We start from the raw sequence: 55,833 nt of genomic DNA, 5'->3' as shown, positions 1-55,833 counted from the left end.
TGCCGCGCCCAAGCCCGGTGGGCGGAACTACCCCCCTCCGCAAGGCCCGGAGCAGCGTCGGGGCCCGTGTCCGATTCGTACAAGACCGGTCCGGCGGGGCCTCCTAGTCTGCGGTGCATGGACACAGCACCCCGCACCACGCCCACGCCCACGCCCCGGCTCGATCTGATCGGGATCGTCGTCTCCGACATGGCCGCCTCCCTCGCCTTCTACCGGCGCCTCGGCCTGGAGGTTCCGGAGGGGGCCGAGGCCGCTCCGCACGTGGAGGTGGCGCTGCCCGGCGGGCTGCGGGTCGCCTGGGACACCGAGGACGTGGTCCGGTCCTTCGACCCGGGCTGGACGCGGCCCCGGGGCGGGCACCGGGTCGAGCTCGCCTTCCGGTGCGGGTCTCCGGCCGAGGTGGACGCGTTGTACGGGGAGCTGGTCGCCGCCGGGCACCCGGGGCACCTGGAACCGTGGGACGCGGTCTGGGGGCAGCGTTACGCGGTGGTGCTCGATCCGGACGGGTGCGGGGTCTCGCTCTTCGCGGACGCCGCCGTCGCGCGCGCGTAGGCGCCGAGCGTCGTGCCCGCGAGCGCGCGGACCTCGCGGGCCAGGTGGGCCTGGTCGGCGCAGCCCGCGCGGGCGGCCGTCTCCGCGTACGGCACGCCGGTCCGGATCAGGGCCAGGGCCCGCTGGAGGCGGAGGATCCGGGCGAGGGTCTTGGGACCGTAGCCGAAGGCGTCGAGGGAGCGGCGGTGGAGCTGCCGGGCGCCCAGTCCGGTCGCGTCGGCCGTCTCCGCGACCGGCCGGCCCGCGGCGAGGCGCGCCACGACGGCCCGCAGGAGCGGGTCGGGGGCGGGGGCTCCGGCGGCCCGGAGCCGTACGAACTCCTCCAGGGCGGCGGCCGGGTCGGGGGCGGCGGCGATCCGTTCGCCGGCCCGGCGCGCCCCGGCCCCGTCCCCCAGGGCGTCGAGGGGGACCAGGCGGTCGCGCAGTTCACGGGCCGGGACGCCGAGGACGCGGGGCGCGTCACCGGGGGCGAAGCGGAGCCCGGCGTACCGGGCGGCGGTCTCCGCCGGCGGGTGCGCGCGGGTGTCGGGTCCGGCCACCAGGAGGCGGCCGTCGGCCCAGATCAGGTCCATGCAGCCGTCGGGCAGGACCGGCCGGGCGGGCGTCGCCGGATCGGTCCCGGCGGTCCACAGGACGGCTCCCGCGAGGAGGGCCGGGCGTTCCTCGTACCACGCCCCTCCCGGCGTCAGTCCTTCTCCCAGTTCGAGTGGAGGCGGGACTTCACGTCGTCCGGGGGGAGGAACTTCGACCAGCGCTCGGGGAACTCGGAGGGCATGTCCGGGTCGTCCTCGTCCACGTCGTCGGCCTCGGCCCGTACCCGGGCGACGAGTTCCGCCGCCTGGGCGGCGCGGGCCCGCTCGTTGGCCTCGCGGGCGGCGGCGGTGGCGACGGAGGGCCAGACGCGGTCGATGGCGGCGTTCACGGCGGCGCCGACGAGGACGGCGAAGGCGGAGACGCCGATCCAGAGGAGGACGGCGATGGGTGCGGCGAGGGAGCCGTAGATGGTCGGTCCCTCGACCTGGCTGGTGAGGTAGATGCGCAGCAGGAAGCTGCCGAGGACCCACATGGCGAGCGCGACGAGGGCGCCGGGGATGTCCTCGATCCACGGCGACCGTACGGGCACGGACACGTGGTAGAGCGTGGTGAGGAAGACGATGCTGAGGAGGATGACGGCCGGCCAGTAGAGGACGGAGACGACCTCCGTGCTCCAGGGGACGAGTTCGACGACCCGGTCCGGGCCGACGACGGCGAGGGGCAGCACGACGGCGCCGACGACCAGGGCCACGAGGTAGAGCAGGAAGGCGAGGAGCCGGGTCTTCACGATGCCGCGGTGGCCGTCGAGGCCGTACATGACGGTGATGGTGTCGATGAAGACGTTCACCGCGCGGGAGCCGGACCAGAGGGCGATGGCGAAGCCGAGGGAGATCAGGTCGGGCCGTTTGCCCCGGGTGACGTCGTCCAGGACCGGTTTGGCGATCTCCTCGACGCCCCGGTCGGAGAGGACCGTCCCGGCGGCGCGGAGGATGTTCTCCTGGATGCTGGTGACGGTGTCGGTGTTGGTCCAGTCGTCGGCGTAGCCCAGGAGGGCGATCAGGCCGAGGAGCAGGGGCGGCAGGGACAGCAGGGTGAAGAACGCCGCCTCGGCGGCGAGGCCGAGGATGCGGTACTCGACGCACGAGTTGACGGTGTCCTTGAGGAGCAGCCAGACCATCTTCCGCTTCGAGACGTTGCGGTAGAGGACGCGGGCGCGGTGGAGCCTGCTTCCGGGCCGCCGCTCGGGCCGTTCGGGTGTTTCTCTTGCTGCCTGCACCTGCTTACCGTATCCGCATGGCGCGGACCACCCACACAGTGACCAATCAGCCTCCTCCCCTCGTGGGGTACGACGTCTTCACGGGCGACCGGGCCCTGGCCGAGGCGGTCGAACGGCACCTCGGCCCGGACCTGCGCGGGGAGGCGCGGGAGGAGCTGGCGCTGCTCGGCCGGGCGACGGGCTCGGAGCAGGTGCGCGAGTGGGGCGAACAGGCGAACGAGTACCCGCCGCGGCTGCGGACCCACGACCGGTACGGCAACCGGGTGGACGAGGTCCGTTTCCACCCGGCCTGGCACCGCCTCCTGGGGCGTTCCGTGTCGGCGGGGCTCACGGACGCGTGGGGCCGTCCGGGCGGTCACGTGCGGCGGGCCGCCGGGTTCCTGGTGGCGACGCAGGCGGAGGCGGGGCACGGCTGCCCGCTGTCGATGACGCACGCGGCGGTGCCCGCGCTGCGCGTCGAGCCGGAGCTCGCGGAGGTCTGGGAGCCGGCCGCCCGTTCGCACGTGTACGAGCGGGCGCTGCTGCCGGTCGCGGAGAAGCCGGGCGCGCTGCTCGGGATGGCGATGACGGAGAAGCAGGGCGGCAGCGACGTCCGGGCGAACACCACGGAGGCGCGTCCGCTGGCCGTGGACGGCGAGTACGTCCTGACCGGGCACAAGTGGTTCTGTTCGGCGCCGATGTCGGACGCCTTCCTGGTCCTGGCGCGGGCCCCGGCGGGCCCGACGTGCTTCCTGGTGCCCCGGGTGCTCCCGGACGGGTCGCGCAACGCCTTCGCGATCCAGCGGCTCAAGGACAAGCTGGGCAACCGGTCGAACGCCTCCGCCGAGGTGGAGTTCGACGGGACGACGTGGGCGCGCCGGATCGGCGAGGAGGGGCGCGGGCTCCGTTCGGTCATGGGGGCGGTGGCGGCGACCCGGCTCGACTGCGTGCTCGGTTCGGCGGCGCTGATGCGGCAGGCGGTGGCGCAGGCCGTGCACCACTGCGCGTACCGGAGCGCCTTCGGCGGGCCGCTGATCGGGAAGCCGCTGATGCGGAACGTGCTCGCGGACCTGGCGCTGGAGTCGGAGGCGGCGACGGTCCTCGGGATGCGGCTCGCGGCGGCGTACGACGCGGTGGACGCGGCCGGGGAGGACGCCGCGCGAGAGCGGGCGCTGCTGCGGATCGCGGTGCCGGTGGCGAAGTACTGGGTGACGAAGCGGTGCACGCCGGTGGTGGCCGAGGCCCTGGAGTGCCTGGGCGGCAACGGGTACGTGGAGGAGTCGGGGATGCCCCGGCTGCTGCGCGAGTCGCCGCTCAACTCGGTCTGGGAGGGTTCGGGGAACGTGCAGGCCCTCGACGTGGTGCGGGTGCTGCGGACCGAGCCGGCCGCGCTCGACGCCTTCCTGCGGGAGGTCGGGGCGGCGCGGGGCGCGGACCACCGGCTCGACCGGGCGGTCCGGGGGCTGCTCGCCGAACTGGCGGACCTGGAGGGGATCGAGGCGCGGGCGCGGCGGCTCGCGGAGCGGATGGCGCTCGTGCTCCAGGGCGCGCTGCTCGCGCGGTGGGCCCCGCCGGAGGTGGCGGACGCGTTCTGCGCGGGACGCCTGGGCGGGGACGGCGGCGCGGCCTTCGGGACGCTGCCGCACACGCTGGACCTGGGGGCGGTGGTGGAGCGGGCCCGGGTGGAGGTCTGAGGGGCACGGCGCCGGGGCGGAGGGGCGGGCCGGGGATGCCGTACGGGGACGGGCCCGGGGTCCGTACGCGGGCGGGCGGCCGTACGAGGACGGGCGGCGGGCCCTGGAGCCGTACCGCCGCCGGAAGGCCGCGGCGGGTCCCCCGCGCGGCCGGAAGCCGTCCCGCGCGCGCCAGGGGTGGGCCCGTCGGGACCGGCGCGCGCGGAAGAGCGGGGGTGGTGCTGCGCCGACACGGCACCACCCGCCGCTCGCACCAGCCTCGTCCGGGGGGTGGCCGGCGGCGAGAGTTGCAGGGGGTTGCAGGATGGTCCGAACCGGGTCTCGGCGGACGGTCCCGGACGGCACGATGGGCACGACGTCCGGGACGTCCGTCCCGGACGGGGGGAGAGACCGATGAAGGACACGCGGCTCGACATGAGGCGACTGGCCGCCATGGACTCCGCCCGTGCCACCAGGCTGCTGCACCGGGTGCGGGAGGAGACGCTGGCGGGCCGGACGCCGCCGGTGGCGCCCCGGCCGGTCATCGACGCGTCCTGGCGGCGGATGGCCCGGCTCGGTCTCGACCCGGACCGGGGGACGAGCAGTGTGCTGCTCCACCGGGACGAGCTGGAGGAGCGGCGCAGGACCACCCTCCTCTCGGAGGTGATGGGGACGCTCACCCGGGGCCTCGCCGGCATCGCCGACGCGTCCTTCCAGATCATGGTGGTCACCGACGAGCAGGGCAGGGTGCTGTGGCGGCACGGGAACGCCGGGGTGCTGCGGCGGGCGAACGGCATCTGCCTGGAGGAGGGCGCGGCCTGGACCGAGCACACGACCGGCACCAACGCGGTCGGTACGGCGCTCGCCCTGGGCCGGGCGGTGCAGGTGCACTCCGCCGAGCACTACCTGCACACCCTGCACAGCTGGACCTGTGCCGCCGTGCCCGTGCGCGACCCGCGCGACCGGCGGCTGCTGGGCATCCTGGACGTGAGCGGTCCGGCGTCCACCTTCCATCCGGCGATGCCGGCCCTGGTCGGTTCGGTGGCGCAGCTCGCCGAGGCCGAGTTGCGGGAGCGGCACCGCCGTTCGGTCGAGCGGCTGCGGGCGGTGGCCGCGCCCGTCCTGTGCCGGGTGGGCGGCCGGGCCGTGGCGGTGGACGCGTACGGCTGGACGGCGGCGGTGACCGGGCTCGCCCCGGTGGACCGCGTTCCGCTGCCCAAGTCCTTCGGGGCCGGGCGGGTCTGGCTCCCCTCGCTCGGCGTGTGCGCGGTGGAACCGCTGCCGGGCGGCTGGCTGCTGCGGGTGGAGGAGGAGGGCCGGTCCGGGGGGCCGGACGCGGAGGGGGCGCACCGGGTGGTGCTGGACCTGAGCCGGCCGCGTGACTGGACGGTGACCGTGTCGGGACCGGCGGGCGGGTGGCGGCAGGAGCTGAGCCCCCGCCACGCCGAGCTGCTCTACGTCCTGGCGCTGCACCGGGACGGGCGGACGGCGGCGGAGCTGGCGGAGGGCGTGTTCGGCGACCGGACGCGGACGGTGACCGTGCGGGCCGAGATGTCCCGGGTGCGCAGGACCCTGTCCGGGGTCCTGGCCCACCGTCCGTACCGCTTCCGCGAGGAGGTGGTGGTGGAGGTCCTGCGTCCGGAGTCCCCGGCGGACCTGCTGCCGCACTCGACGGCGCCGGCGGTACGGGCCGGGGGTGCCGGGTAGCCCCGGCCCGCGGGCTCCGTGTCCACCATGCGGACAGCCGTCTTCCGGCCGGTGCCCGTTCTCCGGGCCGCCCTGGGAATCCCGCCCTCCGCATGATGCGATGAGCCCATGAGCATCACTCTCACCACCTGGTCCCTCGAACAGACCTCCCCGTCCGACCTGCGTCCCGCCGTCCCGCCGGAGGGCGACGTGGTGGTGCGGCGCGCCGAGGTGCCGTCGGCGGAGTTCGGCCGTTTCCTCTACACCGCCGTCGGCGGCGACATCCACTGGTCCGACCGCCTGCCGCTGACGTACGCGCAGTGGCGGGAGATCGTGGAGCGGCCGGGGACCGAGATCTGGGTGGCGTACGAGAAGGGGACGCCGGCCGGTTACGTGGAGCTGGAGGCGCAGGCCGACGGCGTGGTGGAGATCGTCTATTTCGGCCTGATACCGGCCTTCCGGGGCCGCCGGATCGGCGGTCACCTCCTTTCGTACGGGACGGCCCGCGCCTGGGACCTGGCCGACCGGTGGCCGGGGCGGGAGGCCACGCGGCGCGTCTGGCTGCACACCTGCTCGCTCGACGGTCCGCACGCCATGGCCAACTACGAGCGGCGCGGCTTCCGGCTGTTCGACACGCGGGTGGAGGAGACCGAGGAGGGCGTGACGCCCGGCCCGTGGCCCGGCGCCCACGGCTGATCCCGCCCGCCGGAGGGGGGCCGGCCGGCCCCCTCACGTGACCCGGACCACATCATCTCGTCACATGAGACGGTAATGTCCATATCACGGACAATGGTGGACTGGGTCCAAAGTCCCGTGCCACGCTTCCGCCATGTCCGGAACTGGAATTGCCTTGGTGAGTCGGCGACACGTCGACCTCGGCCGCATGTCCAGCGCCATCTGTCCGGCCCGCTGAGAGAACCAGCACCGCCGAGACCGCCTTTCCGCCCGACTCTGCCCCACCCTGCTGCGCACCGCCGCGCCACCCTCCGACCTGAGCGCGCGTGTGCAGGTCAGAGCCGCCCTCCCGCAGTCCCGAAGGACAAGACGCCATGGCCGCCACCCCGGAAAACCCCACCCCCGCCACCGCCCGCCGCAAGGCCGGGCGGCACCGTGGCGAGGGACAGTGGGCCGTGGGGCACTTCACTCCCCTCAACGGCAATGAGCAGTTCAAGAAGGACGACGACGGTCTCAACGTGCGGACACGTATTGAGACGGTCTACTCGAAGCGCGGCTTCGACTCCATCGACCCCAACGACCTGCGCGGACGCATGCGCTGGTGGGGCCTCTACACCCAGCGCAAGCAGGGTCTCGACGGCACCAAGACGGGCGTTCTGGAGCCGGAGGAGCTGGACGACGAGTACTTCATGCTCCGGGTCCGCATCGACGGCGGCCGGCTGACCACCGGACAGCTCCGGGTCATCGGCGAGATCTCCGAGGAGTTCGCCCGGGGGACCGCCGACATCACGGACCGGCAGAACGTCCAGTACCACTGGATCCGCATCGAGGACGTCCCGGAGATCTGGAACCGCCTGGAGGCGGTCGGCCTGTCCACCACCGAGGCGTGCGGCGACACCCCGCGCACCATCCTCGGCTCCCCCGTCGCCGGCATCGCCGCCGACGAGATCGTCGACGGCACCCCCGCCATCGAGGAGATCCATCGCCGGATCGTCGGCAACAAGGACTTCTCCAACCTGCCCCGCAAGTTCAAGACCGCGGTCTCCGGCTCGCCGCTGCTCGACGTGGCGCACGAGATCAACGACGTCGCCTTCGTCGGCGTGCGCCACCCCGAGCACGGTCCCGGCTTCGACGTCTGGGTCGGCGGCGGTCTCTCCACCAACCCGAAGCTCGGCGTCCGCCTCGGCGCCTGGGTCCCGCTCGACGAGGTCGCCGACGTCCACGAGGGCGTCCTGTCGATCTTCCGCGACTACGGCTACCGCCGGCTGCGCAACCGCGCCCGCCTGAAGTTCCTCGTCGCCGACTGGGGCCCGGAGAAGTTCCGGCGGGTCCTGGAGGACGAGTACCTGAAGCGGAAGCTGACGGACGGCCCGGCCCCCGAGGAGCCCGCCGGCCGCTGGCGCGACCACGTCGGCGTGCACCGGCAGAAGGACGGCCGGTTCTACGTCGGCTTCGCGCCCCGCGTCGGCCGCGTCGACGGCGCCACCCTGACGAAGATCGCCGAGATCGCCGAGGAGCACGGCTCCGGCCGGGTCCGCACCACCGCCGAGCAGAAGATGCTCGTCCTCGACGTCGAGGAGGCGCGGGTCGACTCGCTGGTCGCCGCCCTGGAGGCGCTCGACCTGCGGGTCACCCCCTCGCCCTTCCGGCGCGGCACGATGGCCTGCACCGGCATCGAGTTCTGCAAGCTGGCGATCGTCGAGACGAAGGGCCGCGGCTCCTCGCTGATGGACGAACTGGAGCGCCGCCTCCCGGAGTTCGACGAGCCGCTGACCATCAACATCAACGGCTGCCCGAACGCCTGCGCCCGCATCCAGGTCGCGGACATCGGCCTCAAGGGCCAGCTCGTCCTGGACGACGGGGGCAACCGCGTCGAGGGCTACCAGGTGCACCTGGGCGGCGCGCTCGGCCTGGAGGCCGGCTTCGGCCGCAAGGTCCGCGGCCTCAAGGTCACCGCGGCCGAACTCCCCGACTACGTGGAGCGGGTCCTCAGGCGCTTCCAGGCGGAGCGCGAGGCCGGCGAGCGCTTCGCGTCCTGGGCGTCCCGCGCCTCCGAGGAGGCGCTGTCGTGAGCGACGCACGCGCGGCCGCCGGGCCGCAGCCGATGACGAGAGCCGCGCCTCTGCGCCGCGCGGGCGGAGAAGCGATCGAGGGGGCACTGTGAGCGAGCGCGCCGCCCCGTTCTTCTGCCCCTACTGCGGCGACGAGGACCTGCGCCCCAACGAGCGGGGGCACGGCGCCTGGGAATGCGCCGCGTGCGGCCGGGCCTTCCAGTTGAAGTTCCTGGGGCTGCTCGCCCCGGCGGCTTCGACCGAACCTCCTGGAGGGGAAGAGACATGACGGATGCTCAGGACATCACCGAGGACGGTCTCAGGGCACTCGCCGAGCAGGCCGGCCGCGACCTGGAGGACGCCTCCGCGACCGAGATCCTCCGGTGGGCCGCCGACACCTTCGGCGAGCGCTTCTGCGTCACCTCCTCCATGGAGGACGCGGTCGTCGCCCACCTCGCCTCCCGGGTCCGGCCCGGCGTGGACGTCGTCTTCCTCGACACCGGCTACCACTTCGAGGAGACCATCGGCACCCGCGACGCCGTGGACGCCGTCATGGACGTCAACGTCATTACCCTGACCCCGCGTCAGTCCGTGGCCGAGCAGGACGCCGAGTACGGTCCGAGGCTGCACGACCGCGACCCCGACCGGTGCTGTGCGCTGCGCAAGGTCGCCCCCCTCGAAGAGGGCCTGACCGCGTACCGCGCGTGGGCCACCGGCCTGCGCCGCGACGAGTCCCCGACCCGGGCGCACACCCCGGTCGTCGGCTGGGACGAGAAGCGCCGCAAGGTCAAGGTCTCCCCCATCGCCCGCTGGACCCAGGACGACGTCGACGCGTACGTCACGGAGCACGGCGTCCTCACCAACCCGCTCCTCATGGACGGGTACGCCTCCGTCGGCTGCGCCCCCTGCACCCGCCGCGTCCTGGAGGGCGAGGACGCCCGCGCCGGACGCTGGGCGGGCCGCGCCAAGACCGAGTGCGGGCTGCACGGCTGATGACCACCACCCCCCGACCCCCCTCAGAGACCTCCCGGGAGAACCACGTGACCGGTGCCACCATCTGGCTCACCGGCCTGCCGAGCGCCGGCAAGACGACGATCGCGTACGAGCTGGCCGGACGGCTGCGCGACGAGGGCCACCGCGTCGAGGTCCTCGACGGCGACGAGATCCGCGAGTTCCTCTCGGCGGGCCTCGGCTTCACCCGCGAGGACCGGCACACCAACGTCCAGCGGATCGGTTTCGTCGCCGAACTGCTCGCCTCGCACGGCGTGAAGGTCCTGGTCCCGGTCATCGCCCCGTACGCCGACAGCCGCGAGGCCGTCCGCAAGCGGCACGCGGCCGGGGGCACCCCCTACGTCGAGGTCCACGTCGCCACCCCCCTGGAGGTCTGCTCCGCCCGCGACGTGAAGGGCCTCTACGCCCGGCAGGCCGCGGGCGAGATCAGCGGACTCACCGGGGTGGACGACCCGTACGAGGCACCCGAGGCGCCCGACCTGCGGATCGAGTCCCAGGACCAGACCGTGCGGGAGTCCGCGGCGCGGCTCCACGCGCTGCTCACCGAGAAGGGCCTGCTGTGACCACCACTGTCGCCCACGTCCACGGCACCACGGACACGCCGTTCGCGCTGTCGCACCTGGACTCCCTGGAGTCCGAGGCGGTGCACATCTTCCGCGAGGTGGCGGGGGAGTTCGAGCGGCCGGTGATCCTCTTCTCCGGCGGCAAGGACTCCATCGTCATGCTGCACCTGGCGCTGAAGGCGTTCGCGCCGGCGCCGGTGCCGTTCGCGCTCCTGCACGTCGACACCGGCCACAACTTCCCCGAGGTCATCGAGTACCGCGACCGCACGGTCGGGAAGCACGGGCTGCGGCTGCACGTCGCCTCGGTACAGGAGTACATCGACGCCGGGAAGCTCCGCGAGCGCCCCGACGGCACCCGCAACCCGCTGCAGACCGTGCCGCTGACCGAGGCCATCCAGGAGCACCGCTTCGACGCGGTCTTCGGCGGCGGCCGGCGTGACGAGGAGAAGGCCCGCGCCAAGGAGCGGGTGTTCTCGCTGCGCGACGAGTTCTCCCAGTGGGACCCGCGCCGCCAGCGCCCCGAGCTGTGGCAGCTCTACAACGGCCGGCACGCCCCCGGCGAGCACGTCCGGGTCTTCCCGCTCTCCAACTGGACCGAGCTGGACGTCTGGCAGTACATCCAGCGCGAGGGGATCGAGCTGCCGGAGATCTACTTCGCGCACGAGCGCGAGGTGTTCGCCCGCGACGGCATGTGGCTGACCGCGGGCGCGTGGGGCGGCCCGAAGGAGACGGAGACGGTGGAGACCCGTCTGATCCGCTACCGGACGGTGGGCGACATGTCCTGCACCGGCGCGGTCGACTCCGACGCCGCCACCCTCGACGCCGTGATCGCCGAGATCGCCGCGTCCCGGCTCACCGAGCGGGGCGCCACCCGGGCCGACGACAAGCTGTCCGAGGCCGCGATGGAAGACCGCAAGCGCGAAGGGTACTTCTAATGAGCACGTCCACCGAGCGGCCGGCCGTCCCGGCGGCGGCCACCACCCTGCTGCGCTTCGCCACCGCCGGTTCCGTCGACGACGGCAAGTCCACCCTGGTGGGCCGGCTCCTGCACGACTCCAAGTCGGTCCTCGCCGACCAGCTGGAGGCCGTGGAGCACGCCTCGCGCTCCCGGGGCCAGGAGGCGCCCGACCTGGCGCTCCTCACCGACGGCCTGCGGGCCGAGCGGGAACAGGGCATCACCATCGACGTGGCCTACCGCTACTTCGCCACGCCCCGGCGCCGGTTCATCCTCGCGGACACCCCCGGGCACGTGCAGTACACCCGGAACATGGTCACCGGCGCCTCCACCGCCGAGCTGGCCGTGGTCCTGGTCGACGCCCGCAACGGCGTGGTCGAGCAGACCCGGCGGCACGCCGCCGTCGCCGCGCTCCTGCGCGTCCCGCACGTGGTCCTGGCCGTGAACAAGATGGACCTGGTCGACTACGCGGAGCCCGTCTTCGCCGCGATCGCCGAGGAGTTCACCGCGTACGCCTCCGAGCTGGGCGTCCCGGAGATCACCGCGATCCCGATCTCCGCGCTCACCGGGGACAACGTCGTGGAACCGTCCGCGAACATGGACTGGTACGGCGGCCCGACGGTCCTGGAACACCTGGAGACGGTCCCGGTCAGCCACGACCTGACGGCCTGCCACGCCCGCTTCCCCGTGCAGTACGTGATCCGGCCGCAGACCGCCGAGCACCCCGACTACCGGGGGTACGCCGGGCAGATCGCGGCCGGGGCCTTCCGGGTCGGCGAGGAGGTCACCGTCCTGCCGTCGGGGCGTACCTCCACGATCACGGCGATCGACGCGCTCGGCACCGGCCTCGGGTCGGACACGGCCGTCGACGTCGCGTGGGCGCCGCAGTCGGTGACGATCCGGCTCGCGGACGACATCGACATCTCGCGCGGCGACCTGATCGCCCCGGTCGGTGACGCCCCCGCCACCAGCCAGGACGTCGAGGCGACCGTCTGCCACGTGGCGGACCGGCCGCTCTCGGTCGGCCAGCGGGTCCTGCTCAAGCACACCACCCGCACGGTCAAGGCGATCGTCAGGGACATCCCCTCGCGGCTGACCCTGGACGACCTCTCCCAGCACCCGGCCCCGGGACGGCTGGTCGCCAACGACATCGGCCGGGTCGTGGTCCGCACGGCCGAGCCGCTCGCGCTCGACGCGTACGCGGACTCCCGCCGCACCGGCTCGTTCCTGCTGATCGACCCGGCGGACGGCACCACGCTCGCGGCCGGGATGGCGGGCGGGGCGTTCGCCGCGGCCGGGGCCCCCGCCGCGGCGGACGAGGAAGAAGGGTGGGACTTCTGAGATGAGCGAGAACGTCTACGCGACCTTCGCGAAGGAAGGCGGCCGGGTGGGCTCCGGCGCCCTCGGCGCGGGCATGGGAGGTGTCGCGCGATGTGCGTGCTGACCTCGGCGTACCGCACCACCGGTACGACACGGCTCCACCCGCTCCACCCCGAACGACACAAACGCAGACTTCGCAGAAGCTGAATCGAGGGGAACACTTCCCGTGCCTGCCACCACCCGTACCACCCTGCGCCGCGGCCTGGCCGCCGTCGCCGCCCTGCCCCTGCTGATCGGCGCGCTCGCCTCCTGCGGCTACGGCTCCGGGGCCGAGAAGGACGACTCGCCGGAGAAGGCCGCGGCCCCGGCCGGCGCGAAGAAGCTCTCCGCCCCCGAGGTCCGGCTCGGGTACTTCCCCAACCTGACGCACGCCACCGCGCTGGTCGGCGTCCAGGACGGACTGATCCAGCGGGAGCTGGGCGGCACGGTCCTGAAGCCCCAGACCTTCAACGCCGGTCCCTCCGAGATCGAGGCGCTCAACGGCGGCTCCCTCGACATCGGCTTCATCGGCCCCTCGCCCTCCATCAACGCCTACGTCAAGTCCAAGGGCAAGAACCTGCGGATCGTCTCCGGTTCCGCCTCCGGCGGCGTGAAGCTGGTCGTGGACCCGAAGAAGATCAAGACCCTGGACGACGTCAAGGGCAAGCGGATCGCCACCCCGCAGAAGGGCAACACGCAGGACGTCGCGCTCCTCAACTGGATCTCCGGAAAGGGCTGGAAGGTCGACCCGGAGTCCGGCAAGGGCGACGTCTCGGTCGTCCGCACGGACAACAAGGTCACCCCGGACGCCTTCAAGTCCGGCTCGATCGACGGCGCGTGGGTGCCCGAGCCGACCGCCTCCAAGCTGGTCTCCCAGGGCGGATCCGTCCTCCTGGACGAGACCTCCCTGTGGCCCGACAAGAAGTTCGTGATCACGAACGTCATCGTGTCGCAGAAGTTCCTCACGGAGCACCCGGACGTCGTCGAGGCCGTGCTGAGGGGGACGGTGAAGACCAACGCGTGGATCAACGCCAACCCGGACAAGGCGAAGGCGTCGGCCAACGCGGCGCTGAAGGCGGAGACCGGCAAGCCCCTGGCTCCCAAGGTCATCGACCCGGCGTGGCCCAGCATCGCGATCACCGACGACCCGCTGGCCGCGACGCTGAGGACCCAGTCCGAGTGGGCGGTCCGGGCCGGGCTCATCGAGCAGCCCGACCTGGCCGGCATCTACGACCTGACGCTCCTCAACAAGGTGCTGAAGGCCGCCGGCCGGCCCGGGGTCTCCGACGCCGGCCTCGGCGCCAAGTAACCGCCGGCCCATCCACGCACCCCAGGAGGTGACGACCATGGCCACGACACTCGCCAAGGCCCCCGAGGGCACCGCGGCGGAGCACACGCACGCCGCCCGGATCGAGCACGTCTCGAAGTCCTTCCCCGGCCCGGCCGGTGCCCAGCTCGTCCTGGACGACGTCAGTCTCGACGTCGCGCCCGGCGAGTTCGTCACCCTCCTGGGGGCATCGGGGTGCGGCAAGTCCACCCTGCTGAACCTGGTGGCCGGACTCGACCGGCCGTCCCAGGGGTCCATCACGACCCCGGGCGGCCGGCCGGCCCTGATGTTCCAGGAGCACGCCCTCTTCCCGTGGCTGACCGCGGGCAAGAACATCGAGCTGGCCCTGCGGCTGCGCGGGGTGCCCCGGGCCGAACGCGGGCCGGAGGCCGAACGGCTGCTCGAACTGGTGCGGCTCGGCGGCGCGTACGGCAAGCGGGTGCACGAGCTGTCCGGCGGCATGCGCCAGCGGGTGGCCCTGGCCCGCGCCCTGGCCCAGGACAGCCGGCTGCTCCTGATGGACGAGCCGTTCGCGGCCCTCGACGCCATCACCCGCGACGTGCTGCACGGCGAGCTGACCCGGGTCTGGGAGACCGCGAACAGCGGCGGTTCCGCCACGGGCGGCCTCTCCGTCCTCTTCGTCACCCACAACGTGCGCGAGGCCGTGCGCCTCGCCCAGCGCGTGGTCCTGCTCTCCTCCCGGCCCGGCCGGGTGGCCGCCGAGTGGACCGTGGACATCCCGCAGCCGCGCCGCGTCGAGGACGCGGACGTGGCCGAGCTGTCCGTCGAGATCACCGAACACCTGCGTGGGGAGATCCGCCGCCATGGCCAGCACTGACACCGCCGCCGCGGCGAAGCGGGACGACCTCGCCGGCCTGGAGGCCGGACTGGACGCCCTGGACGCGGTCGAGGTCCGCCGCACCCCGGTGCGCGAGGTCCTCGTCAGGAAGGTCCTCCCGCCCGTCCTGGCCGTCACCCTGGTCCTCGCCGTCTGGCAGGTCCTCGTCTCCGCCGGGATCACCGAGGAGGCCAAGCTGCCCGCGCCGTCCGCGGTGTGGGACGGCCTGGCCGACATGTGGCTCCGGGGCACCCTCTTCGAGGTGATCTGGACCAGCGTGTCGCGGGGTCTGGCCGGCTTCCTGCTCGCCCTCGCCATCGGCACCCCGCTGGGCCTGCTCGTGGCCCGGGTGAGGTTCGTGCGCGCCGCGATCGGCCCGATCCTCTCCGGTCTGCAGTCGCTGCCCTCGGTGGCGTGGGTGCCGCCGGCCGTGCTCTGGTTCGGCCTGAACGACGCGATGATGTACACGGTGATCCTCCTGGGCGCCGTCCCCTCCGTCGCCAACGGCCTGGTCTCGGGCGTCGACCAGATCTCGCCGCTGTTCCTGCGGGCCGGCCGCACCATGGGCGCCACCGGTCTGAAGGGCACCCGGCACGTGGTGCTCCCGGCGGCGCTGCCCGGGTACCTGGCGGGCCTGAAGCAGGGCTGGGCGTTCTCCTGGCGCTCGCTGATGGCCGCCGAGATCATCGCCTCCTCCCCCGACCTGGGCCTGGGCCTGGGCCAGTTGCTGGAGAACGGCCGCAACAACATCGACCTGCCCGGCGTGTTCCTGGCGATCCTGCTGATCCTGGTCGTCGGCATCGCGATCGACCTGCTGATCTTCAGCCCGCTGGAGCGGTGGGTGCTCCGCAGCCGCGGCCTGCTGGCGAAGTGAACCCCGAGCGAACCGTGAACCGCCCCGTCCTCCTCGTGATCGCCCACGGCAGCCGCGACCCGCGGCACGCGGCCACCGTCCGGGCGCTGGTGCGCCGGGCGGGCGCGCTGCGGCCGGGGCTGCGCGCGGAGACGGCGTTCCTGGACTTCGACCCGCCGTCGGTGACGGCGGTCCTCGGCGGGCTCGCCACCGAAGGAGTACGGGACGTGGTGGCGCTGCCGCTCCTCCTGACCAGGGCCTTCCACGCGAAGACGGACGTGCCGGCCGTCCTGCGGCAGGCCCCTCCGTCGCTGCGGACGCACCGGGCGGAGGTCCTGGGGCCGTCGCCGCTGCTGGTCGCGGCGGTGGAACGGCGGCTGTACGAGGCCGGGCTCGCGCCCGGCGACAAGAGCGCGACCGGGGTCGTCCTGGCCTCGGCGGGCTCCACCGACCCGGAGGCGATCGCGGCGATCGCGGAAACGGCGCGGGAGCTGCGGCGCACCGGTTGGCGCTCCGTGCGGCCCGCGTTCGCCTCCGCCGTGACCGCCGGGGGCCCTCCGCGCACCGGGGACGCCGTACGGGCCCTGCGTGCCGAGCCGGGCGTCCGGCGGGTGGCGGTCGCCCCGTACGTGATCGCGCCGGGACGCCTCCCGGACCGGATCGCCGCCGGGGCGGCGGGGGCGGACGTCCTGGCCGACGTCCTCGGCCCCTCCCCCGAGCTGGCCCGGCTGCTCCTGGAGCGGTACGACGGAGCCGTACGGGCCGCCGGGCGGGTGGCGGCGGCCGTCTGATCCGGATGGAGGGCCGGGGCGCCGCGCGGGGGCCCGACCCCCGACCGGCACCGCCTTCCCCCCGACACCGCTCTTCCCTCCGCGTCCTCTCCCCCGTCTCCATCTCCCTCCCCCCTGTCTCCTCCTTCCTCCCGGTGACGTGCCGCATCCGGTACCCGGGGCTGGGCCGAATGCAGTACGGCGGGACGGGTCGTCCCGCGATCCCGGGTAGGTCCACCGCGACCCCTGCCGGGGAGTCGTACCGGGGCCCTCCCGGGGAGACGTGAGAAAGGTGGTGACGCGCGACCATGGCCGCCGGCACCGACGTGATCGTCATCGGGGCCGGCGCGGCCGGCCTCTCCCTCGCCTGGCGTCTCCTCGCCCCTCCGGAGGGCGTTCCCGCTCCCCGCGTCACCCTGGTCGAGGCGCCGCCGGGTCCCCTGCGTCCCCCGGAGCGCACCTGGTGCTTCTGGGAGGCCGGGCCCGGTCCGTACGAGCCGTTCCTGACGAGGAGCTGGGACAGGCTCCGCGTACGGGCTCCCGACGGTTCCGGTCCGGTGCGTCCCCTCGGCGGCCTGCGGTACAAGATGCTCCGCTCCGACGCCTTCGAGCGGGGGCTGCGGGCGCGGCTGGCCGGGCTGCACAGGGTCGAGGCCACCGTCGAGGAGGTCGCCGACGGGCCGGACGGCGCCGCCGTGACCTGCCGGGGTGCCGACGGCACCGTCGCCCGGCTCCACGCGGCGTGGGTCTTCGACTCCCGTCCGCCCGCCGTGCGTCCCCCCGCCCGCACCGCCCTGCTCCAGCACTTCCGGGGCTGGTTCGTCCGGGCCGACGCACCGGTGTTCACGCCGGACGTGGTCGAACTGATGGACTTCCGCACGCCCCAGCCCGCGCACGGCCTCTCCTTCGGGTACGTCCTCCCCACCACCCCGTACGAAGCGCTCGTCGAGTACACCGAGTTCGGCCGGGCCCCGCTGGCGTCCGCCGCCTACGACCGGGCCCTGGCCCGCTACACCGGGGACGTCCTGCGGCTCGGTTCCTTCCGGGTCCTCGCCACCGAGCAGGGGGCCATCCCGATGAGCGACGGCCGGTACCCCCGCCGGGCCGGCCGGCACGTCTTCCGCGTCGGGGCGGCCGGCGGCGCCGTCCGGCCCTCCACCGGGTACGCCTTCGCGGCGATCCAGCGCCAGTCCCGGGCCGTCGCGGACGCCCTGCACCACGGCCGGTGCCCGGTCCCCCCGCCCGCGCACTCCGCCCGGGCGCTCGCGATGGACGCCGTCCTGCTGCGCGGCCTCGACACGGGACGCCTCGACGGGCCCGCCTTCTTCGCGCGGCTCTTCGCGCACGTCCCCTGCGAACGCCTGCTCCGCTTCCTGGACGGTGCCACCGGCCCGGCCGAGGAGTTCTCCGTCGGACTCCGCACGCCCGTCCCCGCCATGCTGCGCACGGCGGTCGAACTCCCCCTACTTCCCCGGCGCACCAGGCCGGAACGGCACGAGGAGCCCATCGATGACCAGCCGTGAACGCCGCTCCGCCCCGGCCGCGCGCCGGGGGCGCGACCGCAGGGCCGCCGTCGTCCCCGCCCACCGGGGGCGGGCGGCGGCGGGCCGGGACGCACCGCGCTGCGCCGTCGTCGGCGGCGGCATCGCGGGCCTGGCCGCCGCGACCGTCCTGGCGGAGCGCGGGGTCCGCGTGACCCTGTACGAGCGCGAGGCGTCGCTCGGCGGCCGGCTCGCCGGGTGGCCGGTCGAGCTCGCGGACGGTTCCTCCGTGACGATGAGCCGGGGCTTCCACGCCTTCTTCCGCCAGTACTACAACCTGCGCGGACTGCTCCGGCGTACCGATCCGGGGCTCGAACGGCTCCGGCCGCTGCCCGACTACCCCCTGCGCCACAGCTCCGGTCTGTACGACGGTTTCGCGCGCGTCCCCCGCACGCCGCCCTGGAGCGCCGTGGGCTTCGCCGCGCTCAGCCCCAGTTTCGGCCTGCGGGACCTCGTACGGATGAACCCCCGTGCGGCGCTGCCGCTCCTGGACGTCGGCCTGCCCGGGGTCCACCGCCGGTACGACGGGATCAGCGCCCGTGAACTGCTCGACCGGATCCGCTTCCCCGAGCGCGCCCGGCACCTCGCCTTCGAGGTGTTCTCGCGGAGCTTCTTCGCCGACCCCGGGGACCTCTCGGCGGCCGAACTCGCCCTGATGTTCCACATCTACTTCCTGGGCTCCTCCGAGGGACTCCTCTTCGACGTGCCCGACGAGCCCTATCCGCAGGCCCTGTGGGACCCCCTCGCCCGCTACCTCGAAGGGCACGGCGCCGACATCCGCACCGGCTCCCCCGTCAGCCACGTCGAGGCCGCGCCGGGCGGTGGCCACCTCGTCCACGGCCCGGCCGGGGCGGAACGCGCCGACGCGCTCGTCCTCGCCCTCGACACCGGGGGGCTGCGGGCCGTCGCGGCGGCCTCGCCCGCGCTGTGCGACGAGGCGTGGCGCTCCCGGGTCGCCGGGCTCCGTACGGCTCCGCCCTTCCTCGTCACCCGGCTCTGGCTCGACCGTCCCGTGGCCCCGGACCGTCCCGGGTTCCTCGGGACCGGCGGGTACGGCCCCCTGGACAACATCAGCGTCCTCGGCGCGTGGGAGGGCGAGGCCGCCCGCTGGGCCGCGAAGACCGGCGGTTCCGTGGTCGAACTCCACGCCTACGCGGCGGACCCGGTCGCCGGTCCGGGCCCGGTCGCGCGGGAGGTGGTCGAACAGCTCCGCCGCGTCTACCCCGAGACGGCGGCCGCGCGGATCGTGGACCGGCGCGACGAGTGGCGGCAGGACTGCCCGCTCTTCGCGGTCGGCGGCCACGCCGGACGGCCCGGGGTCGGCACCCCCGACCCCACCGTCACCGTCGCCGGCGACCTGGTCCGCACCGACCTCCCGGTGGCCCTGATGGAACGGGCCGCCACCACGGGCTTCCTCGCGGCCAACGCGCACCTGCGGCGCTGGGGCCTGCGGGGACAGACGCTGTGGACGGTGCCCCGGCGGGGCCGGTCGGCCCTCCTGAGGGGGCTGGCCCGCGCGTACGGGGAGTACTGAGCACCCCGGCCCCGGTCCCGCCCGCGCCGGGGCCGGTCACGGGGCGTCCCGGCCGGGGCGCGCCGTGACCGGCCGCCCTCAGCCGGGGAAGTCCCCCCTGGCCCGCAGGGCCCACCGCCGTTCCGCGTAGGCCAGGTCGTCGCGCCACAGGCGGCCCGCCGTCGCCCGCATCGCCGGACGCAGCAGCGGCGCCGCCAGGCGGACGACGGAGAACCCCCGGCGGTCCGAGTCGGCGAGGACGGCCTCCACCACGGCGGTGCGCGGACGCGGCGCCCCCGGGGGCGTCAGGGGCGTCGCGTGCGTCTCGACCACCGAGCCCGTCCCCTCCCCCGCCACGATCCGCATGACGACCGTCCTGGGGCCGGGCGCGGTGAACACGGCCCGGACCGGCACCACGACGCGCCCGGCCACCTTGAACGACACGTCCACCACCAGCTCGTCGTCCTCGTCCGTGGGGGTCCGCACCACGTCCAGGTCGACGAACGAGTAGGGGTGGAGCCACGCCCCGTGCCAGGGGTCGAGCCGGTTGGCGACGACGTCCTCCGGCTCGCACGTCCCCACGCCCGTGCAGACCGCGTCCACCGCCCCGGCCGCCGGAGGCCGTCCGGGCACGGGGGGCCGTTCCGTCGGGGGCTCGCCGCCCGCGCGGTCCAGCCTGACCCACAGCAGCACCCCGTCGTCGTGCGCGGGCCACGGCGACCAGCCCGCGAAGGGGCCGCCGTCCAGGGCGAGTCCGTGCCAGTGGCAGATCAGCGTCCCGCACCGCACGGCGCTGTCCTTCAGGGGCGCCCCCAGGTGCGGGCAGGCGCCCGGCCCCGCGTGGGGCCGCCCCTCCCGGTCGCGCCACAGGACGATCTCGGTGCCCGCCACGGTCCGCCCGAGCGGCCTGCCGTCCGCCAGGTCGCGGCTGCCGCCGACGACGTACCAGTTGCCCGAGGGCCGCTGCCCGGCACGGGCCAGCGCCCCGGCGATCAGCGCCGGGGAGGCCTCGCGCCACGTGGGCCGCTGCCGCTCCCACGGGACGGCGTCCCGGCGCAGCCGCAGCGGTACCAGGGACCGGCGCCCGGGTCCCTTCCGGACGCTCACCTCGGATCGCCTCCCGCCGTGCGGTCCAGGTCCGTCCCGCTCCGCGCCGGGGCGCTCCGTCCCCCGGCCGGGGCGTCCACCGGGAGCGGGACGGCGCGGCGCGGCAGGGTGCGGGCGGCGAGGGCGCCCACCAGGCCGCGCGCCGCGACGGACGCCCTGCGGCGGCGGCCGACGACCGCCCTGCGGTGCACCACCGCGTACCCGTCCCGCTCGATGGCGCCCAGGATGTCGCCGTACAGCACGAAGGCGGCACGCACGCACGGCACCGAGACGGGGGCGAGGCGGGCGATGCCCGGCTCCGCCTCGCGGTAGACGTCCCTGGTCAGCGCGGCGGCGGCCTTCAGGGCGGCGGTGATCCGCGCGTCCCGGGCCCCGGTGAGCCTGCTCCACATCAGCAGGTCGGCGTCGGCCCCGTGCGCGGCGAGCAGGTCGGCGGGGAGGTAGACGCGGCCCCGGTCCAGGTCCTCCCCGACGTCCCGGAGGAAGTTGGTGAGCTGGAACGCCCGTCCGAGCGCCGCCGCGTACGGCTCCGCCTCCGCGCGGGGGACGGCGGTGCCCAGGACGGGGACCATCTGGAGCCCGATGACGGCGGCGGAGCCGTGCATGTAGGCGCGCAGGTCGGCGTACGTGGCGTACCGCCGGACCGTCAGGTCGCTGCGCATCGACGCCAGGAAGTCGGAGAAGTGGCGGGCGGGGATGGCGTACCGGGCACGGGTGTCGGCCGCGGCGAGGACCACCGGTTCCCGGACCCGGCCGCCCCGGAGGGCGGTCCGCCACTGCTCCTCCAGTCTCCCCAGCGCGGCGGAGCGCTGTTCCGTCGTCGCGCCCGGCCCCAGGTCGTCCACGATGTCGTCGGCGCGCCGCGCGAAGCCGTACAGGGCGTGCACGGCGGCCCGCCGGTCGACGGGGAGCAGCCGGGTGGCCAGGAAGTACGTCTTGCCGTGCCGCGCGTTCAGCCTCCGGCAGACGGTGTACGCGGCCCGCAGGCGCGGGTCGGTGATGCCCGCCGCGTCCAGTTCCCGGGCCGTCACCGCGCCGCTCCGTCCACGCGGGCGCGCGCGGGGGCGCGGCCCGTTCCCGTCGAAGGCGCCGCGGGTCTCCCGCCGCCCCCGGTCCGGCCGCCGGTGACGCGCGCGGCGGCGAGCTTCCCGGAGAGCAGGACCGTCGGGACCCCCACGCCGGGCGTGGTGCCGCAGCCGGCCAGGACGGCGTTGGCGGTGCCGCGCACGAGGTTGCGCGGCCGGAAGGGGCCCGTCTGCGCGAAGGTGTGGGCGGCGGAGAAGGGGGTGCCGGCCGCGTGGCCCAGGGCCGTCCAGTCCGCCGGTGTCACCAGGGTCTCCTCCTCGATCGACGCGCCGAGGCCGTCGAGTCCCCGGCGTTCGAGTTCGCGGACGAGCGCGTCGCGGTAGCGCGGGCCGAGTTCGCCCCAGTGGGCGGCGTCCGGGCCGGTCCGGGTGTTCGGGCACGGCGCGAGGACGTAGTGCAGGTGGCGGCCGGGCGGCGCGAGGGACGGATCGGTGGCCGTGGGCCGGGTGATCAGCAGCGAGGGGTCGCTCATCAGGCGCCCCCGGTTGATCAGTTCGTCGAACGTGCCCTCCCACGCCGCGCCGAAGGAGAGGGTGTGGTGGGCCAGCCGGTCCCACGTCCGGTCCGTCCCCACGTGGAGCACGACCGCGCTCGGGGAGTGCCGCAGCCGGACGGGGCGCCGGGGGGCGCGCCCGAGGAGGCCGTGGGCGACGGGCAGGTCGGGGGTGAGGACCACCGCGTCGCAGGGGATCCGGTCGTGTCCGGTGACCACGGCGGTGATCCGCTCGCCCCGGCGTTCGAGCGCGGTGACCGGTTCGCCGTACCGGACCGTGCCGCCGGCCCGGGTCACCGCGTCCGCCATGGCCGCCGGTACGGCGTGCATCCCGCCGCGCGGGAAGTACACCCCGGCGACCGTGTCCATGTAGGAGATCACCGCGTAGGCGGCCAGCGCCCGCGAGGGCGCCACCCCCGCGTACAGGGCCTGGAAGGAGAAGACGCGCCGCAGCCGTTCGTCCGTCAGGAACCGTGCCACGGCGCCGTCGAGCCGCCCGAAGCCGCCGAGGGCGGCGAGCCGCGCGAGGTCGGGATGGAGGAGTCGCAGGGGGGAGTCGAAGTTGGTGTCGATGAAGCGACGCATCTGCACCGCGTACAGCTCCTCCAGCCACCGGCGCAGCCTCCGGTACCCCTCGGCCTCGCGGGGGCCGGCGAAGGCGGTGATCTCCGCCTCCATGGCGCCGGGTTCGGTGTGCACGTCGAGACGGGTGCCGTCGGCGAACAGCGCCCGGTAGGCCGGGTGGAGGGGGACGAGTTCGACCCGTTCGCGCAGGGAGTCCCCCACGGCCCGGAAGGCTTCGTCCAGGATGTCGGGCATGGTGAGGACGGTCGGGCCGGTGTCCGTCCGGTAGCCCCCGAGGTCGCGCCGGCCGGCCCGCCCGCCCGGGAGCGGGTCGCGCTCGACGACGGTCACCCGGCGTCCGGCGCCGAGGAGGTGGAGGGCGGCGGCGAGCCCGGCGAGGCCCGCGCCCACCACGACGACGTGGTCCGTGGGTCCCGCGACGGTCCTCAACGGGCCTCTCCCGTCAGGACCGGCACGGGGCCGCCGGCGGCGGGGGCGGGGGCACCGGTGGGTGGGGGGCCGCCGGTGGAGGCGGGGCCGCCTGCGGAGGCAGGGCGGCCGGTGGACGAGGAATCGCCGGCGGGGGCAGGGCGGCCGGCGGAGGCAGGGCCGCCGACGGACGAGGAGCCGCCGGCAGGTGAGGGGTCCAGTCCGCACGCCCTCCTGAAGAGCGCGCCGATCCTGTCCGCCGCCTCCGGCGAGAGCCCGGTGCGCGCCACCGCCTCCGCGCCCCGGCCGCACAGCTCCTCGATCCGCCGGGCGACCCGGTCCCGGGCCCCGCACGTGACGAGCAGGTCGAGGACCCGGCGCACGTCCTCCTCGGTCGCACGGGGTCCGGCGCCCCGGGCCCCGGGGGCGGGCGGACCGGCCGGAGGGGCCCCGTCCGCACGGAGGCCGTCCGGAAGGGACCCCTCCGGTCCGAAGCCGTCCGATCCGGAACCGGCGGCGCGCGCACCGGCCCTGCCGGGCCCTCCGGTGATCCTCTCCAGGAGGTCGAGGCCCGCGCGGTCCCCCAGTTCGGCGCACCGCTCCCCGGCGACGGCCAGGAGGTACGTCGCCCTGCCCTCCCGGATGTCCTCCCCGGCCGGCTTCCCCGTGGCCGCGGGGTCGCCGAAGGCCCCCCGCACGTCGTCGTACAGCTGGAAGGCGAGCCCCGCGGACCTTCCCGCCTCCCGGAGCCGACGGGCCGTGTCCCCGGGCGCGCCCGCCAGCGTCGCCCCCAGGACCAGGGGGTGGCCCACCGAGTACAGCGCCGTCTTCAGGACGGCCGTGCGCTCCGCCCGTCCGGCCGAGCGGTCGCCCGTGGCCCGGGACCGCAGGTCGAGGTACTGGCCCGCCACCATCTCCGTGCGCATCGCCCGCCAGACGGCGGCCGCCCGGGCCGCCGGGGGCCGTCCGCCGACGGACTCGGCGAAGACGTCGTCGGCCCAGGCCAGGGCCAGGTCGCCGGCCAGGACGGCGGCGGCGGCGCCGAACGTGCCGCAGGGCAGTTCGCGCGCCCGCGTACCGAACCGCGCGTCCAGCCCGACGTGCACGGCGGGCCGCCCCCTGCGCAGGGGCGAGCCGTCCATCACGTCGTCGTGGATCAGCGCGCACGTCTGGACGAGTTCGAGCGCCGCCGCGACGCCCAGGGCGGACGGCGTCTCGGCGGCTCCGCCGCCGCAGCCGCGCATCGCCCACCACAGGAACTCGGCGCGCAGCCGACGGCCTCCCGTCAGCGCGAAGTCCGCCACCCGGCCGGCGATGTCGGCCGCGAATTCCGGGTCGACGGCCGGCGCCTCCTCCGTACGCCGTCCGAGCACGGCCGCGAGGTGCGCCTCGACGGCGGCCGGCACGTCGTGGTCGACTTGGAGCGGATCGGGTACGCGCATGGGGTCATCCCTCGCTGGGGGGCGGCATCGCTTCGGGCTTCACCGGTCATTCAGTACCGCCGACGGGATCGGATGCACCGCTCCTTGAGCCGTCCGGCCCAATCCCCGGCCGGTGGCGCCTCCGGTGGCGCGGGTCATGGGCGACACTGCGGGCGACACCCCCAGCGGAGGAGCACCGGTCATGTCCTTGTTGCGCGACGCCGACCTCGCCCACGCCTTCGACCACGCCTCGCGGACGTACGACCGGATGACCTCGGCGAGCCCCGGCTACCACCGGCACCTGCTCCGCTCCGCCCGCCGCCTCGCCCTGCCGGACGGCGGGCGGGGCCGGTCGGTCCTGGACCTCGGCTGCGGTACGGGGGCGTCGACCCGGGCGCTGCTGCGGGCCGCGCCCGAAGCCTCGGTCACGGGCGTCGACGCGTCCGCCGGCATGCTCGACCGGGCGCTCCGCAAGCCGTGGCCCCCGAACGTCACCTTCGTGCACGCCCCCGTGGAGGGTCTGGCCGGGGCGGGGGTGGACGGCCCGTACGACGCGGTCTTCGCCGCCTACCTCTTCCGCAACGTCGCGGACCCGGACGGCGTCCTCGACCGGGTCCGGGGACTCCTCCGTCCGGGCGGGCGCCTGGTCGTCCACGAGTACGCCCTCGGCAGCCGGGCCGTCCACCGGGCGGTGTGGTCGGCGGTGATGGGGGCGGTCGTCCTGCCGTGGGGCCGCCGCCACGGAGACAAGGCGCTCTACCGCCACCTGTGGCACAGCGTCCTCGACTTCGACACCGCGCCCGCCTTCGCCGACCGGCTGCGCCGCGCGGGTTTCGGCGGTGTGCGCGTCCTCCCCCAGCCGGGGTGGCAGACCGGCATCACCCATACGTTCACGGGATTCCGGCGCCGGGGGCCCTTCCGGGGCTAGGGAGTGCGTCGAAAGCGGATCATGAGGTCCGGCATGACGGGATGGGCCACGTGGCTCGGTTGTGCGGTCGGGCGCCTGCGGCGAGAAGCATGGCGATCGTTTCGGGGTAGGGCCCGGTCGTCGCCCATTCGCGTGGGGAACGGCCCGTGCCGTGGTCTTCGCGGAGATTGGGGTCGGCGCCGCGGGCGAGCAGTGCGCGCACCGTCTCGGTATGACCCCGGCATGCGGCCGCGCACAGAGGGGAGCCTTCCGCGCCGCATCCGCTGTCGGTGTCGGTGTCGGCGGCCGGCCGGCCGGACAAAACCGGGTGCGGCCGGTCGCCGCGGTGGTGTGGGATGCGAACCATGACGATCGTTCTGAACGAACCCGGCGCCGACGGGCTGACCGAGGTCCTGGACGCCCTCCGCGCATGGCAGGACGACCGCGCGCCGCTGCAGCTCCATCCGGGCGACCTCGGCTGGGCCTGGGCGCTGGGCGCGGAGAGGCTGGCCGCGGCCGTGCGCACCTGGAGCGCGGACGGACGGATCATTGCCGTCGGGTACCTGGACGACCCCGACCTGCTGCGCCTGACGACCGCGCCGGATCTGCGACGGGACGGTGATCTGGCGCGCCGGCTGCTGGCGGACCTCGACGAGCCGGGGCGCGGGGTCCTGCCACCCGGGAAGGTCGGCCTCGAAATCCCCGACGGCGCCCTGCTCCGCGAGGTCCTCCTGGAGGCGGGCTGGGTTCCGGACGAGCCGTGGACGCCACTGTGCCACGACCTCGCCCGGCCGGTGAAGGACTCCGGCCTGCGGATCGAGGTGGCCGGTCCGGAGACTGCGGGGGTGCGGACCGCGGTGCATCGCTCGGCGTTCGGCAGCCCGGCGTTCACCGAGGAGAGGTGGCACGCCCTCGCGGCCGGGCCGGCCTATGCCGACGCCCGCTGCCTGATCGGCTACGACGACCGGGGCAACGCGGTGGCCGCGGCGACGGTCTGGTCGGCCGGGCCCGGCAGGCCCGGTCTGCTGGAGCCGGTGGGCGTGCACGCCGACCATCGCGGTCGCGGCTACGGGACGGCGATCGGCGTCGCCGCCGCGGCGGCGCTGCGCGAACTGGGCGCGTCGAGCGCACTCGTCAGCACTCCGACCTCGAACGCTGCCGCCGTCGCCGCCTACAGGGCGGCGGGATACGAGCCGTCGGCCGAACGGCTGGACGTCTGCCGACCCGCCTGAAAACGGCCGGGCGGCGGTGGCGACCGGGCGGGCGGTACCGGTCGGCTCCGCCGTCCTCCGGGCCCGTCGGCGTGCGGCGGCGGCCCGGAGGGAAGGGGGCCGCACACGGCCTAGCCGAAGTCGAGGCCGCCCGTGCGCGTGCGCTTCAGCTCGAAGAGGTCGGGGTGGGAGGCCAGGACCCGGAAGGAGTCGAAGAGTTCGGCCGCCCGCTCGCCCCGGGGGATGGCGCGCAGGACCGGGCCGAACCAGGCCGTGCCGTCGACGTGGAGCGTCGGGGTGCCGACGTACGCCCCGGCGTCGGGGTCCTTCCCGGCGTCGTGGCTGCGGCGGACCGCCTCGTCGTACGAGGGGTCGTGGGCGGCGTCGGCGAGTTCGGCCGGAAGACCGAGTTCGGCGAGCGATTCGGTGATCACGGCGTCGAAGTCCTTCCGCTTCCCCTCGTGGATGCGGGTGCCGTACGCGGTGTAGAGCGGGCGCAGGACCTCTTCGCCGTGCCGTTCGGCGGCGGCCACCGCCACGCGCACCGGGCCGATCGAGGCGTCGACGAGTTCCCGGTACCAGTCGGGCAGTTCGTTGCCCTCGTTGTGGAAGTACAGGCTCATGACGCGGAAGCGGACGTCGATGTCCCGGTGGCGTTCGACCTCCAGGATCCAGCGGGAGGTGATCCAGGCGAAGGGGCAGGCGGGGTCGAAGTAGAAGTCGACGGTGGTACGGGGACGGGTCCCGGTCTTCTCGGTGCTCCCGGCGCTCCCGGTGTTCCGGGTGCTCGGGACGGCCTGGGGGCCCTGGGCGCTCTGGGCGTTCTCGGTGGTCGTCATGCGGACGAATCTAGTCGGCGGATGGCCCGCCTCCGTGGTCCATTCGGAAGCCGTCGGAGTGGGCCACTTCGCCGTCACGCCTCCCGGACCATCTCCACCAGCCTGAGGACCGTGTTCCAGTTGCGCGCGGTGACCACGAGCCCCTCGGAGAGGGCCGGCCGGGAGACCGCGTCGCCCAGCCGGGAGGTGCCGAGGCCCCCGGGGGCGTAGAGGTAGAGGACCCGGTCCCCGAGGGCGAAGTCCTCCGGGCGGTAGGCGTCCCGGTCGATCGCGGCGAAGCGCCCGGCGTCCGGGGGACCCGAGAAGTAGAGGGCGTGGAGCTGCCTGCCCTCCAGTTCGGCGGCGGGGAACGGACACGCCTCCGCGACGGCGGCGAGGTAGGCGCCGTCGCGGACGAGGCAGTCGACGCGGAACCCGAAGCGCTCCTCGATCGCCTCTTCGAGCGCGGCCGTCAACTCCTCCTCGGAGGACGCCGAGTCGGTGGTGAAGACGGCGTTCCCGCTCTGGAGATAGGTGCGGACGTTCCGGTGGCCGATGTCTTCGAGGAGGGTCCGGAGGTCCGCCATGGGGACCTTCCGGCGCCCGCTCACGTTGATGCCCCGGAGCAGGGCCGCGTACGTCTGCGTCATGTTCCCAATCTAGAGCGGCCACCGCGCCTCGTGGGGGGCGGCGCGGTGGCCGGTTCGAACACTGTCCGACGGAGGGGAGCGGAGAGAAGGCCCGTCACCCTTCTGTGACTTGTTCAACAAGGTTTCGTAATGACGGACGGAGCGCGAACCGCTCATGTGCGCCGATAGCGGGCGGGCGCCGGGACCGTCCCGACCGGGTGCACGCGCGGCCGGGGGGCGCGAGGCCGGGATCGCGGGGCCCTCGGGGCGGCCCCTCGGGACGGACCGGACGGATGCGAGACTTTGGCGCGAACACACAGGTGAGGGAGAGAGCGATGGACGAGGCGCGGGCGCGGGAGATCCTGGACGGGGCGGGGCTGCCGGCCGGGGAGGCCCGGCTCCTGGCCCTCGGGGAGAACGCGGTCTTCGCCGTGGGCGACCTGGTGGTGAAGGTCGGCCGGGACGCCGGGCTGCTGGACCGGGCGGAACGGGAGCTGGCCCTCGCCGCCTGGCTCGCCGCCGCCGGGGTCCCGGCGGTGCGGGCGGCGGAGGAGCGGCCCCGGCTCGTGGCGCGGCATCCGGTCACCCTCTGGCACCGGTTGCCCGAGGCGGTCCGGCCGTCCGAGCCGCGTGACCTCGCCCCGCCGCTGCGGCGGGTGCACGCCCTGCCCGAGCCGGAGGGCTTCGCGCTCCCCCGCCGCGAACTGCTGGGCGGGGTCGAGCGGTGGCTGCGGCTCGCGGGGGACGCGATCGACCCGGCGGACGCGGCCTTCCTGCGCGAGCGGCGCGACGCCTTCGCCCCGGCGGCGGCCGCCCTGACCCCGCACCTGCCGCCGGGCCCGATCCACGGGGACGCCCTCCCCCGGAACGTCCACGTCGGACCGGACGGCCCGGTCCTGGTCGACCTGGAGACCTTCTCCTCGGACCTGCGCGAGCACGACCTCGTGGTGCTCGCGCTCTCCCGGGACCGGTACGGTCTCGACCCGGCCGCGTACGACGCCTTCACCGAGGCGTACGGCTGGGACGTCCGCGAGTGGGAGGGGTGCGCGGTGCTGCGCGGGGCGCGGGAGACCGCGAGCTGCGCGTGGGTGGCGCAGCACGCGCCGGCGAACCCGAAGGCGCTGGCCGAGTTCGAGCGGCGGGTGGCCTCCCTGCGGGACGGCGACCCCTCGGTGCGCTGGTACCCGTTCTGATCCGGCGCCCCGCCCCGGCCTTCGCGCCCCCCGCCCTTCGCGCCCCCGCCTCTGCCATCATGATCCCCGTCGAACCGGTCGGATGGGACGGGGTGTTGTGATGCGGGTGGAACTCTCGGACGTCACGCTGGAGGTCGAGGTGAGCGGCGAGGGCCCGGCGGTGCTCCTGGTGCACGGTTTCCCGGACAGTCATCACCTGTGGCGCCACCAGGTCGCGGCCCTGACCGCGGCGGGCTACCGGTGCGTCGCCCCCACCCTGCGGGGCTTCGGCGCGTCGGACCGGCCCGAGGGCGGCCCGGAGGCGTACCACCCGGCGAAGCACGTCGGCGACCTGCTGGAACTCCTCGCCCGGCTGGACGTCGAGCGGTTCCATCTGGTCGGCCACGACTGGGGCTCGGGCGTGGCCCAGGGCCTCGTCCACGCGGCGGCGGACCGGGTGCGGAGCCTGAGCCTGCTGTCGGTGGGCCACCTGACGGCGAACCTGGACGCCGGATGGGAGCAGCGGCAGCGCTCCTGGTACATGCTCCTGTTCCAGTTCGCCGGGGTGGCCGAGGACTGGCTGGCCCGGGACGACTTCGCCCATCTGCGCGCGATGCTGGCCGAGCACCCGGACGCGGAGGCCGTGATCGAGCCGCTGCGCGCGCCGGGCGCGCTGACGGCCGCGCTGAACATCTACCGCGCGGCGCTTCCCCCGGAGGCCCTGTTCGGCCCCCGCCGGGCGGTGCCGCCGCTGCCGGAGGCGGTGCCGGTGATGGGCGTCTGGTCGACGGGCGACCGTTTCCTCACCGAGTACTCGATGTCCGGTACGGGCGAGCACGTCGCCGGTTCCTGGCGTTACGAGCGGATCGAGGAGGCGGGCCACTGGCTCCAGCTCGACCGCCCCGAGAAGGTGAACGAGCTGCTGCTCTCCTTCCTCGGGAAGAACTCCTGACGTCCGGGGAGCGTCCCCGCCCGCGCGGGGGAACCCCGCCCGGTCCGGTCCCTCAGGAGGGGTCCCCGACGCGCCCGGCCCGGTGGTCCGCCGGCACGGCCTCCCCGCGCAGGGGCCAGGCGGTGTCGACGACCGCCTCCGCGTCGCCCTTGCGGCGCAGGAACGCCTGGAAGTCCTCGGCCCACGCGCGGTACCAGTCGATCTGGCGCGCGTGGAGCTCGGCCGGGTCGAGCTCGGCCACCCGCCGGTGCCGCTCGGCTATCGCGACGGCGACCCGGACGGCGGCCAGCGCGTCGGCGGCGGCCTCGTGGGCGGCTTCGAGCACGACGCCGTACTCCCCGCAGACGGCCTCCAGGGTCCGCTTGCCGCGCCGGTAGCGGTCGACGGCCCGGTCGATGGTGTACGGATCGACGACCGGGCCGATCGCGACCCCGCCCAGCCGCTCGTCCATCGGGGGCAGCCCGTGGCGGCGCAGCTCGGCGGCGAGGAGCGTCAGGTCGAACGAGGCGTTGTACGCGACGACCGGAACGCCGTCCTCCCAGTACGCGGCGAGGACCTCCGCTATCTCGTCGGCCACCTCGCGCGCCGGCCGTCCCTCGGCCGCGGCCCGCTCGGTGGTGATGCCGTGGATCGCGGCGGCCTGGTCCGGGATGCCGACGCCCGGGTCGGCGAGCCAGTCCCGCCGTCGTACGACGCGTCCCCCGCCTTCCACCTCCACGATCGAGGCCGTCACGATGCGGGCCTCCAGCGGGTCGGTGCCCGTCGTCTCCAGATCGAAGCCGACCAGCGTCTCGCCGTGCCAAGCCATCGGGTCCTCCTTGCGTGATCTCCCCCGTGGTACCGACCACCCTCGCACGCGCCACTGACAACCGCTCCGGGTCCCCCTCCGGCGGAAGGTCCCGGTCCGGGGCGGGCGAGGGGTCAGGAGACGGGCCGGGAGTCGAGCCAGACCGACTCGAACTCCTCCCGGTACGTCTCGAAGAGCCCGTGGTCCCCGTCGCCGGACCGCGGGTCGTGCCGGACCACATTCCGGCCGCCGCCGCGCAGCACCAGCACCGGGGCCTCCATGCCCCGGGCCCGGCGCAGGTAGGACTGGACGACGCCCACCCCGTCCGGGCCGTCGCCGTCCACCAGGTAGGCGGTGAAGCGGGGGGTCTCGTCGAAGACGTGGATCTGGAAGGCGTCCGGGTCGCGGAGCTTGGAGCGGACCCGGCGCATGTGGAGGATGTTCATCTCCACCGAGCGGCTCAGCTCGCCCTTCTTCAGGCCGAGTTCCCGCTCGCGCCGTTTGACGGCGCTGCTCGCGGGGTTGAGGAAGAGGAGCCTGGTCCGGCAGCCGGACTCGGCGAGGCGCACCATGCGGCGGCCGGAGAAGTTCTGCACGAGCAGGTTGAGGCCTATGCCGGTGGCGTCGAGGCGGCGGGCCCCGCCGAAGAGGTCCTCGGCGGGCAGCTGCCGCTGGAGCCGGACCCGGTCGGGATGGACCTGGACCACGTCGGCGTACCGGTCGCCCACCAGGTCCTCGACCGCGTCCACGGGCAGCCGGTCGGCGGACGGCACCCCGGCCCCGCTGCCGAGGATCTCCAGGATGCGGGCGGAGGCCCGCTCGGACTGGGCGAGCACGGTCAGCGAGAGGGCCCGGTTGCGGGAGACCACGTTGCGCGTGACCTCCAGTTCGTCGAGGGCCAGCTCGACCTCGCGCCGGTCGTCGAAGTAGGGCTCGAAGCAGGGCCAGTGCTGCACCATCAGCTCGCGCAGCTGCGGGAGCGTGAGGAAGCTCAGGACGTTGTCGTCGGCCGGGTCGAGGAGGTAGCCCTTGCGCCGGGAGACCTCGCGCACGGCGACCGCGCGCTGCACCCACTCCTGTCCGGCCGGCCCCGCCGCGGCGACGACCCACTCCTCGCCGTGGACCGGTTCGTACACGGGCCTCAGGACGGCGGCGACCACGGCCCGCAGCCGCTGTTCGACCAGATTCAGCCAGATGTAGGCGCGGCCGGCGCGCTGGGCCCGGACGCGGACCTCGCTCCACGCCTCGGCGTCCCACTCCAGTTCGGCCCCCATCCCGACCGGGCGGGCGACGGCGACCGCGCCGGGCGGCACGTCGGCGCCCGGCGGCGCGGCCGCTCCGGGCGGCGCCTCGACGGGGCCGCCAGGCCCCCCTTCCCGGTCCGCGTCCCCTGGGGGCAGCTCCAGACCTCCCGAGCTCACCCGCGCACCGCCTTCTGCTCCTGGACGCTCGTTTCGACCACTCCGGCAACGATCAAGGAAGGGTACTCCGCGAGCGGGAGGCGATGCAGCAGGATCGGCGGGCTCCTTCCCCAACCGCCCGGGCCGGTGCGACCGTTCCGGAGGCGAGATCATCCGGAGTGAGCGGATTCATAGCGGTTGCGCCCCCCCTTCCTCCCCCGGGACCGGGCGCGGGGACGGCGGACCGGCGCCCGGGCAGGGCGGCGGACCGGCCGGCCCGGCCCTCCCGCCGGGCGGCGGCCCGCCTTTTCGCACACGTTTTCTTTGGACCCCCCGCGCGGTGGGCAGTCACCCGGTAGGACGGGGCGAAGTCCTAGGACCTCGCGTCCCTCTCGGGCAGTATCTGGCCGAAGACCATCCAGAAGAACCCGGACAGAAGAGGAAGAGTCGTATCCATGCAAGTCTGGCCGGGACAGGCGTACCCCTTGGGCGCCACCTATGACGGCGCGGGAACCAACTTCGCGGTCTTCTCGGAGGCCGCCCACAGGATCGAGCTGTGTCTGATCCACGACGACGGCTCGGAAACGGCGGTGGAGCTGCGCGAGACCGACGCGTTCGTACGGCACGCCTACCTGCCGGGCGTGATGCCCGGACAGCGGTACGGGTTCCGGGTGCACGGTCCGTACGCCCCCGAGCGGGGGCTGCGCTGCAACGCGGCGAAGCTGCTGCTCGACCCCTACGCGCGGGCGGTGTCGGGGCGGGTCGAGTGGGGCGAGGCGGTGTACGGCTACCCCTTCGGGAAGCCGGAGGCGCGCAACGACCTAGACTCGGGCCCGCACACGATGACCTCCGTCGTGGTCAATCCCTACTTCGACTGGGGCGACGACCGGCGCCCGCGCACCGAGTACCACCACACGGTGATCTACGAGGCCCACGTGAAGGGCCTGACGATGCTCCACCCCGACCTCCCCGAGGAGCTGCGCGGGACGTACGCGGGGCTCGCGCACCCGTCGGTGATCGGCCACCTGAAGGAGCTGGGGGTGACGGCGCTCGAACTGATGCCCGTCCACCAGTTCGTGAACGACCACCGGCTCGCGGACGCGGGGCTCTCGAACTACTGGGGCTACAACACGATCGGCTTCTTCGCCCCGCACAACGCCTACGCGTCCTGGGGCGACCGGGGCCAGCAGGTCCTGGAGTTCAAGTCGGCGGTCCGGGCGCTGCACCAGGCGGGCATCGAGGTCATCCTCGACGTGGTCTACAACCACACCGCCGAGGGCAACCACCTGGGCCCGACGCTCTCCTTCAAGGGCCTGGACAACCCTTCGTACTACCGGCTCGTGGACGACGCGCCCCAGCACTACTTCGACACCACCGGCACCGGGAACTCGCTGCTCATGCGGTCCCCGCACGTCCTCCAGATGATCATGGACAGCCTGCGGTACTGGGTGACCGAGATGCACGTGGACGGTTTCCGCTTCGACCTGGCGGCCACCCTGGCCCGCCAGTTCCACGAGGTGGACCGGCTGTCGTCCTTCTTCGACCTGGTGCAGCAGGACCCGGTGGTCAGCCAGGTGAAGCTGATCGCCGAGCCGTGGGACGTGGGCGAGGGCGGCTACCAGGTGGGCAACTTCCCGCCGCTGTGGACCGAGTGGAACGGCAAGTACCGGGACTGCGTGCGGGACCTGTGGCGGGGCGAGCCGCGCACCCTCGCGGAGTTCGCCTCCCGGCTCACCGGTTCCTCCGACCTCTACCAGGACGACGGTCGGCGGCCGCTCGCCTCGGTCAACTTCGTGACCTGCCACGACGGCTTCACGCTGCGGGACCTGGTCTCGTACAACGAGAAGCACAACGAGGCGAACGGCGAGGAGAACCGGGACGGCGAGAGCCACAACCGCTCGTGGAACTGCGGGGCGGAGGGCGAGACCGAGGACATCGGGATCAACGAGCTGCGCGCCCGCCAGATGCGCAACTTCCTCGCCACCCTGATGCTGTCCCAGGGCGTGCCGATGCTCAGTCACGGCGACGAGTTCGGGCGGACGCAGGGCGGCAACAACAACGCCTACTGCCAGGACAACGAGGTGTCCTGGGTCCGGTGGCCCAAGGAGAACAGCGAGGCGGAGGCGACGTTGCTCCGCTTCACCCGGGCGATGGTGCGGCTGCGTCGCGAGCACCCCGTCTTCCGCCGCCGCCGCTTCTTCCACGGGCGGCCGGTCGAGGGCACCCACGACGAGCTGACCGACATCGCCTGGTTCACGCCGGAGGGCGAGGAGATGACCTCCCGGGACTGGCAGGCGGCGCACGCCAAGGCGCTGACGGTCTTCCTCAACGGGAACGCGATCTCGGAGCCGGGCACGCAGGGGGAGCGGATCACGGACGACTCCTTCCTGCTGATGTTCAACGCCTCGTCGAAGGAGCTGGAGTTCTCGGTTCCGGACAGCCACGGCCACTACTGGCGCACGGTCGTGGACACCTCCGACCCGGAGGGCATGCCGCCGCAGGAGGGTCCCGAGCTGGTGGGGGGCGAACGGGTGAAGCTCGCTCCCCTCAGCCTGACCGTCCTGAGGCGACCGGCATGAGGTGACCGGCCCGGAGTGACCGGCGCGTCCCGGACCGGAGCGGTCCGGGACGGAGCGGTCCGGGACGGAGCGGTCCGGGACGGGACATATCCGGGGGCGACCGCCCCGGGCCGCCGCCCGCTCCACGGCCCCGCCGGCCCGTCCCGGCGGGGCCGTCCTCGTCGGCCCGTCCACCCGACATCACCCTTCCGGGTGGATTGCGGGGAGGGGACGCGATCGGACGCGAAGGGGATGAAACAGAAGCCCTCCGGCGGGGTACGTACGTTCGCATGACCTCCCTTCCGGCCTCTTCCCCTCGGACCGCTCCTCCCACCGCCACCTACCGGCTCCAGCTCCAGCCGGACTTCCCGTTCGCGGCCGCCGAGCGGGCCGTGCCGCACCTGGCCGGCCTCGGGGTCTCCCACCTGCACCTCTCCCCCGTCCTGGAGGCGGTGCCCGGCTCGACCCACGGTTACGACGTCACCGACCACCGGTCCGTGCGGGCCGAGCTCGGCGGCGAGGAGGGGCTGCGCTCCCTGGCCGCGACCGCGCGGGCGCACGGGCTCGGCCTGGTCGTGGACCTGGTGCCCAACCACATGGCGGCCTCCCCCGCCCACAACCACGCGCTGCGCGCCGTGCTCCGCGACGGTCCCGGCTCCCCGTACGCCCGCTGGTTCGACGTGGACTGGCGGGCGGGGGACGGGCGGCTGCTGCTCCCGGTCCTGCCCGCGCGCCTCCCGGAGGTCCGGGACCGGTTCCGGGTGTCCGGCGGGACGCTGCGCCTGGACGGGCAGGAGTTCCCGCTGCGTCCGGGCACGGAGGGGCTGCCGCTGGACGAGCTGCTGGACGCCCAGTGGTACCGGCTCGGCTGGTGGCGCCTGGCCCGTACCGAGCTGAACTACCGCCGCTTCTTCACCGTGTCGGACCTCATCGGGGTGCGCGTCGAGGACCCCGAGGTGTTCGCGGCGACGCACGCGAAGATCGTGGAGCTGGTCCGGGACGGGGTGGTCGAGGGGCTGCGCATCGACCACCCCGACGGTCTCGCGGACCCGCAGGGCTACCTGGAGGACCTGGCGGAGGCGACCGGCGGCCGGTGCTGGACGGTGGTGGAGAAGATCCTCACCGGCGACGAGACGCTGCCGGCCGCCTGGCCGGTCGCGGGCACCACCGGGTACGACGCGCTGCGGCGGCTCGACGGCGTCTTCACCGACCCCGTGGGCGCCGAGGCGCTCACCGGGCTGTACCGGGAGTTCGTCGGCAAGGCCGGGGACCGGGGCGGCCGCTGGGAGGAGACCGAGCGGCGCGCGGCGTACGAGGTGGCCGGTCACGACCTGGCCGCCGAGACGGCCGCGCTGACCCGGATCGCGGAGCGGATCTGCGCCGCCGACCCCGCCCTGCGGGACCACGCGCCCTGGGCGCTGCGCACCGCCATCCGGGAGCTGCTCGTCCGCGTCCCGGTCTACCGGACCTACCGGACCGGCGGCGAGGAGGTGCTGACCCCGGAGGCGGCACGCGGCGCGAAGGCCGCGTTCGCGGTGGAGGAGGAGGCGGCGGCGGTCGACCTCGTGCGGGAGCTGGCGCTCGGTGCGCGGGGGGACGGACCGGAGCACCGGGCCTTCCGCGTCCGGTTCGCGCAGACCTCCTCGGCGCTGCGGGCCAAGGCCGTGGAGGACAGGGCCTTCTACCGGTACACGCCGCTCCTCTCGGCGAACGAGGTGGGCGGCGACGCGGGGCGTCCGGCGGTGCCGGTGGAGGAGTTCCACGCGTACTGCCTGCGGATCGCCCGGGACTGGCCGGCCACGGGCACGGTCCTGTCCACGCACGACACCAAGCGGAGCGCCGACGTGCGGGCGGCGATCGCGGTCCTCTCGCAGTGCCCGGAGGTGTGGGCGGACCTGCTCGCGGAGGTCGCGGAGGTGCCCGCGCCCGACCAGCACCTGGCGTGGACGGCCTGGCAGACGGCCTTCGGCCTCGGCACGCCGGACGCGGACCGGCTCGTGCCCGCGATCGTCAAGTCCGTGCGGGAGGCGGGGCTGCGGACCGGCTGGACCGAGCCGGACGAGGAGTACGAGCGGGCGGTGGCCGAGTTCGCGGCGACGGGGCCCGGCCGGATTCCGCTCCGGGTGGCCTCGGAGGCGGCCTTCGCCCTGGAGCCGCACATCCGGGCGCACGCGCTCGGCGCGCTGCTCGCGCAGCTGACGATGCCGGGGGTGCCGGAGCTGTACCAGAACACGGAGCGGGAGTACCGGGCCCTGGTGGACCCTGACAACCGGGCCCCCTTCGCGCCCGGTCCGGACGACGACCGGACGGCCCTGGTCCGGGCGGCGCTGCGGCTGCGGCGCGAGCGCCCGGAGGTCTTCGGGCCGGGCGGGACGTACACCCCGCTGGCGGCCGGGGGGCCGGCCGCCTCCCACTGCCTGGCCTTCGCCCGCTCGGACGCGGTGGTGACGGCCGTGACCCGCCTCCCGCTGCGCCTCGCGGAGGCGGGCGGCTGGCAGGACACGGAGCTGGTCCTGCCGGAGGGCCACTGGGCCGACGCCCTGGACGGCGTGCGGGAGTTCACGGGCGGTCCGGCGACGGAGCTGAAACTGGCGGAGCTCTTCGCGGAACGGCCGGTGGCGCTGCTGGTGCGGACGGACTGAGGAGACCTTCCGTGGAGTTCGTCGGGACGCTCCCCGGAAGGTCACCGACCGCACGCGTGTCCGGGAGGGTCCGTCGGCAGGGGCCTGCGGGCCTCTGCCGACGGACCCTCGGTTTCAGTGGTGCCGCATCAGAAATGCCAGTCGCGCGACGGGAGGAAGCCGCCCGTGCCGGCACCCGGGTAGAGCTTGAACGTGCCGATGCCGGTCGCCCTGTCACCGGGAGCGGTCTCCTGGACGAGGAGGTCGTTCACGCCGTCGCCGCTCAGGTCGCCGACCCCGATGAACGAGTCGAACACGTACCATCCGCCACCGAGGTCCTGGGGCAGGTCGTGCCCCCCGGCGCCGTTGCCGTCGTACCGGTAGAGGTGGCTGTTGGTGGCGTGTACCGCGAGGAGGTCCGGGATGCCGTCGGTCTTCAGGTCTCCCGTCCCGACGATCCGGCTGTAGATGCCCCAGCCGCCGCCGAGGGCCACGCGCGGTGCGTACCCGCCGTTCCCGTTGCCCGCGTACCGGTACAGCGTGCCGTCGTTGTGGACGGCGAAGAGGTCCGGCACCCCGTCGGAGGTCACGTCCCCGGCGCTGGTCAGGAGACGGATGGTGTCCCAGCCGCCGCCCAGGATCTGCGGCGGGGCGAGGCCACCGGCCCCGTCGCCGTCGTAACGTCGCAGCTGCTTGTTGTTGTCGACGGCGAGCAGGTCGGGACGGCCGTCGGCGTTGAGGTCGCCGGCGCCGACCAGCTTGGTCATGACGTCCCAGCCGCCGCCGATGAGGTGGGGCTCGCCGTAACCGCCCTTGCCATCGCCGTCGTACCGCCACAGCTTGCCCGCGCGGTCCACGGCGAACAGGTCGCGCTTTCCGTCGTTCCCGGTGTCGCCTCCGGCGTCCGTGATCAGCCGCAGCGGTCCGGGGAACTGCGGCCATCCGACGCGCTCCACGACGCGCTGGGTGCTTTCGTTACTGACCCACAGGTGGTCGCGGGCGGCATCGTAGGCGATGCTCTCGATGTGCTTGGAAACACGCTTCCACAACTGGACGGGTTGTCCCGGCAGAGCACGGTAGATGCAGCTGTTCATCACCGCTCCGCCGGGTTGGTACTCCGGGCAGGTGGCGGGGATGAGGTAGGTCCCGTTGTGGGAGACGACGCCCTGTGCACCCAGGATCGGCGAGCTGAGCACCGTGCCGGGTTTCGCCACCGGCAGTCCGGCGGCGTTCACTCCGGCGTGCTCCAGCAGCCCGGTCTCCTGGTCGAGGGCCCAGCGGGCGATCGTGCCGCCGTACCCCACGGGGACGTTGTTGTCCTGCGTCCGGGACACGAGTTCGACGCTGACGAGGGCGGGCTTCCCGTCGCTCAGGTCGAGGGAGGCACCGACGTGGCAGGGGCGGTCGGTGGGGTTCCCGCGCCACGTCCCGCACTGGGCCTTGTCCGGGTCCTCCGAACCGTCGTACTTGGTGGGATCGTGGTACTTGCCGACGAGCGGCAGGACGTAGGTGTGGCCCTCCGCGCCGAAGACCCCGTCCGCGCCCCGGCCCGTGTACGTCTTCGACGGATCGACCTCCCAGAACCTGTTGAGGTCGAACACCCAGTAGCCTTCGCCGTTGCCCACGTACAGCCGGTTCTTGTACCAGACGGCCGCGTCCGCGTGGGTCTTCAGCCGCTGGAACGTGCCGTTCTGGGTGGGCTCGACCAGCATCACGCGGTTGTAGGTGATGCTGGAACGGTCGGTGGCGTTCGCGATGGTCAGGCGCGAGGCCTGGTCCGCCGCCCCGTTCTCCTTCTTGTACCAGGACGCGATGACGATCTCGCGGCCGTCGACCGGGGCGTAGGGAGTGGTGTTGCTGGTGATGCCCTGCGGCATCCACTCCGTGGTGGCCGTGTCCTCCGCGTTCCAGCAGAAGCCCTCGGAGGTCGCGAGGATCTCGTCACCCGGATCGGTGAAACAGGATTGACGGCCCTTCAGTTCCGCGGCAGCGAGAACCTTGTCGATGCCGCGTGGTTTCAGGGCAACGGAGTTGGCTTCCTGGAGCGCGTCCGCGCGAGAGGTGAGATCCGAGTATTCGAGCCGGGCCTGGGAGCCGGGCACGGTGGTGAGCGGCCCGGCGACGGTCGAGCCGGATGCGACCGGCCAGACCGCGGCGGCGGCCTGCGGCGCGGCCACGGTCGACTGCGCTGCCGCGACGGCGAGGAGTCCCGCCAGCGCGATGCCCGCGCGGCGCAGATATGTCTTCATGTGAAGTCCGTCAGAAGGGACGGACAAGGGAACCGTCGCGGTCCGGCGTCGGACGTGCGTCAGGAACGCACGGAGTCCACGGTTCGGCTAATATCCCTTGCCCCCGGTACCGATCCCGGCCCCCGGCCCATCGAACCGATGATTCGTCCGACCGTATGCAGATGCATTGACCTCGTCAAGATCCGGCCGTCACGCAAGGAGACGTATTCCCCGGAGAGGTACGCCGTCTGTGCGGAATCCGCTTTCCGCACGCCGCCTTGGGGCGCAGACCTGCCGCGTCGCTTCGAACGACCGTCGTGCGCTGCCCGAAAAGTTCCGCCTCCTCGATTTCCTCCGGAGAACGGTCTGTTCTCCGGAGCCGGCTATCCCCCGGGACGGACGATCAGCGTGCGCGGTGCCCGGGTGATCAGGCCCGCCGGGGTGGGACGGAAGCCGTCGGCGAGGCGCAGTCGGGGCATGGCCGTGAAGAGGGCGCGCAGGGCCTGCTCGGCCTCGATGCCGGCGAGGAGGACGGCCGGGCAGAAACCGGGACCGTAGGTGAGCTGGCCGGGGTCGTCGCGGAGCGGGTCGAAGCGGTCGGGCTCCCGGAAGCGTTCCGGGTCCCGGCCGGCCGAGCCGATGAGCAGCGCGACGGACGCGCCCGCCGGAATCGTCCCTCCGCTCACCGGGACCTCGGCCGCGGCGCGGCGCACCGCGATCTGCACGGGCGGGTCGCGGCGCAGCGACTCGGCCCAGGCCCGGGCCACGAGCCCGGTGGGGGCGTCGCGGAGGGCGGCGACCTGGTCGGGGTCGGAGAGGACGTTGCCGAGGAAGGAGGCGAGCGCCTTCTCCCGTACGGCGATCTGGCCGCCGCACTCCCCGGCGAGGGCCCCGGCCGCCCGGCCGCGCACGAGCCGCATCATGTCCCGGTAGGGCATGCCGACGGCGGCGGCGACGGTGCCGGCGGGCAGCCAGTGGCAGAAGTCGGCGACCAGGTCGGCCTGCGGCCGCCCGGCGATCCGGCGGGCGAGGAGGTGGGCGGTGCGTTCGGTGACGGACCTCAGCGCGGCGATGTCGACGTCCACGTGGGCGCGGGCGCAGGGCGGGTCGCCGGGCCGGTGCCCGTGGGTGAGGCGGCTGTCGGTGAGGGCCGTGGCGACGTCCGCGTACCGGCTGAGGACCCAGGCGCGCAGCAGCGGGTCGTAGGTGAGCGGGAACTCCTCGCGCAGCGTCCGGTGGATGCCGTGCGGGTCGCGCGAGGCACCGGGGTCGAGGGGGCTCGGCGCGACGGTCCGCCCGCCGGGGCCGGGACCCGCGCCCGTGATCGGGTCGGGCACGGCGCGGACGCGGCCGGGCAGGGGCGCGGCGCTCCGCGCGGGGCCGGTGCGGCCCGCCGTTCCGGGGCCCTCCTCCCCCGGGCGCGCCGCCGAGGGGGTCGCCGGGCTCATGGACGGCAGCCGGGTCCAGGGGTCCCCCGGCGTCGCCGGCCGGCCACCGCGTACGTCCCGCTTCGGTTCGTCGGTCATCGCGTCCCCTGTCGGTCGGCGGTGGGTGCCGCGGCCGGAGGTCGTGGCGCGCGTCCGTCCAGCTCATCACCGACCGGACCGCGCCGCCCGTCGCGTACCGCCGTACGGGTGAACCCTTCCGGCCTCCCGGAGGGTCCCGCGGCCCGCCTCAGTCGTGCGACAGCCGGAACGTCACCTGTCCGAACCCGACCACGTCGCCGGGCCGCACCACCACCGCGCCGGTGACCCGCCGGCCGTTGACGGTGGTGCCGTTCGTCGAGCCGAGGTCGCGCAGGACCCACATCCCGCCCTGGAGGGAGAGTTCGGCGTGCAGCCGGGAGGCCGTCTCGTGGCTGAGCCGCAGCCCGTTGACCGGGTCGCGGCCGATCCGCAGCGGGTACGGGCCGGGACGGGGCAGCAGCAGCTTCGGCAACCGCTCCGCCTGCCAGGCGCGTCCGAGCCTGGCCGTGAACGCGGACATCCGCTCCACCGCGCCCACCACCCGCCGGGACCAGGTGCCCTCGGTCCTCAGGTCCGCGGTGAGCAGGTCGAGTTCGTCCGGCCGCCGGGCGCGGAGCGCGCGTTCCATCCGGAAGAGGAAGGTGTCGTGCGAGAGGCGGCCCTGGGCGGCGCCCTCACGGAGCAGCACCAGCGCGCGGTCCCGCTCGGCGTCGGTCAGCCGGGGGGAGTTCGCCGGAAGCTCGAAAGGGGTCGTCACACCCGCGATTGTCCGTCCGCCGGACCCGGCGTGTCCAGAAGGGCCACCGGTCCCGTAACTCCGTACCGCTCCCGCGACATCGTTGTTACGGTCTGCCGTCCCCGCACCATGATCCCGGGGAGTCCCACGACGTGACCACGTCCCCCTCCGCCCCGTCCCCGTCGGTTCCGTCCGCCCCGCCCGCCCCGCACGGAACCGGCACCGGCACCGGTCTCGTCGTGCGTCCGCTCTCCGGACCGGAGGAGCTGGACCTCTTCCTCCGTCTCACCTACTCGCTCGACCACGAGCTGGCCGACGACCTCGCCGCCGGCCGCCGCCTCCCGGAGTGGATGTGGATGGCCCTGGACGGCGACCGGCTCCTGGGCCGGATCGCCTGGTGGACCCACGCGGCGGGCGCCGGGCCGCAGGCGCTCGACTTCTTCGACCTGGCCCCGGAACTGTCCGGCGGGGAGCGTGCCGACGTCGGCCTGCGGCTCCTGGAGACCGCGACGGCCGCGGTCGTCCCGGCGGGCACGCGGCGCCCCGAGTTCAGCCGGTTCCTGCCGGCGGACTGGCGCGAGCTCCCGGAGACCCGTGCCCTGCTGGAGCCGGTCTTCGGCGTCCTGGAGCGGTCGGGCGCCCGCCCGCTGGTGGAACGGCTGCGCCTGGAGTGGCGGCCCGGCGCTCCCGTGCCGGAGCCGACGGGGCGTCTGGAGTTCCGGCCCCTGCGGGACCGCGAGGACCTGGTGGCCCTGATGACACCGGTCCTGGAGGGCACCCTCGACGCGCACGGGCGGGCCGACCTGGCGTCCGGCCTCCCGGCGCGGGAGGCGGCGGAGCGGCACTACGACGAGGAGTTCGCGCACTACTCCTCGCCCCGCGCGTGGTGGCGGGTGGCCGAGCTGCCGGGGACCGGCGAGCCGGTCGGTTTCGTCGTCCCGGCCCGGAACAACTACCACCACACGATCGCGTACATCGGTGTGCTGCCCGTCCACCGGGGGCACGGGTACGTCGACGACGTCCTGGCGGAGGGGACCCGGGTCCTGGCCGCCGCCGGCGCGCCCCGGATCCGGGCGGCCACGGACCTGGGGAACGCGCCGATGGCGGCGGCCTTCGCCCGCGCGGGACACGTCACGCTCGAGCGCGCCGTCAACCACGTGTGGGACGCGCCGGGCGTGCCGGGGTCCTGACTGCCAGGATGGTCGCGGTAGTCATCCGTTGACCCGCCGAGCGGCCGGTCCGACGACGAGGGGATTCCCGTGCTCTTCGAGGTGTGGGCGCCGAACGCCCGTGACCGGGTGGTGCTGGAGCTGAACGGCACCGACCACCCCCTGGAGAGGGACGCCGGGCGGGACGGCTGGTGGACGGGCGTGGTGCCCGCCGGGGACGGCGACCGGTACGGCTTCTCCGTGGACGGCGGGCCCGTGCTGCCCGACCCCCGGTCGCGCCGGCTGCCGGACGGCCCGGACGGCCGGAGCGCGGTCGTGGACCACTCCGCGTACGCCTGGCGGAACGAGTCCCCGGCGCTGCGGCTGCGGAGCGCGGTCCTCTACGAGCTGCACGTCGGCACCTTCACCCCGGAGGGCACCCTCGACGCGGCGGCCGGGCGCCTGGGCGAGCTGGCGGACCTCGGCATCACCCATGTGGAGCTGATGCCGCTGTGCCCCTTCCCCGGGGTGCGGGGCTGGGGGTACGACGGGGTGGCGCCGTGGGCGGTGCACGAGCCGTACGGGGGTCCCGGGGCGCTGAAGCGCTTCGTGGACGCGGCGCACGGGCTCGGCATGGGCGTGGTCCTCGACGTGGTCCACAACCACCTGGGCCCCTCCGGCAACTACCTGCCCGCCTTCGGGCCCTACTTCACGGACGCCCACCACACGCCGTGGGGGGCGGCGGTGAACCTGGACGCACCCGGTTCGGACGAGGTGCGGGCGTACTTCCTGGGCAGCGCGCTCGCCTGGCTGCGGGACTACCGGATCGACGGGCTGCGCCTGGACGCGGTGCACGCGCTCGCGGACACCCGGGCCCTGACCTTCCTGGAGGAGCTGTCGGCGGCCGTGGACGAGCTGGCGCGGGAGCAGGGCCGCCAGCACTTCCTGATCGCCGAGTCCGACCTCGCCGACCCGCGCACGACGACCCCGCGCGCGCTCGGCGGGCTCGGCGTCCACGCCCAGTGGAACGACGACTTCCACCACGCGCTGCACACCGCCCTGACCGGCGAGTCCCAGGGCTACTACGCCGACTTCGCGCGGGCCCCGATGGCGGCGCTCGCCAAGACGCTCACCCGCGTCTTCTTCCACGACGGCACGTACTCCGCGTTCCGGGGCCGCCGCCACGGACGTCCGGTGGACCGGGAGCGCACCCCCGCGCACCGTTTCCTCGGGTACGCGCAGACGCACGACCAGATCGGCAACCGGGCCGTCGGCGACCGCCTTTCGGCCACGCTCTCCCCCGGGCTGCTCGCCTGCGCGGCGGCCCTCGTCCTGACCGGCCCCTCGGTGCCGATGCTCTTCATGGGCGAGGAGTGGGGGGCGGGGACGCCCTGGCAGTACTTCACCGACCACACCGATCCGGAGCTGGCGGAGGCCGTGCGACGGGGCCGGCGGCGGGAGTTCGCGGAGCACGGCTGGGCCGAGGAGGAGATCCCCGACCCCCAGGACCCGGCCACCCGGGACCGTTCGGTCCTCGACCGGACCGAACGCGAGCGGGACCCGCACCGGCGGCTGCTCGCCTGGCACCGCGAGCTGATCGCGCTCCGCCGCACCCTGCCCGACCTGACGGACCCGGACCTGGCGGGCGTGCGGACCGCCTTCGACGAGGAGGCCCGCTGGCTGGTCTTCCGGCGCGGGGTCCTGCGGGTGGCGGTGAACCTGGGCAAGGAGCCGGCGGTGATCCCGCTCGGTTCCAACGGGCGCGACCGGGTCCTGCTGTCCTGGGAGCCGGTCGATCCGCCGGGGGCGGACGGGGTCCTGACCCTGCCCGCCGAGTCGGCGGTCGTCCTCGCGGACGGCTGACGCGCGCCCGCCCGGCCGGTGTGTCAGCGCCGGTCGGGGCCCTGCGCGATGAGGTGTTCCAGGAGTTCCTGGAAGTCGTCACCGACGACGATCCGCAGGTCTCCGCGCTCCTCGTCGTACTCGCTGAGCTGGGTGAGGGTGCCGCCGCGCCACCAGAAGACGTACGGGCTGATGGCGCCCGGCGCGTCCTCGTACCCGGTGGCGGCGAAGGAGGCCATCGCGCCGAGGGCCGGGACGATCGTGGTGTCCCGGATGGGGTGGAAGGCGAGCTGGTGCCGGAAGGGGAGGGCGACCAGGGCGCCGTGCTCACCGAGCGGGAGGCCGGTGACGCGGCGGGCGACCCCGTCGAGGTCGAGGACGCGGCTCGCGGTGTAGAAGGAGTCGCCGAAGACGACCTCGAAGCACATGCCGTCGGCGTCGCGGACCGTCTCGTGCCCCTCGACGGGCAGTCCGCGCAGGTTGCGCAGGGCCCGGTCGCGCAGGTGCGCGCGGTCGCCGAGCCGGTCGAGGGCGTCGTCGGTGAGCGTCATGACGCTCTCGGGCAGGTCGAGGGCGAGGACCTCGTAGAGGCCGGGGGCGACGGTCCTGGCGTAGCCGAAGGAACCGGCGTCGATGCCGTCGCCGCTGACGATCCGGGGGTAGAGCTGGGCGCGGATCTGTTCGGGCGGGAGGGTTTCGAGTGCGGAGGGGCCGTCCATGGTCCGGACGACCAGCTCGACGTGGCGGCGGATCAGGCCGGGCCAGGCACGGGGGCCGCGCCGGTCCTGGTGGCAGATGGCGGCGAGGTTGGCGAGCCACAGGCGGCGCCCCCGGTCGTCCGTGACGTGGTCCGCGTAGACGGTGACCTCCAGGCCGAGTTCGGCGAAGGTCTCCCGGACCCGGCGGCGGAAGAGGGCGGCCTCGTCCCGGGAGAAGTACGCGAACACGGGGTCCCTCGGCGCGTCGTCGCCGTCCCTCCTGGACCCCCTTCGCAGCCAGTCCACGCCCGTCCGCCTTCCGTCGCCGTTGGGCCCAGGGTAGCGACTGCGGGTGTCGGGCTCCGGGCCGTCGGGTGAACTCGGCCGCCGGGCGGGCGGGTTCGCCGTACGGACCGGCCTGCGGCTCTTCGTGCGGCCTTCCGTGCGGCCCGTCGCGCCGTCCGGCCGCCCGTACGGGCCGCACCGCCGGTACGGGCCGGGCGGTCAGGCGCCGTCGGGGGCGGTGAGGAGCGCGCGGGCGTAGTGGTCGAGGGAGCGGTTGTAGCGGGGCAGCAGGGGCGCGAGGGCGCCCAGGGCGAGGGAGGCGGCCTCCCGCTCGCGGCCGGTGTCGGCGAGCGCGAGGGCGAGGAAGGCGTCGACGGCTCCGCCGAGGGCCCGCTCGTCGGCGTCGAGCCGGTCGGCGGGGACGTCCCGTTCGGCGGTGAGGAGTTCGACGCTCCGGTCGGGGCGGCCGAGGTTGCGCAGGCTGCTGGCGAGCTGGATCACGGCCCGGCGGCGGCGCGGGCCGGTGAGTCCGAGGTCGAGGGCGCGCCGGTAGAGCGCGACGGCCTCCTCGGGCAGCCCGGTGGAGTCGTGGGCGGCGCCCCGCTCGAAGAGCGCGACGGCGTCACCGGCGGGCCGCTCGGCGGCGAGCGCGTCCATGCGGGCGCGGAAGTCGGCGGGTCGGTGGTCGTCCAGGCGGTCCCAGAGCGCGGCGACCCGGCGCTCCCAGTCGTGGTCGTCCGTCATGGCGCCACCCTACCCATCCCCGTCCATGGGCCTTTCCGGCGAACGGCGCGGCGGTGCCTCGGGGCGTGCCCGGCGTGCGACGGACCCGCCGGGGGTTACGGGCGCGCGTCGCCGGCCGGATCGTGGGAGACCGGCCGGTGGTGCCGGGCCGGAGGACCCGCCGGTTCCGGCGGCGGGGACAGGTCGAGCGTCATGTCGAGCGAGGAGGAACCGTCCGCCTCCGTGAAGGGGCCCACGCGCCGGAAGCCGTTCTTCTCGTAGTAGCGGACGGCACGGAGGTTGTCGGCGCGGACACCGCCCCACAGGATGATCCTCGTCCTGCCGAGCAGTCGCGCGACCTCCGCGACGAACGGGAGGACGAGCGTTCCGACGCCCCGGTCCTGGTGGTCGTCGGCCAGGGTGATGCCGAAGCGGCAGTCGGTCGCCCCGGTGAGGCGGATGCCCGCGTCCCGGTAGCGCGCGGTGTCCGCCGGGGTCATGTCGAGACCGAATTCGAGGAGGCCGACGATCCTGCCGGCCGGTACGTCCTCGAGCACCAGTCTGAGTTTGTCGTAGCGCGCGATCGCGGCGCACAGCTCGCCGGCGGTCGCGAGGCCGTACCCGTCGAACGTGCTGAACCGTCTCGTTCCGGGGGACAGGGCCCCGAGGAATCCGGCCAGGCGCTCCGTGTCGGCGTGTACGAGGGGGCGGAGGACGACGACCGGTCCGTCGCGGGTCTCCAGACGGCGGGACAGGCGCTCGGGGTTCCCGGCGATGTCCGTCAGCGTGAGCATCCCGTTGTCCTTTCCCTTCGTCGGTGCGCTCTTTCCGGCCCGGCGTTCCGGTGTCCGGTCGCGGGGTTCCGCCGCTCGGCCCGGTGTTCCGCGCGCCCGGCCCCCTCCGCGTCGCCGGTCCGGCCGGCAGCCCGGCTCCCGGCCCCCGGGCGGGGGCGGTGGCCAGCCCGGAGCAACGACGCCCTACGACAGGTCCTTGCGCATGAGGGTGCACATCGTCTCGTGACGGCGCAGCGTTCCGTCCGGGGCCTGTTCGTCCCACGCGTCCGGCCGGCGGTCGTAGGCGCGGTACCCCAGCCTCTCGTAGAGGGCGCGGGCACGTGGGTTGTCGTCCTCCACGCCCAGCTCCGCCCGGCGCAGCCCCCGGTCCCTGATGCGCTCTTCTGCCGCCCCGACGAGAACGGTGCCCACGCCGCAGGACCGCAGCGCGGGGTGGACGGCGAGCTGCCAGAGGGTGCCCGCGCCGGGCTCGGCCCGGTAGTCGACGCCGCCCTTGGCGATCGGGACGCCGGCGCGGGCGCAGACCGCCAGGTAGTCGACCTCGCCGTGCCGCCTGCGTTCCAACTGCTGCGCGACGACGGCGAGATGGTGGGCGGAACCCGCCCACCCGCACGACGCCAGGTCGGCGTGCACCAGATCGCGCACGGTCAGCTCCATGGTGATCTCTCTCACCCGTGACACCTCCGGCCCGTCAGCATCCTCTTCCGTCCCGAACCGGCGCAACGCGGTTTTCCCCGCTCCGCGCCGTCTTCTCGACGGGCCGCCCCCGCGCTGGAACGATGAGCAGGACGGGACACGCGTACGAAGGAACCGGTACCCCATGGAGGACACGCCGACGGGCGGCATCGCGGGCGGGACGACCTCGCTCGTTCCCGCCGCGGAGGAGCGCCTGCCGCTGCTCGCCGGGTGGTTCGCCGACCCCGAGTTCGTCCGCGGCTGGGGCGGGCGGCCGCTCACCCGCGAGGAAGTGGCGGCCAAGTACACCGGGAGACGGCGTCCCGCGGTGGTGTCGCTGCTGGTCCTCGTGGGCGTCGAGCCCGTGGGTTACGCCCAGTACGTCCCTGCCGGGCCGCGCGAAGGCGGCATCGACATGGTGCTCCTGCCCCGCGTCCGGGGCCGGGGCCACGGCCCCGACGCCGCCCGCGCCCTCGTCCAACACCTCCGTGCCGTCGTGGGCTGGGACCGTGTGACCGTCGATCCCGAGGCGTCCGACCGCCGTGCCGTCAGGGCGTGGAGCAAGGCGGGCTTCCGCCCGGTCGGGACACGGGGAAGCCGGCTGCTGATGGAGTGCGGGCCCGCGCACGACGACCCGCCACGAGCGGCCCCGGCGGACGCGTCCCCCTGAAGGAGGGCCGAGCCCTTTCCCTTTTCGATTGCGCGACGGGCGCCGAAGCGTGGAGGGTCGTCACATGCGCGATCCGCAACCGGTCGACGGCGATCTCGTCCTGTCGCCCCTGACTCCGGACGACGTCCACGCCCACCTGGCGGGCGAGGACGACCTCCTGGCGCACTGGCTGAACGGCGGGCCGGGCACTCGGGCCGGCGCCGAGGAGTACATCCGCCACTGCATGGAACAGTGGGCGACCCGGGGGCCGTTGCGCGCCTTCGGAATCCGCGTCGGCGCGGAGCGGGTCCTCGCGGGGACGGTCGATCTCCGGTTCGGGGCGCCCGGTCTCGCCGCCGGGCAGGTGAACGTCGCCTACGGGCTCTACCCCGCCTGGCGCGGCCGGGGCCTGGCGACCCGCGCGGTCCTCCTGGCCTGCCGGTACGCGGCGGGCGAAGGCGCGGACCAGGCGGTGATCCAGGTGGATCCGGAGAACACGGGCTCGGCGGCGGTCGCCCACCGGGCGGGCTTCACCCGCGTCGGACGGGCCCGGGACGGGAACGGCGACCGGTTCGACCGGTACGTCCGCGACCTGTCCGCCCCGGACCGCGCGGGCGCCCCCCGCCCATAGCCCCGCACGGCCCTCGGCCGGGCCTGCCGCGTCGCGGGTCAGCGCATCCGGTCCACCGCCACCACGAGGTCCGCCCGGTCCCGGCCCCGGGCGACCAGCCGGGCGTTGGCCTCGTCGGAGACGCGGACCCACTCCTCGGCGCGGACCGGGTCCTTGCCGAAGCGGACGTGCCGCTCGACGAGCCGGGGGACGCGGAGCCGGTCGTCCAGGTCGAGGTACCAGACCTCGTCCAGGAGGGGCCGGACCCGGGCCCAGGCGCCCTCGTCGTGCAGGAGGTAGTTGCCCTCGGTGACGACGAGCGGGACGGCGGGGCCGACCGGGACCGATCCGGCGACCGGTTCCTCCAGGGAGCGGTCGAAGGCGGGGGCGTAGACCGTGGTGCCGGGTTCGGGGGCGCGCAGCCGGGCGAGGAGCGCGGCGTACCCGGCGGCGTCGAAGGTGTCGGGGGCTCCCTTCCGGTCCGTCCGGCCGAGGCGTTCCAGTTCGGCCCGCGCCAGGTGGAAGCCGTCCATGGGGACGAGGGCGGCGAGGCCGCCGAGGCGGTCGACGAGCCGGGCGGCGAGCGTGGACTTCCCGGCGCCGGGCGGTCCCGCGAGTCCCAGGACCCGGCGACTCGCCCCACCGTCCCCCGCCTCCGCGAGGGACCGCGCGCGGGTGACGAGGTCCTCGAATTGTTGCGTGCGCATGTCGGACATTCTTCCGGAGGGTGTGCCGGTTGACGCGGGTAGATTCCTGCGTATTACGTTGGGCTCCATGCCGTCCATCGCACTCGTCACCCTCGTCGTCCGCGCCTACGACGAGGCCATCGCCTTCTACACCGACGCCCTCGGGTTCGACCTCGTCGAGGACACCGACCGGGGCGACGGCACCCGCTGGGTGGTCGTCCGCCCCCGGGGCGCGGCCGGGGTCGGCGGCCTCGGGAACGCGGGCCTGCTCCTCGCCCGCGCCAAGAACGAGGCCGAGGAGGCCGCGATCGGCAACCAGACCGGCGGCCGGGTCGGCTTCTTCCTCCACACCGAGGACTTCGCCCGCGACCACGCCCGCATGACGGCGGCCGGCGTGAAGTTCCTGGAGGAGCCCCGCCACGAGCCGTACGGCTCGGTCGCCGTCTTCGAGGACCTGTACGGCAACCGGTGGGACCTGCTCCAGCCGGCGGACGCGGCCGCGTAGGCCCCGGGGCGCCCCGGCCGCGCCCGGTGGCCCCGGGGGCCGGTGGACCCGGGCCCGGGCCCGGACGGTCCCCTACCCCAGCAGCTGGAGGAGCCGGCTCACCGCTTCCACGACGGGCTGGCCCAGCGCGCCCACGGCGGCGGCGATCTGGGTCGCGGCGGAGACCAGGACGAGGGCGCGCTCGCGCAGGGCGGCCCGGTCGGCGGTCGGTTCGGGCAGGGCCCTTTCGACCGTCCGCTCCTGGTCCGGGGTGAGGTGCGGGCGCAGTTCCTGGAGGAGCCGGGCGAGGTCGGCGACGGCGGCGCGGAGCGCCTCGTCCCCGGCACCGTCGCCGCCGTAGACGATCCCCCAGTTGTGGTGCCCGCCGTTCATGTTGACCACGTTGCCGTAGTTGTTCGTCGTGTCGCTCACAGGCTGATCCCCCTGTTGTTGCGGCCCCCGTTCATGTTGACCACCGGGCCGTAGTTGTTCGTGTTGCTGAACTGCTGCACGACCGCGGTGAACTCGGCCTCCGGGTGCTCGATCGCGTACACGATCCGTCCGGCGATCTCCCGCAGGTCGTCCATGCTCGGCAGGGTCACGACCGCCGTGGACCCGCCGGCCGACTCCACGGCCAGCGCCGGCTTCGCCTGCTCGAACAGCGCCTTGAGCAGGAAGAAGACCGGCACGATCAGGAAGACGGCGAGCAGAGGCCCGTTGACCGCCTCGTTCCCGGCGTTGATCAGACCGTGCGCCACGAAGGCGGCGACGCCCCACCCCAGGAAGTGGAAGAAGGCCGAGGCCCGGTTGGGCTTGATCTTGTAGGGCTCGACCCGGGTGATGCTGGACAGCGGAATGGCCGCCGCGCCCACCCACAGGATCCGGCGGCTCACCCTGAGGACCAGGTTCCCTTCCCTGGTCGGCACCGGAGGCAGCGTCAGGGACGCCGGTCGGGAAGCCGGCGGGGGCGGAGGCGGTGCCGTCCGGGGTGCCGATCCGGACGGCACCGACTCGGACGGTGCCGCCTCGGACGGTGCCGACTCGGCCCGTACCGACTCGGACGGCACCGATCCAGAAGGCACCGACTCGGGCGCCGTCGACTCGGACGGCGCCGGTTCGGGCGGCGCCGGTTCGGGCGGCACCGATCCGGACCGTACCGATTCGGACGGTGTCGGCTCAGGCGGTGTCGGTTCGGTCGGCGGCTCCGCCGCGACTCCTGTGGAAACCATTCTTCCCCCCGTGTTCTCGTCTCTCCCACCCGCACACCGCGGGAGCACCATTAAGCGCCGGGGAGCACGGACGAGGCAGTAAAGAAATAGCCAACTCGCGTGAGTGGCTTGTTCGTTGCTCTTCCCGTCACACGAGGTGGCCACGCCTCTGGGAGCGGAAAACCGCTGTCGCGCCGCGCGCCCGGCTCCCTACACTCACGTCCCGGCGCACCGCCCGACGCGGTGACCGCCCACCGCCGTCCGTCCGTCCGAGGGGAGAAGGCCGTGCGCAGCCACGCCGCCGCCGTCGTCGCCTTCTCCTCCTCCCGTGCCCGGTACGACGTGATCCTCGCCTCTCCGGCCGAGCGGTGGCGGCTGCGCGCCCGCCATCGCCGCCCGTGACGACCCCGTACGCCCCCTGACGCACCGTCGGCGGGTCCGTCGTCCGGGAATCGCGCTGCCCGTTCCACCACCGCAGCGGCGAAAGGCACGAGACCGTGCGCACTCCCGAGATCACCGCCGTCCGCAACCTCGGCATCCTGGCCCACGTCGACGCGGGCAAGACCACCGTCACCGAACGGATCCTGTACCTGACCGGCGCCGTCCACCGGCGGGGCGAGGTCCACGACGGCACCACCGTCACCGACTTCGACCCGCAGGAGCGGGACCGGGGCATCACCATCTTCGCGGCGGCCGTGAGCTGCGACTGGGCCGGCCACCGGCTCCATCTGATCGACACGCCCGGCCACGTCGACTTCTCCGACGAGGTCGAGCGCTCGCTGCGCGTCCTCGACGGCGCGGTGGCGGTCTTCGACGCCGTCGCGGGCGTGGAGCCGCAGAGCGAGACGGTGTGGCGGCAGGCGGACCGGCACGGCGTCCCGCGCCTCGCCTTCGTCAACAAGATGGACCGGGCGGGCGCGGACCTCGACGCCGCCGTGGAGTCGATCCGTACGCGCCTCGGCGCCGTACCGCTCCCCGTCCAGCTCCCGGTCGGGCGCGAGGACGGCTTCAGGGGCGTCGTGGACCTGGTCCGGATGCGGGCGTACGTGTGGACCGACGGGGCCGACGCGTACGCCGAGCGGCCGGTTCCGGACGACCTCCGGGAGGAGGCCCTGCGCCGCAGACGACGTCTGGAGGAGGCGGTGGCGGAGCTGCATCCGGGGGCCCTGGAGGAGTACTGCGCGCACGGGGAACTCTCCGGGGAGACGCTGCGGGGCGCGCTCCGCCACCTCACCCTCGGCGGGGAGGCCGTGGTCGTGCTGTGCGGCTCGGCCTACCGCGACCGGGGCGTCGAACCCCTGCTCGACGCCGTCGTCGCGTACCTCCCGGCCCCCTCGGACGTGCCGCCCGTGCGCGGCGGGACTCCGGCGGACCCGGCGGCGCCGTTCACCGCGCTCGCGTTCAAGGTGAGCGCCACGGCCACCGGCCGCATGACGTACGTCCGCGTCTACGCGGGCACGGTCCGGAAGGGGGACACCGTGCTCGACGCGACAGGCGGGCGCACCGAGCGGATCGGCCGCGTCCTGCGCGTGCGGGCGGACCGGACGACGGAGGTGGAGTCGGCGCGCGCCGGGGACATCGTGGCCCTCGTCGGCCCGAAGTCCGTCCGCGCCGGGGCGACGCTGTGCGACCCGGCCGCGCCGGTCGTCCTCGAACCGCCGGTGTCCGCCGACCCGGTGGTCTCGGTGGCCGTGGAGGCCCGCCGGAGCACGGACACCGGCCGCCTGACGGAGGCCCTCGCCCGCCTGGCGGAGGAGGACCCGTCGCTCGTGGTGCGGTCCGACCCGGAGACGGGCCAGACCGTCCTGTCGGGCCTGGGCGAACTGCACCTGGAGGTCGCGGTGGAGAGGCTGCGGCGCGACCGGGGCCTGGAGGTCGCGGCCGGGCGCCCGCAGGTGGCGTACCGGGAGACGGTGGCGAAGGGCGTCACCGGTCTGCTGTACCGCCACGTCAAACAGGACGGCGGCGCGGGCCAGTTCGCCCATGTCGTCATCGACGTCGAACCGCTGGAGGGAGGGGAGGAGTTCGCGTTCCGCTCCACCGTCACGGGCGGCCGCGTCCCCCAGGAGTACGTCCGCGCGGTCGAGGCCGGCTGCCGGGACGCCCTCCTGGAGGGCCCCCTCGGCGGCCACCCGGTGACGGGCGTCCGGGTCACGCTCACGGACGGCGCCACGCATCCGAAGGACTCCTCGGAGTTGGCGTTCCGCGCGGCGGGACGCTTCGCGCTCCGCGAGGCGCTGCGGGCGAGCGCGATGACGCTCCTGGAGCCGGTGGCCGACGTGACGGTCACCGTCCCCGCCGAGTCCGTCGGCGCCGTCCTCGGTGACCTCGCGGCCCGCCGGGGCCGGGTCACGGACCGGACGGACCGGGGCGGTACGGCGGTGGTGGAGGCGACGGTGCCGCTGGCCGAGCTGTTCGGCTACGCGTCCCGCCTGCGCGGGCGCACCCGGGGCCGGGGCACCTTCACGACCCGCCCGGCGGGGTACGCCCCGGCGCCGGGCCGCACGTCCGGCGGGTAACGGGGGAACGCCCGCGTACCGGCGCGGGCGGTGACGTCCGGGCCACGGTCACTCCGTGGCCCGGACGCTCACTCCGCGAGCCGCCGTCGCCGCCACAGCAGGAACGCCGACCAGGCGGCGAGGAACGCGAAGACCAGGGCCGCGGCACCCGACGCCACGGTGAACACCATCGCCCCGCCGCCCCCGGTGTCCTGCGCGCGGGCGACCGTCCGGGGGGCGTCCGCCCGGTACCGGACGTCCACGCCGTCGCCGGCCCGGACCTTGCCGCTGCTCCCCACCGGCAGCTCCGCCACCACGGTCCGCCCCTCGGCCTCGAACCGGACCAGGCAGCCGCCCGTCATGCAGGGGCCGTTCGTCCGCATCGTCGCCCGGACCGTCCGGCCGTCGTCGAGGGAGCGGAGGTGCTGGGCCGCCGGATACAGCACCAGACCCGACAGCGCCCCGAGGAGCAGGGCGAGGACCAGCGAGAACCAGAGGCTCGCGCGCGCTCCCAGGGTCCCCCTGACCTCGTTCGACACGGCTGTCATCCGCTCCGCCCCCTTCGGTCGTGTCCTGTCCGGTGATCACGGTAGGGGCGCGGTCCGGCGGTTTCACGGGCCGGTTCCGGCACTCCGGTCACGGTCCGGCTGCCCGGCGTCGGCAAGGAGGCCCCGCTCCCCGGCGCGGAGGGACCCGAGGTCCAGCTCGGCCCGTACGGTCTTCCCGACCGGTACGCGGTCGAGCACCGACCAGCGCGACGCCAGCGCCTCCACCAGGAGCAGGCCGCGCCCGCCCTCGGCGTCGGGACCCTCCGGGACGGCGAGGGCCGGCCGCCGTTCGCCCCGGGTGTCGGAGACGTCGATCCGGAGCAGCCGGCCGGGCGTGTACGCGAGCGCCAGCTCGCAGTCGCGCCCCGGCACCCGGCCGTGCGTCACGGCGTTGGCGGCGAGTTCGGCGACGAGGAGCGCGGCGGTCTCGGAGGTCCCGGAGCCGTACGGGACGCCCCAGCGGTCGAGCTGGAGCACGGCGAGGCGGCGGGCGAGCCGGGCGCCGCGCGGGGTGGAGCTGAAACGCTGCGCGAACGCACGTACGGTGACGGGCAGTTCGCGGGTCACGGGGGAGGTCATGGGGCCAATGTGGCGTCGCGCGGGGAGGGTTGCCAGCTCAGAAACCCGTACGCTGCGACAGCGTACGGGTTCACACTCTGGACGGTACCGGTCACTGCACGTGATCATGAGGGCGTTCAGTACGAGTGCACGGGTGCGGGAGGTGGCCGGGTGACGGACGGGTTTCCGGAGGACGCGACGGACGGCGCAGGCAGGGCTCCGAAAGGGAGCGAGCCGGAAGTGTCGGAAAGTCTGAAGGCATTCGGGGAAGTTCTCAAGGTCCTGCGCAAACGGGCAGGCCTCACGCAGGAGCAGTTCGCACCGCTGGTGGGGTACTCAGTGCCGATGGCCGCCTCGATCGAACAGGGACGGCGCCTGCCGTCGAAGACGTTCGTGGACCGCTCGGAGGAGGTGTTGGACGCGTTCGGGGTCGTGCGGGCGGCGGCCAAGCACCTGACGCGCAAGGCGGGGCTGGCGCGGTGGTTCGAGAAGTGGGCAGAACTGGAAGCCCTGGCGGTGACGCTCTACACCTTCGAGAGCCGGTTCGTCCCCGGCCTGCTCCAGACGTCCGCGTACGCCCGGACGCTCTCCGAGGAACAGATCCCGGCGATGGGTGACGACCAGATCGAGTCCCATCTGACGGCCCGCATGGAGCGGACGAAGATCCTCACGGAGCGTCCTCACAC

The 55,833-nt window shown here is 74.5% G+C and carries 52 protein-coding genes and 1 pseudogene; 30 read left to right on the top strand and 23 right to left on the bottom strand.

Going from position 1 to position 55,833, the window contains the following annotated elements; translation table 11 throughout:
* Positions 1–117 precede the first annotated feature (117 nt).
* Positions 118–552, top strand: a complete 435-nt coding sequence (locus ACFYZY_RS22350) for a VOC family protein (RefSeq protein WP_388696862.1) — start codon at positions 118–120, stop codon at positions 550–552.
* On the opposite strand, the gene ACFYZY_RS22345 is transcribed toward ACFYZY_RS22350, so the two are convergent.
* Together ACFYZY_RS22345 and ACFYZY_RS22340 are read right to left on the bottom strand one after the other, a co-directional pair.
* Positions 480–1,124, bottom strand: coding sequence for a helix-turn-helix domain-containing protein (locus tag ACFYZY_RS22345; protein ID WP_388696859.1), 645 nt, complete (start codon positions 1,122–1,124; stop codon positions 480–482). The two genes, ACFYZY_RS22350 and ACFYZY_RS22345, sit on opposite strands and share 73 nt — an antisense overlap.
* 113 nt (positions 1,125–1,237) lie before the next feature.
* Complete coding sequence (locus tag ACFYZY_RS22340; RefSeq protein WP_388696856.1) at positions 1,238–2,362, bottom strand: YihY/virulence factor BrkB family protein; 1,125 nt, start codon at positions 2,360–2,362, stop codon at positions 1,238–1,240.
* 17 nt (positions 2,363–2,379) lie between these two features.
* Here ACFYZY_RS22340 and ACFYZY_RS22335 point away from each other — a divergent pair, with 17 nt between their 5' ends.
* From ACFYZY_RS22335 to ACFYZY_RS22260, 16 genes are all read left to right on the top strand, one after another.
* Entirely contained in the window at positions 2,380–4,035 is a 1,656-nt protein-coding gene (locus tag ACFYZY_RS22335) for an acyl-CoA dehydrogenase family protein (RefSeq protein ID WP_388696854.1), read from the top strand.
* A gap of 393 nt (positions 4,036–4,428) precedes the next feature.
* The gene (locus ACFYZY_RS22330) at positions 4,429–5,721 is read left to right on the top strand and encodes a GAF domain-containing protein (RefSeq protein WP_388696851.1); all 1,293 of its coding nucleotides are present in this window, start codon (positions 4,429–4,431) and stop codon (positions 5,719–5,721) included.
* Between the two features lie 108 nt (positions 5,722–5,829).
* Complete coding sequence (locus tag ACFYZY_RS22325; protein WP_388696849.1) at positions 5,830–6,396, top strand: GNAT family N-acetyltransferase; 567 nt, start codon at positions 5,830–5,832, stop codon at positions 6,394–6,396.
* 133 nt (positions 6,397–6,529) lie between these two features.
* Complete coding sequence (locus ACFYZY_RS22320) at positions 6,530–6,613, top strand: putative leader peptide (protein WP_310591794.1); 84 nt, start codon at positions 6,530–6,532, stop codon at positions 6,611–6,613.
* A 136-nt stretch (positions 6,614–6,749) separates the two neighbouring features.
* Complete coding sequence (locus tag ACFYZY_RS22315; protein WP_388696847.1) at positions 6,750–8,447, top strand: nitrite/sulfite reductase; 1,698 nt, start codon at positions 6,750–6,752, stop codon at positions 8,445–8,447.
* A gap of 88 nt (positions 8,448–8,535) precedes the next feature.
* Positions 8,536–8,715 (top strand): hypothetical protein, encoded by a 180-nt coding sequence (locus ACFYZY_RS22310; RefSeq protein ID WP_388696844.1) that lies wholly within the window; start codon positions 8,536–8,538, stop codon positions 8,713–8,715.
* Complete coding sequence (locus ACFYZY_RS22305) at positions 8,712–9,419, top strand: phosphoadenylyl-sulfate reductase (RefSeq protein WP_388696842.1); 708 nt, start codon at positions 8,712–8,714, stop codon at positions 9,417–9,419. The genes ACFYZY_RS22310 and ACFYZY_RS22305 overlap by 4 nt, the downstream gene beginning before the upstream one ends.
* On the top strand, positions 9,419–10,000 hold the full coding sequence (cysC, locus tag ACFYZY_RS22300) for an adenylyl-sulfate kinase (RefSeq protein WP_388696840.1): 582 nt from the start codon (positions 9,419–9,421) through the stop codon (positions 9,998–10,000). The genes ACFYZY_RS22305 and cysC overlap by 1 nt, the downstream gene beginning before the upstream one ends.
* Complete coding sequence (gene cysD, locus ACFYZY_RS22295; RefSeq protein WP_388696838.1) at positions 9,997–10,935, top strand: sulfate adenylyltransferase subunit CysD; 939 nt, start codon at positions 9,997–9,999, stop codon at positions 10,933–10,935. Before cysC ends, cysD begins: the two co-directional genes overlap by 4 nt.
* Positions 10,935–12,296 carry a sulfate adenylyltransferase subunit 1 gene (locus ACFYZY_RS22290; RefSeq protein WP_388696835.1) on the top strand — a complete coding sequence of 454 codons (1,362 nt, stop codon included), beginning with the start codon at positions 10,935–10,937 and terminating at the stop codon, positions 12,294–12,296. The genes cysD and ACFYZY_RS22290 overlap by 1 nt, the downstream gene beginning before the upstream one ends.
* 205 nt (positions 12,297–12,501) lie before the next feature.
* A complete protein-coding gene (locus ACFYZY_RS22285; RefSeq protein WP_388696832.1) occupies positions 12,502–13,623 on the top strand; it encodes an aliphatic sulfonate ABC transporter substrate-binding protein in 1,122 nt (373 codons plus the stop codon).
* Positions 13,624–13,660: 37 nt separating this feature from the next.
* Positions 13,661–14,479: an ABC transporter ATP-binding protein gene (locus ACFYZY_RS22280; protein WP_388696829.1), complete on the top strand. Its 819-nt coding sequence runs from the start codon at positions 13,661–13,663 to the stop codon at positions 14,477–14,479.
* On the top strand, positions 14,466–15,353 hold the full coding sequence (locus ACFYZY_RS22275; protein ID WP_388696826.1) for an ABC transporter permease: 888 nt from the start codon (positions 14,466–14,468) through the stop codon (positions 15,351–15,353). The genes ACFYZY_RS22280 and ACFYZY_RS22275 overlap by 14 nt, the downstream gene beginning before the upstream one ends.
* 14 nt (positions 15,354–15,367) lie before the next feature.
* Positions 15,368–16,123 carry a sirohydrochlorin chelatase gene (locus ACFYZY_RS22270; protein WP_388696969.1) on the top strand — a complete coding sequence of 252 codons (756 nt, stop codon included), beginning with the start codon at positions 15,368–15,370 and terminating at the stop codon, positions 16,121–16,123.
* A gap of 287 nt (positions 16,124–16,410) precedes the next feature.
* Positions 16,411–17,625 carry a lycopene cyclase family protein gene (locus ACFYZY_RS22265; protein WP_388696824.1) on the top strand — a complete coding sequence of 405 codons (1,215 nt, stop codon included), beginning with the start codon at positions 16,411–16,413 and terminating at the stop codon, positions 17,623–17,625.
* Entirely contained in the window at positions 17,612–19,177 is a 1,566-nt protein-coding gene (locus tag ACFYZY_RS22260) for an FAD-dependent oxidoreductase (protein ID WP_388696822.1), read from the top strand. The genes ACFYZY_RS22265 and ACFYZY_RS22260 overlap by 14 nt, the downstream gene beginning before the upstream one ends.
* Before the next feature lie 78 nt (positions 19,178–19,255).
* Here ACFYZY_RS22260 and ACFYZY_RS22255 read toward each other — a convergent pair whose 3' ends face one another.
* The 4 genes from ACFYZY_RS22255 to ACFYZY_RS22240 are packed head-to-tail and all read right to left on the bottom strand — an operon-like array spanning position 19,256 to position 24,277.
* Positions 19,256–20,263: a DUF5914 domain-containing protein gene (locus ACFYZY_RS22255; protein ID WP_388696820.1), complete on the bottom strand. Its 1,008-nt coding sequence runs from the start codon at positions 20,261–20,263 to the stop codon at positions 19,256–19,258.
* Positions 20,260–21,294, bottom strand: coding sequence for a phytoene/squalene synthase family protein (locus tag ACFYZY_RS22250; protein WP_388696817.1), 1,035 nt, complete (start codon positions 21,292–21,294; stop codon positions 20,260–20,262). Before ACFYZY_RS22250 ends, ACFYZY_RS22255 begins: the two co-directional genes overlap by 4 nt.
* Positions 21,291–22,856, bottom strand: coding sequence for a phytoene desaturase family protein (gene crtI / locus ACFYZY_RS22245; protein WP_388696815.1), 1,566 nt, complete (start codon positions 22,854–22,856; stop codon positions 21,291–21,293). The genes ACFYZY_RS22250 and crtI overlap by 4 nt, the downstream gene beginning before the upstream one ends.
* A complete protein-coding gene (locus ACFYZY_RS22240) occupies positions 22,853–24,277 on the bottom strand; it encodes a polyprenyl synthetase family protein (RefSeq protein WP_388696812.1) in 1,425 nt (474 codons plus the stop codon). Before ACFYZY_RS22240 ends, crtI begins: the two co-directional genes overlap by 4 nt.
* Before the next feature lie 181 nt (positions 24,278–24,458).
* Between ACFYZY_RS22240 and ACFYZY_RS22235 the strand changes: the two genes are divergently transcribed.
* Positions 24,459–25,184, top strand: a complete 726-nt coding sequence (locus ACFYZY_RS22235; protein WP_388696810.1) for a methyltransferase domain-containing protein — start codon at positions 24,459–24,461, stop codon at positions 25,182–25,184.
* A gap of 19 nt (positions 25,185–25,203) precedes the next feature.
* On the opposite strand, the pseudogene ACFYZY_RS22230 reads toward ACFYZY_RS22235, so the two are convergent.
* Positions 25,204–25,464, bottom strand: a pseudogene (locus tag ACFYZY_RS22230) (ankyrin repeat domain-containing protein); the annotation flags it as partial.
* Positions 25,465–25,528: 64 nt separating this feature from the next.
* Between ACFYZY_RS22230 and ACFYZY_RS22225 the strand changes: the two are divergent.
* Positions 25,529–26,395 (top strand): GNAT family N-acetyltransferase, encoded by an 867-nt coding sequence (locus ACFYZY_RS22225; protein WP_388696807.1) that lies wholly within the window; start codon positions 25,529–25,531, stop codon positions 26,393–26,395.
* 110 nt (positions 26,396–26,505) lie between these two features.
* On the opposite strand, the gene ACFYZY_RS22220 is transcribed toward ACFYZY_RS22225, so the two are convergent.
* A complete protein-coding gene (locus tag ACFYZY_RS22220; RefSeq protein WP_388696805.1) occupies positions 26,506–27,213 on the bottom strand; it encodes a DsbA family protein in 708 nt (235 codons plus the stop codon).
* Between the two features lie 74 nt (positions 27,214–27,287).
* On the bottom strand, positions 27,288–27,842 hold the full coding sequence (locus tag ACFYZY_RS22215; RefSeq protein WP_388696802.1) for a DUF1697 domain-containing protein: 555 nt from the start codon (positions 27,840–27,842) through the stop codon (positions 27,288–27,290).
* A gap of 314 nt (positions 27,843–28,156) precedes the next feature.
* On the opposite strand from ACFYZY_RS22215, the gene ACFYZY_RS22210 reads away from it, so the two are divergent.
* Complete coding sequence (locus tag ACFYZY_RS22210; protein ID WP_388696799.1) at positions 28,157–29,014, top strand: phosphotransferase; 858 nt, start codon at positions 28,157–28,159, stop codon at positions 29,012–29,014.
* Positions 29,015–29,114: 100 nt separating this feature from the next.
* Complete coding sequence (locus ACFYZY_RS22205) at positions 29,115–29,945, top strand: alpha/beta fold hydrolase (RefSeq protein WP_388696796.1); 831 nt, start codon at positions 29,115–29,117, stop codon at positions 29,943–29,945.
* Positions 29,946–29,997: 52 nt separating this feature from the next.
* Here the strand turns inward: ACFYZY_RS22205 and ACFYZY_RS22200 are convergent, their stop codons facing one another.
* A complete protein-coding gene (locus tag ACFYZY_RS22200) occupies positions 29,998–30,753 on the bottom strand; it encodes a 3'-5' exonuclease (protein ID WP_388696793.1) in 756 nt (251 codons plus the stop codon).
* 113 nt (positions 30,754–30,866) lie between these two features.
* Positions 30,867–32,153, bottom strand: coding sequence for an SAV2148 family HEPN domain-containing protein (locus ACFYZY_RS22195; RefSeq protein WP_388696790.1), 1,287 nt, complete (start codon positions 32,151–32,153; stop codon positions 30,867–30,869).
* Positions 32,154–32,587: 434 nt separating this feature from the next.
* On the opposite strand from ACFYZY_RS22195, the gene glgX reads away from it, so the two are divergent.
* Positions 32,588–34,711 carry a glycogen debranching protein GlgX gene (glgX, locus tag ACFYZY_RS22190; RefSeq protein WP_388696787.1) on the top strand — a complete coding sequence of 708 codons (2,124 nt, stop codon included), beginning with the start codon at positions 32,588–32,590 and terminating at the stop codon, positions 34,709–34,711.
* A gap of 269 nt (positions 34,712–34,980) precedes the next feature.
* A complete protein-coding gene (gene treY, locus ACFYZY_RS22185; protein WP_388696786.1) occupies positions 34,981–37,332 on the top strand; it encodes a malto-oligosyltrehalose synthase in 2,352 nt (783 codons plus the stop codon).
* A gap of 128 nt (positions 37,333–37,460) precedes the next feature.
* Here the strand turns inward: treY and ACFYZY_RS22180 are convergent, their stop codons facing one another.
* From ACFYZY_RS22180 to ACFYZY_RS22170, 3 genes are all read right to left on the bottom strand, one after another.
* Positions 37,461–39,560, bottom strand: coding sequence for an FG-GAP repeat domain-containing protein (locus tag ACFYZY_RS22180; protein ID WP_388696783.1), 2,100 nt, complete (start codon positions 39,558–39,560; stop codon positions 37,461–37,463).
* Positions 39,561–39,922: 362 nt separating this feature from the next.
* Positions 39,923–41,065, bottom strand: a complete 1,143-nt coding sequence (locus ACFYZY_RS22175; RefSeq protein ID WP_388696781.1) for a cytochrome P450 — start codon at positions 41,063–41,065, stop codon at positions 39,923–39,925.
* Between the two features lie 148 nt (positions 41,066–41,213).
* The gene (locus tag ACFYZY_RS22170; RefSeq protein WP_388696778.1) at positions 41,214–41,762 is read right to left on the bottom strand and encodes an FHA domain-containing protein; all 549 of its coding nucleotides are present in this window, start codon (positions 41,760–41,762) and stop codon (positions 41,214–41,216) included.
* A gap of 218 nt (positions 41,763–41,980) precedes the next feature.
* On the opposite strand from ACFYZY_RS22170, the gene ACFYZY_RS22165 reads away from it, so the two are divergent.
* Together ACFYZY_RS22165 and treZ are read left to right on the top strand one after the other, a co-directional pair.
* Positions 41,981–42,931 (top strand): GNAT family N-acetyltransferase, encoded by a 951-nt coding sequence (locus ACFYZY_RS22165; RefSeq protein WP_388696967.1) that lies wholly within the window; start codon positions 41,981–41,983, stop codon positions 42,929–42,931.
* A gap of 69 nt (positions 42,932–43,000) precedes the next feature.
* Complete coding sequence (gene treZ / locus ACFYZY_RS22160) at positions 43,001–44,752, top strand: malto-oligosyltrehalose trehalohydrolase (protein WP_388696776.1); 1,752 nt, start codon at positions 43,001–43,003, stop codon at positions 44,750–44,752.
* Between the two features lie 23 nt (positions 44,753–44,775).
* Here treZ and ACFYZY_RS22155 read toward each other — a convergent pair whose 3' ends face one another.
* The 4 genes from ACFYZY_RS22155 to ACFYZY_RS22140 all read right to left on the bottom strand — a co-directional run bounded on the left by ACFYZY_RS22155 (position 44,776) and on the right by ACFYZY_RS22140 (position 47,888).
* Positions 44,776–45,735 (bottom strand): hypothetical protein, encoded by a 960-nt coding sequence (locus ACFYZY_RS22155; RefSeq protein WP_388696773.1) that lies wholly within the window; start codon positions 45,733–45,735, stop codon positions 44,776–44,778.
* 198 nt (positions 45,736–45,933) lie between these two features.
* Positions 45,934–46,458 (bottom strand): tetratricopeptide repeat protein, encoded by a 525-nt coding sequence (locus tag ACFYZY_RS22150; protein WP_388696770.1) that lies wholly within the window; start codon positions 46,456–46,458, stop codon positions 45,934–45,936.
* 95 nt (positions 46,459–46,553) lie between these two features.
* Positions 46,554–47,231 carry a GNAT family N-acetyltransferase gene (locus ACFYZY_RS22145; RefSeq protein ID WP_388696768.1) on the bottom strand — a complete coding sequence of 226 codons (678 nt, stop codon included), beginning with the start codon at positions 47,229–47,231 and terminating at the stop codon, positions 46,554–46,556.
* Positions 47,232–47,414: 183 nt separating this feature from the next.
* Positions 47,415–47,888 carry a GNAT family N-acetyltransferase gene (locus tag ACFYZY_RS22140; protein ID WP_388696964.1) on the bottom strand — a complete coding sequence of 158 codons (474 nt, stop codon included), beginning with the start codon at positions 47,886–47,888 and terminating at the stop codon, positions 47,415–47,417.
* Between the two features lie 163 nt (positions 47,889–48,051).
* Between ACFYZY_RS22140 and ACFYZY_RS22135 the strand changes: the two genes are divergently transcribed.
* Complete coding sequence (locus tag ACFYZY_RS22135) at positions 48,052–48,576, top strand: GNAT family N-acetyltransferase (protein ID WP_388696765.1); 525 nt, start codon at positions 48,052–48,054, stop codon at positions 48,574–48,576.
* Positions 48,577–48,640: 64 nt separating this feature from the next.
* The gene (locus ACFYZY_RS22130; protein ID WP_388696762.1) at positions 48,641–49,186 is read left to right on the top strand and encodes a GNAT family N-acetyltransferase; all 546 of its coding nucleotides are present in this window, start codon (positions 48,641–48,643) and stop codon (positions 49,184–49,186) included.
* A gap of 38 nt (positions 49,187–49,224) precedes the next feature.
* Here ACFYZY_RS22130 and ACFYZY_RS22125 read toward each other — a convergent pair whose 3' ends face one another.
* Entirely contained in the window at positions 49,225–49,872 is a 648-nt protein-coding gene (locus tag ACFYZY_RS22125; RefSeq protein ID WP_388696760.1) for a nucleoside/nucleotide kinase family protein, read from the bottom strand.
* A gap of 67 nt (positions 49,873–49,939) precedes the next feature.
* On the opposite strand from ACFYZY_RS22125, the gene ACFYZY_RS22120 reads away from it, so the two are divergent.
* Positions 49,940–50,356 (top strand): VOC family protein, encoded by a 417-nt coding sequence (locus tag ACFYZY_RS22120; protein ID WP_388696757.1) that lies wholly within the window; start codon positions 49,940–49,942, stop codon positions 50,354–50,356.
* Between the two features lie 72 nt (positions 50,357–50,428).
* On the opposite strand, the gene ACFYZY_RS22115 is transcribed toward ACFYZY_RS22120, so the two are convergent.
* Positions 50,429–50,767: a hypothetical protein gene (locus ACFYZY_RS22115; protein WP_388696755.1), complete on the bottom strand. Its 339-nt coding sequence runs from the start codon at positions 50,765–50,767 to the stop codon at positions 50,429–50,431.
* Positions 50,764–51,261, bottom strand: a complete 498-nt coding sequence (locus ACFYZY_RS22110) for a DUF6232 family protein (protein WP_388696752.1) — start codon at positions 51,259–51,261, stop codon at positions 50,764–50,766. Before ACFYZY_RS22110 ends, ACFYZY_RS22115 begins: the two co-directional genes overlap by 4 nt.
* A 779-nt stretch (positions 51,262–52,040) precedes the next feature.
* Between ACFYZY_RS22110 and fusA the strand changes: the two genes are divergently transcribed.
* A complete protein-coding gene (gene fusA / locus ACFYZY_RS22105; protein WP_388696749.1) occupies positions 52,041–54,062 on the top strand; it encodes an elongation factor G in 2,022 nt (673 codons plus the stop codon).
* A gap of 68 nt (positions 54,063–54,130) precedes the next feature.
* On the opposite strand, the gene ACFYZY_RS22100 is transcribed toward fusA, so the two are convergent.
* Together ACFYZY_RS22100 and ACFYZY_RS22095 are read right to left on the bottom strand one after the other, a co-directional pair.
* Entirely contained in the window at positions 54,131–54,589 is a 459-nt protein-coding gene (locus ACFYZY_RS22100) for a hypothetical protein (protein WP_388696746.1), read from the bottom strand.
* Positions 54,590–54,652: 63 nt separating this feature from the next.
* Entirely contained in the window at positions 54,653–55,168 is a 516-nt protein-coding gene (locus tag ACFYZY_RS22095; RefSeq protein WP_388696744.1) for an ATP-binding protein, read from the bottom strand.
* 150 nt (positions 55,169–55,318) lie between these two features.
* Here ACFYZY_RS22095 and ACFYZY_RS22090 point away from each other — a divergent pair.
* Positions 55,319–55,833, top strand: a 515-nt coding sequence (locus ACFYZY_RS22090; protein ID WP_388696742.1) for a Scr1 family TA system antitoxin-like transcriptional regulator, incomplete at its 3' end; no start/stop codon positions are given.

The organism is Streptomyces sp. NPDC001744 (assembly GCF_042892575.1).
Lineage (GTDB): Bacteria > Actinomycetota > Actinomycetes > Streptomycetales > Streptomycetaceae > Streptomyces.
Note: the sequence above shows the minus strand (reverse complement) of the source record. Positions and strands in the feature narration are given on the sequence as shown.

Bases quoted from the DNA above. Each gene is read 5' to 3' on its own strand.
- ACFYZY_RS22350 (WP_388696862.1), top strand. From the start codon at position 118: ATGGACACAGCACCCCGCACCACGCCCACGCCCACGCCCCGGCTCGAT.
- ACFYZY_RS22345 (WP_388696859.1), bottom strand. From the start codon at position 1,124: ATGGACCTGATCTGGGCCGACGGCCGCCTCCTGGTGGCCGGACCCGAC.
- ACFYZY_RS22335 (WP_388696854.1), top strand. From the start codon at position 2,380: ATGGCGCGGACCACCCACACAGTGACCAATCAGCCTCCTCCCCTCGTG.
- ACFYZY_RS22330 (WP_388696851.1), top strand. From the start codon at position 4,429: ATGAAGGACACGCGGCTCGACATGAGGCGACTGGCCGCCATGGACTCC.
- ACFYZY_RS22325 (WP_388696849.1), top strand. From the start codon at position 5,830: ATGAGCATCACTCTCACCACCTGGTCCCTCGAACAGACCTCCCCGTCC.
- ACFYZY_RS22320 (WP_310591794.1), top strand. From the start codon at position 6,530: ATGTCCGGAACTGGAATTGCCTTGGTGAGTCGGCGACACGTCGACCTC.
- ACFYZY_RS22315 (WP_388696847.1), top strand. From the start codon at position 6,750: ATGGCCGCCACCCCGGAAAACCCCACCCCCGCCACCGCCCGCCGCAAG.
- ACFYZY_RS22305 (WP_388696842.1), top strand. From the start codon at position 8,712: ATGACGGATGCTCAGGACATCACCGAGGACGGTCTCAGGGCACTCGCC.
- cysC (WP_388696840.1), top strand. From the start codon at position 9,419: ATGACCACCACCCCCCGACCCCCCTCAGAGACCTCCCGGGAGAACCAC.
- ACFYZY_RS22290 (WP_388696835.1), top strand. From the start codon at position 10,935: ATGAGCACGTCCACCGAGCGGCCGGCCGTCCCGGCGGCGGCCACCACC.
- ACFYZY_RS22280 (WP_388696829.1), top strand. From the start codon at position 13,661: ATGGCCACGACACTCGCCAAGGCCCCCGAGGGCACCGCGGCGGAGCAC.
- ACFYZY_RS22275 (WP_388696826.1), top strand. From the start codon at position 14,466: ATGGCCAGCACTGACACCGCCGCCGCGGCGAAGCGGGACGACCTCGCC.
- ACFYZY_RS22265 (WP_388696824.1), top strand. From the start codon at position 16,411: ATGGCCGCCGGCACCGACGTGATCGTCATCGGGGCCGGCGCGGCCGGC.
- ACFYZY_RS22260 (WP_388696822.1), top strand. From the start codon at position 17,612: ATGACCAGCCGTGAACGCCGCTCCGCCCCGGCCGCGCGCCGGGGGCGC.
- ACFYZY_RS22240 (WP_388696812.1), bottom strand. From the start codon at position 24,277: ATGCGCGTACCCGATCCGCTCCAAGTCGACCACGACGTGCCGGCCGCC.
- ACFYZY_RS22235 (WP_388696810.1), top strand. From the start codon at position 24,459: ATGTCCTTGTTGCGCGACGCCGACCTCGCCCACGCCTTCGACCACGCC.
- ACFYZY_RS22225 (WP_388696807.1), top strand. From the start codon at position 25,529: ATGACGATCGTTCTGAACGAACCCGGCGCCGACGGGCTGACCGAGGTC.
- ACFYZY_RS22220 (WP_388696805.1), bottom strand. From the start codon at position 27,213: ATGACGACCACCGAGAACGCCCAGAGCGCCCAGGGCCCCCAGGCCGTC.
- ACFYZY_RS22215 (WP_388696802.1), bottom strand. From the start codon at position 27,842: ATGACGCAGACGTACGCGGCCCTGCTCCGGGGCATCAACGTGAGCGGG.
- ACFYZY_RS22210 (WP_388696799.1), top strand. From the start codon at position 28,157: ATGGACGAGGCGCGGGCGCGGGAGATCCTGGACGGGGCGGGGCTGCCG.
- ACFYZY_RS22205 (WP_388696796.1), top strand. From the start codon at position 29,115: ATGCGGGTGGAACTCTCGGACGTCACGCTGGAGGTCGAGGTGAGCGGC.
- ACFYZY_RS22200 (WP_388696793.1), bottom strand. From the start codon at position 30,753: ATGGCTTGGCACGGCGAGACGCTGGTCGGCTTCGATCTGGAGACGACG.
- glgX (WP_388696787.1), top strand. From the start codon at position 32,588: ATGCAAGTCTGGCCGGGACAGGCGTACCCCTTGGGCGCCACCTATGAC.
- treY (WP_388696786.1), top strand. From the start codon at position 34,981: ATGACCTCCCTTCCGGCCTCTTCCCCTCGGACCGCTCCTCCCACCGCC.
- ACFYZY_RS22180 (WP_388696783.1), bottom strand. From the start codon at position 39,560: ATGAAGACATATCTGCGCCGCGCGGGCATCGCGCTGGCGGGACTCCTC.
- ACFYZY_RS22175 (WP_388696781.1), bottom strand. From the start codon at position 41,065: ATGACCGACGAACCGAAGCGGGACGTACGCGGTGGCCGGCCGGCGACG.
- ACFYZY_RS22150 (WP_388696770.1), bottom strand. From the start codon at position 46,458: ATGACGGACGACCACGACTGGGAGCGCCGGGTCGCCGCGCTCTGGGAC.
- ACFYZY_RS22145 (WP_388696768.1), bottom strand. From the start codon at position 47,231: ATGCTCACGCTGACGGACATCGCCGGGAACCCCGAGCGCCTGTCCCGC.
- ACFYZY_RS22140 (WP_388696964.1), bottom strand. From the start codon at position 47,888: ATGGAGCTGACCGTGCGCGATCTGGTGCACGCCGACCTGGCGTCGTGC.
- ACFYZY_RS22135 (WP_388696765.1), top strand. From the start codon at position 48,052: ATGGAGGACACGCCGACGGGCGGCATCGCGGGCGGGACGACCTCGCTC.
- ACFYZY_RS22130 (WP_388696762.1), top strand. From the start codon at position 48,641: ATGCGCGATCCGCAACCGGTCGACGGCGATCTCGTCCTGTCGCCCCTG.
- ACFYZY_RS22125 (WP_388696760.1), bottom strand. From the start codon at position 49,872: ATGCGCACGCAACAATTCGAGGACCTCGTCACCCGCGCGCGGTCCCTC.
- ACFYZY_RS22120 (WP_388696757.1), top strand. From the start codon at position 49,940: ATGCCGTCCATCGCACTCGTCACCCTCGTCGTCCGCGCCTACGACGAG.
- ACFYZY_RS22100 (WP_388696746.1), bottom strand. From the start codon at position 54,589: ATGACAGCCGTGTCGAACGAGGTCAGGGGGACCCTGGGAGCGCGCGCG.
- ACFYZY_RS22095 (WP_388696744.1), bottom strand. From the start codon at position 55,168: ATGACCTCCCCCGTGACCCGCGAACTGCCCGTCACCGTACGTGCGTTC.